This window comes from Nocardiopsis sp. TRM 82005, assembly GCF_056312425.1.
Genome location: NZ_JBWDTQ010000017.1, coordinates 114,877 through 170,561 on the forward strand (window position 1 = coordinate 114,877; position 55,685 = coordinate 170,561).

The 55,685-nt window shown below is 70.0% G+C and carries 50 protein-coding genes and 2 pseudogenes (2 of these 52 only partly in view); 21 read left to right on the top strand and 31 right to left on the bottom strand.

The window, feature by feature from the left end:
• The 6 genes from AC0T5L_RS14110 to AC0T5L_RS14135 all read left to right on the top strand — a co-directional run.
• Positions 1-74, top strand: partial view of a ring-cleaving dioxygenase gene (locus AC0T5L_RS14110; protein ID WP_476166016.1) — the 3' end only. It extends 877 nt beyond the left edge of the window; only the last 74 of its 951 coding nucleotides appear in the window; its start codon lies beyond the left edge, outside the window; its stop codon occupies positions 72-74.
• Positions 71-703 carry an alpha/beta hydrolase gene (locus AC0T5L_RS14115; protein ID WP_476165913.1) on the top strand — a complete coding sequence of 211 codons (633 nt, stop codon included), beginning with the start codon at positions 71-73 and terminating at the stop codon, positions 701-703. Before AC0T5L_RS14110 ends, AC0T5L_RS14115 begins: the two co-directional genes overlap by 4 nt.
• 227 nt (positions 704-930) lie before the next feature.
• Positions 931-1,698 (top strand): sulfite exporter TauE/SafE family protein, encoded by a 768-nt coding sequence (locus tag AC0T5L_RS14120; RefSeq protein ID WP_476165914.1) that lies wholly within the window; start codon positions 931-933, stop codon positions 1,696-1,698.
• Between the two features lie 307 nt (positions 1,699-2,005).
• On the top strand, positions 2,006-3,040 hold the full coding sequence (locus tag AC0T5L_RS14125) for a FecCD family ABC transporter permease (protein ID WP_476165915.1): 1,035 nt from the start codon (positions 2,006-2,008) through the stop codon (positions 3,038-3,040).
• Positions 3,037-4,131, top strand: a complete 1,095-nt coding sequence (locus AC0T5L_RS14130; protein WP_476165916.1) for a FecCD family ABC transporter permease — start codon at positions 3,037-3,039, stop codon at positions 4,129-4,131. The genes AC0T5L_RS14125 and AC0T5L_RS14130 overlap by 4 nt, the downstream gene beginning before the upstream one ends.
• 19 nt (positions 4,132-4,150) lie before the next feature.
• Positions 4,151-4,966, top strand: a complete 816-nt coding sequence (locus tag AC0T5L_RS14135) for an ABC transporter ATP-binding protein (protein WP_476165917.1) — start codon at positions 4,151-4,153, stop codon at positions 4,964-4,966.
• Positions 4,967-5,040: 74 nt separating this feature from the next.
• Here the strand turns inward: AC0T5L_RS14135 and AC0T5L_RS14140 are convergent, their stop codons facing one another.
• The 4 genes from AC0T5L_RS14140 to AC0T5L_RS14155 are packed head-to-tail and all read right to left on the bottom strand — an operon-like array spanning position 5,041 to position 8,857.
• Positions 5,041-5,616: a GTP-binding protein gene (locus AC0T5L_RS14140; protein WP_476166017.1), complete on the bottom strand. Its 576-nt coding sequence runs from the start codon at positions 5,614-5,616 to the stop codon at positions 5,041-5,043.
• Between the two features lie 43 nt (positions 5,617-5,659).
• Positions 5,660-6,031, bottom strand: a complete 372-nt coding sequence (locus tag AC0T5L_RS14145) for a DUF742 domain-containing protein (RefSeq protein ID WP_476166018.1) — start codon at positions 6,029-6,031, stop codon at positions 5,660-5,662.
• A gap of 13 nt (positions 6,032-6,044) precedes the next feature.
• The gene (locus AC0T5L_RS14150) at positions 6,045-6,515 is read right to left on the bottom strand and encodes a roadblock/LC7 domain-containing protein (protein ID WP_476165918.1); all 471 of its coding nucleotides are present in this window, start codon (positions 6,513-6,515) and stop codon (positions 6,045-6,047) included.
• Positions 6,515-8,857, bottom strand: coding sequence for a sensor histidine kinase (locus tag AC0T5L_RS14155; RefSeq protein WP_476165919.1), 2,343 nt, complete (start codon positions 8,855-8,857; stop codon positions 6,515-6,517). Before AC0T5L_RS14155 ends, AC0T5L_RS14150 begins: the two co-directional genes overlap by 1 nt.
• Positions 8,858-9,252: 395 nt before the next feature.
• On the opposite strand from AC0T5L_RS14155, the gene AC0T5L_RS14160 reads away from it, so the two are divergent.
• The gene (locus tag AC0T5L_RS14160) at positions 9,253-9,537 is read left to right on the top strand and encodes a 4a-hydroxytetrahydrobiopterin dehydratase (protein ID WP_476165920.1); all 285 of its coding nucleotides are present in this window, start codon (positions 9,253-9,255) and stop codon (positions 9,535-9,537) included.
• A gap of 60 nt (positions 9,538-9,597) precedes the next feature.
• Here AC0T5L_RS14160 and AC0T5L_RS14165 read toward each other — a convergent pair whose 3' ends face one another.
• Positions 9,598-11,229 carry an AMP-binding protein gene (locus AC0T5L_RS14165; protein WP_476165921.1) on the bottom strand — a complete coding sequence of 544 codons (1,632 nt, stop codon included), beginning with the start codon at positions 11,227-11,229 and terminating at the stop codon, positions 9,598-9,600.
• 119 nt (positions 11,230-11,348) lie between these two features.
• Here AC0T5L_RS14165 and AC0T5L_RS14170 point away from each other — a divergent pair, with 119 nt between their 5' ends.
• From AC0T5L_RS14170 to AC0T5L_RS14185, 4 genes are all read left to right on the top strand, one after another.
• Positions 11,349-12,365: an acyltransferase domain-containing protein gene (locus tag AC0T5L_RS14170; protein ID WP_476165922.1), complete on the top strand. Its 1,017-nt coding sequence runs from the start codon at positions 11,349-11,351 to the stop codon at positions 12,363-12,365.
• 954 nt (positions 12,366-13,319) lie between these two features.
• Positions 13,320-14,309 (top strand): tyrosine-type recombinase/integrase, encoded by a 990-nt coding sequence (locus AC0T5L_RS14175; protein ID WP_476165923.1) that lies wholly within the window; start codon positions 13,320-13,322, stop codon positions 14,307-14,309.
• 23 nt (positions 14,310-14,332) lie between these two features.
• Entirely contained in the window at positions 14,333-15,145 is an 813-nt protein-coding gene (locus AC0T5L_RS14180) for an exodeoxyribonuclease III (RefSeq protein WP_476165924.1), read from the top strand.
• Between the two features lie 12 nt (positions 15,146-15,157).
• A complete protein-coding gene (locus AC0T5L_RS14185; protein ID WP_476165925.1) occupies positions 15,158-15,925 on the top strand; it encodes an alpha/beta fold hydrolase in 768 nt (255 codons plus the stop codon).
• Between the two features lie 80 nt (positions 15,926-16,005).
• Here the strand turns inward: AC0T5L_RS14185 and AC0T5L_RS14190 are convergent, their stop codons facing one another.
• The gene (locus AC0T5L_RS14190) at positions 16,006-16,659 is read right to left on the bottom strand and encodes a response regulator (RefSeq protein WP_476165926.1); all 654 of its coding nucleotides are present in this window, start codon (positions 16,657-16,659) and stop codon (positions 16,006-16,008) included.
• Complete coding sequence (locus tag AC0T5L_RS14195; protein ID WP_476165927.1) at positions 16,656-17,930, bottom strand: sensor histidine kinase; 1,275 nt, start codon at positions 17,928-17,930, stop codon at positions 16,656-16,658. Before AC0T5L_RS14195 ends, AC0T5L_RS14190 begins: the two co-directional genes overlap by 4 nt.
• Before the next feature lie 293 nt (positions 17,931-18,223).
• Between AC0T5L_RS14195 and AC0T5L_RS14200 the strand changes: the two genes are divergently transcribed.
• Positions 18,224-19,609 (top strand): amino acid permease, encoded by a 1,386-nt coding sequence (locus tag AC0T5L_RS14200; RefSeq protein ID WP_476166019.1) that lies wholly within the window; start codon positions 18,224-18,226, stop codon positions 19,607-19,609.
• 66 nt (positions 19,610-19,675) lie between these two features.
• Here AC0T5L_RS14200 and AC0T5L_RS14205 read toward each other — a convergent pair whose 3' ends face one another.
• Positions 19,676-20,020, bottom strand: coding sequence for an ankyrin repeat domain-containing protein (locus tag AC0T5L_RS14205; protein WP_476166020.1), 345 nt, complete (start codon positions 20,018-20,020; stop codon positions 19,676-19,678).
• Positions 20,021-20,221: 201 nt separating this feature from the next.
• On the opposite strand from AC0T5L_RS14205, the gene AC0T5L_RS14210 reads away from it, so the two are divergent.
• The gene (locus AC0T5L_RS14210) at positions 20,222-20,752 is read left to right on the top strand and encodes a hypothetical protein (protein WP_476165928.1); all 531 of its coding nucleotides are present in this window, start codon (positions 20,222-20,224) and stop codon (positions 20,750-20,752) included.
• Positions 20,753-21,004: 252 nt separating this feature from the next.
• Here the strand turns inward: AC0T5L_RS14210 and AC0T5L_RS14215 are convergent, their stop codons facing one another.
• The 11 genes and pseudogenes from AC0T5L_RS14215 to nirB form a co-directional block, all read right to left on the bottom strand.
• Positions 21,005-22,324, bottom strand: coding sequence for a hypothetical protein (locus AC0T5L_RS14215; RefSeq protein ID WP_476165929.1), 1,320 nt, complete (start codon positions 22,322-22,324; stop codon positions 21,005-21,007).
• A 132-nt stretch (positions 22,325-22,456) separates the two neighbouring features.
• Positions 22,457-23,692 (bottom strand): site-specific integrase, encoded by a 1,236-nt coding sequence (locus AC0T5L_RS14220; protein WP_476165930.1) that lies wholly within the window; start codon positions 23,690-23,692, stop codon positions 22,457-22,459.
• 74 nt (positions 23,693-23,766) lie between these two features.
• Positions 23,767-24,282, bottom strand: a complete 516-nt coding sequence (locus tag AC0T5L_RS14225; protein ID WP_476165931.1) for a hypothetical protein — start codon at positions 24,280-24,282, stop codon at positions 23,767-23,769.
• A 72-nt stretch (positions 24,283-24,354) separates the two neighbouring features.
• Complete coding sequence (locus AC0T5L_RS14230) at positions 24,355-24,675, bottom strand: hypothetical protein (RefSeq protein ID WP_476165932.1); 321 nt, start codon at positions 24,673-24,675, stop codon at positions 24,355-24,357.
• A 192-nt stretch (positions 24,676-24,867) separates the two neighbouring features.
• Positions 24,868-28,455, bottom strand: coding sequence for a TM0106 family RecB-like putative nuclease (locus tag AC0T5L_RS14235; protein WP_476165933.1), 3,588 nt, complete (start codon positions 28,453-28,455; stop codon positions 24,868-24,870).
• Between the two features lie 140 nt (positions 28,456-28,595).
• A complete protein-coding gene (locus AC0T5L_RS14240) occupies positions 28,596-29,327 on the bottom strand; it encodes a septal ring lytic transglycosylase RlpA family protein (protein ID WP_476165934.1) in 732 nt (243 codons plus the stop codon).
• 194 nt (positions 29,328-29,521) lie between these two features.
• Positions 29,522-30,103 (bottom strand): annotated as a pseudogene (locus AC0T5L_RS14245) (dual specificity protein phosphatase family protein); the annotation flags it as partial.
• A 149-nt stretch (positions 30,104-30,252) separates the two neighbouring features.
• The gene (locus tag AC0T5L_RS14250) at positions 30,253-30,945 is read right to left on the bottom strand and encodes a sirohydrochlorin chelatase (protein WP_476165935.1); all 693 of its coding nucleotides are present in this window, start codon (positions 30,943-30,945) and stop codon (positions 30,253-30,255) included.
• Between the two features lie 87 nt (positions 30,946-31,032).
• Positions 31,033-32,193: a uroporphyrinogen-III synthase gene (locus AC0T5L_RS14255; RefSeq protein ID WP_476165936.1), complete on the bottom strand. Its 1,161-nt coding sequence runs from the start codon at positions 32,191-32,193 to the stop codon at positions 31,033-31,035.
• Positions 32,190-32,558 (bottom strand): nitrite reductase small subunit NirD, encoded by a 369-nt coding sequence (nirD, locus tag AC0T5L_RS14260; protein WP_476165937.1) that lies wholly within the window; start codon positions 32,556-32,558, stop codon positions 32,190-32,192. Before nirD ends, AC0T5L_RS14255 begins: the two co-directional genes overlap by 4 nt.
• Entirely contained in the window at positions 32,555-35,062 is a 2,508-nt protein-coding gene (gene nirB, locus AC0T5L_RS14265) for a nitrite reductase large subunit NirB (RefSeq protein ID WP_476165938.1), read from the bottom strand. The genes nirD and nirB overlap by 4 nt, the downstream gene beginning before the upstream one ends.
• Before the next feature lie 258 nt (positions 35,063-35,320).
• Here nirB and AC0T5L_RS14270 point away from each other — a divergent pair, with 258 nt between their 5' ends.
• From AC0T5L_RS14270 to AC0T5L_RS14290, 5 genes are all read left to right on the top strand, one after another.
• On the top strand, positions 35,321-36,229 hold the full coding sequence (locus AC0T5L_RS14270) for an ADP-ribosylglycohydrolase family protein (RefSeq protein WP_476165939.1): 909 nt from the start codon (positions 35,321-35,323) through the stop codon (positions 36,227-36,229).
• A gap of 19 nt (positions 36,230-36,248) precedes the next feature.
• Complete coding sequence (locus tag AC0T5L_RS14275) at positions 36,249-36,890, top strand: DsbA family oxidoreductase (RefSeq protein WP_476165940.1); 642 nt, start codon at positions 36,249-36,251, stop codon at positions 36,888-36,890.
• Between the two features lie 152 nt (positions 36,891-37,042).
• Positions 37,043-38,167, top strand: a complete 1,125-nt coding sequence (locus AC0T5L_RS14280) for a hypothetical protein (RefSeq protein WP_476165941.1) — start codon at positions 37,043-37,045, stop codon at positions 38,165-38,167.
• A 274-nt stretch (positions 38,168-38,441) separates the two neighbouring features.
• On the top strand, positions 38,442-39,611 hold the full coding sequence (locus AC0T5L_RS14285; protein WP_476165942.1) for a PP2C family protein-serine/threonine phosphatase: 1,170 nt from the start codon (positions 38,442-38,444) through the stop codon (positions 39,609-39,611).
• A 105-nt stretch (positions 39,612-39,716) separates the two neighbouring features.
• Positions 39,717-40,205 carry an anthrone oxygenase family protein gene (locus tag AC0T5L_RS14290; protein ID WP_476165943.1) on the top strand — a complete coding sequence of 163 codons (489 nt, stop codon included), beginning with the start codon at positions 39,717-39,719 and terminating at the stop codon, positions 40,203-40,205.
• A gap of 37 nt (positions 40,206-40,242) precedes the next feature.
• Here the strand turns inward: AC0T5L_RS14290 and AC0T5L_RS14295 are convergent, their stop codons facing one another.
• The 4 genes from AC0T5L_RS14295 to AC0T5L_RS14310 form a co-directional block, all read right to left on the bottom strand.
• Positions 40,243-41,700: an FAD-dependent oxidoreductase gene (locus AC0T5L_RS14295; RefSeq protein ID WP_476165944.1), complete on the bottom strand. Its 1,458-nt coding sequence runs from the start codon at positions 41,698-41,700 to the stop codon at positions 40,243-40,245.
• 77 nt (positions 41,701-41,777) lie between these two features.
• A complete protein-coding gene (locus AC0T5L_RS14300) occupies positions 41,778-43,865 on the bottom strand; it encodes a molybdopterin oxidoreductase family protein (RefSeq protein ID WP_476165945.1) in 2,088 nt (695 codons plus the stop codon).
• Positions 43,862-45,241 carry an MFS transporter gene (locus AC0T5L_RS14305; RefSeq protein WP_476165946.1) on the bottom strand — a complete coding sequence of 460 codons (1,380 nt, stop codon included), beginning with the start codon at positions 45,239-45,241 and terminating at the stop codon, positions 43,862-43,864. The genes AC0T5L_RS14300 and AC0T5L_RS14305 overlap by 4 nt, the downstream gene beginning before the upstream one ends.
• A 353-nt stretch (positions 45,242-45,594) precedes the next feature.
• Entirely contained in the window at positions 45,595-46,074 is a 480-nt protein-coding gene (locus AC0T5L_RS14310; protein ID WP_476165947.1) for an Lrp/AsnC family transcriptional regulator, read from the bottom strand.
• Positions 46,075-46,181: 107 nt separating this feature from the next.
• Between AC0T5L_RS14310 and AC0T5L_RS14315 the strand changes: the two genes are divergently transcribed.
• Positions 46,182-46,592 (top strand): DUF2000 domain-containing protein, encoded by a 411-nt coding sequence (locus AC0T5L_RS14315; RefSeq protein WP_476165948.1) that lies wholly within the window; start codon positions 46,182-46,184, stop codon positions 46,590-46,592.
• Between the two features lie 7 nt (positions 46,593-46,599).
• Here the strand turns inward: AC0T5L_RS14315 and AC0T5L_RS14320 are convergent, their stop codons facing one another.
• From AC0T5L_RS14320 to AC0T5L_RS14340, 5 genes and pseudogenes are all read right to left on the bottom strand, one after another.
• Positions 46,600-47,157 carry a hypothetical protein gene (locus tag AC0T5L_RS14320; RefSeq protein ID WP_476165949.1) on the bottom strand — a complete coding sequence of 186 codons (558 nt, stop codon included), beginning with the start codon at positions 47,155-47,157 and terminating at the stop codon, positions 46,600-46,602.
• A gap of 300 nt (positions 47,158-47,457) precedes the next feature.
• Complete coding sequence (locus tag AC0T5L_RS14325; RefSeq protein WP_476165950.1) at positions 47,458-48,969, bottom strand: hypothetical protein; 1,512 nt, start codon at positions 48,967-48,969, stop codon at positions 47,458-47,460.
• A gap of 518 nt (positions 48,970-49,487) precedes the next feature.
• A pseudogene (locus AC0T5L_RS14330) lies at positions 49,488-50,650 on the bottom strand (ATP-binding cassette domain-containing protein); the annotation flags it as partial.
• Positions 50,651-50,822: 172 nt separating this feature from the next.
• Complete coding sequence (locus AC0T5L_RS14335) at positions 50,823-51,353, bottom strand: NUDIX hydrolase (protein WP_476165951.1); 531 nt, start codon at positions 51,351-51,353, stop codon at positions 50,823-50,825.
• 92 nt (positions 51,354-51,445) lie between these two features.
• Positions 51,446-52,066 (bottom strand): CGNR zinc finger domain-containing protein, encoded by a 621-nt coding sequence (locus AC0T5L_RS14340; RefSeq protein WP_476165952.1) that lies wholly within the window; start codon positions 52,064-52,066, stop codon positions 51,446-51,448.
• Positions 52,067-52,262: 196 nt separating this feature from the next.
• On the opposite strand from AC0T5L_RS14340, the gene AC0T5L_RS14345 reads away from it, so the two are divergent.
• A complete protein-coding gene (locus AC0T5L_RS14345; protein WP_476165953.1) occupies positions 52,263-52,730 on the top strand; it encodes a nuclear transport factor 2 family protein in 468 nt (155 codons plus the stop codon).
• Positions 52,731-52,748: 18 nt separating this feature from the next.
• Here AC0T5L_RS14345 and AC0T5L_RS14350 read toward each other — a convergent pair whose 3' ends face one another.
• The gene (locus AC0T5L_RS14350; RefSeq protein WP_476165954.1) at positions 52,749-53,519 is read right to left on the bottom strand and encodes a MerR family transcriptional regulator; all 771 of its coding nucleotides are present in this window, start codon (positions 53,517-53,519) and stop codon (positions 52,749-52,751) included.
• 135 nt (positions 53,520-53,654) lie between these two features.
• Here AC0T5L_RS14350 and AC0T5L_RS14355 point away from each other — a divergent pair, with 135 nt between their 5' ends.
• Positions 53,655-54,467: a thioesterase family protein gene (locus AC0T5L_RS14355; protein ID WP_476165955.1), complete on the top strand. Its 813-nt coding sequence runs from the start codon at positions 53,655-53,657 to the stop codon at positions 54,465-54,467.
• A 69-nt stretch (positions 54,468-54,536) separates the two neighbouring features.
• Here the strand turns inward: AC0T5L_RS14355 and AC0T5L_RS14360 are convergent, their stop codons facing one another.
• Both AC0T5L_RS14360 and AC0T5L_RS14365 read right to left on the bottom strand, forming a co-directional pair.
• Positions 54,537-55,280, bottom strand: a complete 744-nt coding sequence (locus AC0T5L_RS14360) for a metallophosphoesterase (protein ID WP_476165956.1) — start codon at positions 55,278-55,280, stop codon at positions 54,537-54,539.
• A 277-nt stretch (positions 55,281-55,557) separates the two neighbouring features.
• Positions 55,558-55,685, bottom strand: partial view of a tyrosine-type recombinase/integrase gene (locus AC0T5L_RS14365; protein ID WP_476165957.1) — the end only. The gene runs 634 nt beyond the window's last position; the window shows 128 of its 762 coding nt (coding positions 635-762); its start codon lies off the right edge, out of view — the gene reads right to left on this strand; it ends in the stop codon at positions 55,558-55,560.

Sequence of the window (55,685 nt, forward strand, 5' to 3'; positions counted from 1 at the left end):
AGCTTCCGCCGTGGCTGGAGCCCGACCGCGAACAGATCGCCGCCCGCCTGCCCGCCGTGGAGATCGACCAGTGACCAACACCGACGACTTCGTCCACGTCTTCACCCCCGCCACCGTGCCGGACGCGCCCACCCTGCTGCTGCTCCACGGCACCGGCGCCGACGAGAAGGACCTGCTGCCCCTGGGCCGGGCGCTGTCACCCGGTGCGGCCCTGCTCTCGCCGCGCGGCAAGGTGGACGAGAACGGTATGAACCGCTGGTTCCGCCGTCTGCGCGAGGGTGTCTTCGACGTCGAGGACCTCATCAGCCGTACCGACGAACTCGCCGACTTCGTCACCGCTGCCATCGGAGCCTATGACCTGGATCCCGGGCGGATCGTGGTCAGCGGTTTCTCCAACGGCGCCAACACCGGCGCGGCCCTGCTGCTGCTTCACCCGCACCTGCTGCGCGGCGCGGCCCTGTTCGCGGCCGGAGCGCCGTTGCAAGGGCGTGAGCCCGACCCGGTGGACCTGTCCGGCGTCCGGGTGTTCCTGGGCTCGGGGATGGCCGATCCCATCACCACACTCGACCAGGCGCGCCTGCTGGCCTCCCAGCTGGAGGACAGGGGAGCGCGGGTGGAGGAACACGAGCATCCCGGGGGACACCAGCTGGTCCCTGAGGTGCTCGACGGGGCACGTGCCTGGTTCGAGCGCTCCCGGTTCTGACCGGGCCCACAGACAGCGGTGGCGTCCCCTGAACCGGGCGTCACCGCTCTCCTCTGCCACCACTGCGAATCTACAGCGTAAATGTGGCGCATTGTGTTTCAACCAATCCGGGGTCACCCGGGTTCAAACGACCAATCGAACGAAGGATAAGCTCTCCTCGTCAACATCCCCGTCCTCCGCCACGAAAAGAACCCATGACCACCCCTTCCCTCAGGCTCGTGCGGTAGATGGACCCCGAGATCCTCAGCGTGCTCCTGCTGGTCGGTGTCGCCGCGGGCTGGGTCGACGCCGTCGTCGGCGGCGGCGGACTCCTGCTGCTCCCCGCCCTGCTGGTCGCCGCGCCCACCACGCCCCTGGCCACCCTGCTGGGCACGAACAAACTCGGTGCCGTCTTCGGCACCACCTCCGCCGCCATCGCCTACGCCCGCAAGGTCAGGATCGACCGGCGCCTCGTCGTGTCCACCGCGGCCCTGGCCCTGCTGGGCTCGGGCCTGGGCGCCGCCATGGCCGCAGCGCTCACCGCCGACGTACTCAAACCCGTCATCATGGTCGTGCTGGCCGGGGTGGCCCTCATGGTCTACTTCCGCCCCGCCATGGGCGCCACGACCGATCCGCGTCTGCGCACCCGCAACCGTGTCCTGGCCGCCGTCGCCCTGGCCGGGCTCGGCGTGAGCTTCTACGACGGCCTCATCGGCCCCGGTACCGGCGTCTTCCTCATCATCGCCTTCACCGCGGTCATCGGCATGGACTTCGTCGCGGCCTCCGCCTCGGCCAAGATCGTCAACGTGTGCACCAACATCGGCGCACTGGTCGTCTTCGCCCTGGGCGGTCACATCGACTGGTTCCTGGGCCTGGGGCTGGCCATCTGCACCATCATCGGTGCCCAGATCGGCGCCCGCATGGCCCTGCGGCGTGGTTCGGGGTTCGTCCGCACCGTCCTGCTCGTGGTCGTCCTGGCCCTACTCCTCCGCATGGGCTGGGACATCCTCACCTGAGGCTCGGAAAAGGGCCGGGAGAACCATCTGCCCCCGCGCCGCGCGGGTCCGCTCATCCTCCTGTGCGGGGGACGGGGGAGGGATCGGCTACTCAGCCAGGCAGCGCGAGCGCTCCGGCCAGTACTGGTGTGACCAGAACATGCATGGAACGCGACAAAACAGGCATTACGGGCACCCTTCTGTGCGAACAAGGTATAGGCAAGGCTAACCTGTCCTAGTCGGCACGCGGTCTCCCGCCGGTGCCACCAGGGCTGCGCCCATCCGGACAGCCCCGCACACCGCCTACGCAACGACGAACGGGGAAGCCGTGGCCCTGCGCGCGCCCACTCTCCCGCGCCCCACACTCACCAGGCGCATCATCCGCCCCATCGGGCTGATCATCGCCCTGGGAACCCTCGCCGTCTGCGCCCTGCTCAGCGTCACCATCGGCACCAAACCCATCCCCGTCACCGACGTCTGGACCGCCCTGACCTCCTACGACGGCTCCTACGACCACGACGTCATCCGCAGCCTGCGCGTACCCCGCACCATCATCGGCGTCTTCGTCGGAGCGGCCCTGGCCCTGGCCGGAGCCCTCATGCAGGCCCTGACCCGCAACCCCCTGGCCGAACCCGGCATCCTCGGCGTCAACTCCGGCGCCGCCGCGGCCGTCGTCATCGCCGCCCTGGCCTTCGGCGCCACCGGGACCGCCTTCGTCTGGCCTGCCTTCGCCGGCGCCGCACTCGCAGCCATCGCCGTCTACACCCTGGGCTCACGCGGCCGCGCCAGCGCCACCCCCGTCCGCCTGGCCCTGGCCGGAACCGCCGTGGCCGTGGTCCTGCAAGGCTTGGTCCACGGTGTCTTCGTCCTCAACGACTTCGTCTTCGACCGCGTCCGCTTCTGGCAGGTCGGCTCCCTGACCGGCCGCGACCTCGACGTCTTCTGGCAGGTGGCCCCCTTCCTCATCGCGGGCGTCATCGTCACCCTGTGCCTGGGGCCCTCCCTCAACGCCGTCGCCCTGGGCGAGGACCTGGCCGCCACCCTGGGCGCCAACATCCCCCTCGTCCGCGCCGCCACCGCGGTGGGGGTCATCCTGCTGTGCGGCGCCGCCACCGCCGCCGCCGGACCCATCTGGTTCGTGGGCCTGATCGTCCCGCACGCCGCACGCCTGATCACCGGACCCGACCAGCGCTGGCTGCTGCCCTACGCCGCGGTCCTGGGCGCCATCCTGCTCACCGCCGCCGACACCCTCGGCCGCGTCGTCCTGCCCGACTCCGAACTGGAGGTCGGCATCATCACCGCCTTCGTCGGGGCTCCCCTGTTCATCGCCCTGGTCCGCGGTAGAAAGATGGCCCAGCTTTGAGTGACACCCTGGCTCCGCCGCGCCGCCCCGGGACCAAGAGCCGCACCACGCCCCGCGGCTCCTTCGCCCTACGCCTGTTCGACGAGCGCCTGTCCCTGCTCGTGCGCCCGCGCACCCTCCTGGTCGCTCTGGCCCTGACGGTCCTGAGCGCGCTGGTCCTGGCCGTGTCGGTCGCCGTCGGCGACTACGAGGTCCCCCTACGGGCGGTCCCCGGCGCCATCGTCGGCCACGGGGAGCGCCTCGACGTGTTCTTCGTCCAGGGCGTGCGCCTGCCCCGCGCCCTGACCGCCATCGGTGTCGGCGCCGCCCTGGGCATCGCCGGAGCCGTCTTCCAGAGCCTGTCGCGCAACGCCCTGGGCAGCCCCGACATCATCGGCTTCACCTCAGGGGCCGCCACCGGAGCCGTCACCACCATCCTGGTCTTTGGCGCCGGACGCCTGGCCGTCTCCCTGGGCGCCATCGCCGGAGGGCTGCTCACCGCCGCCGTCGTCTACCTGCTGGCCATGAAGAACGGCGTCCAGGGTTACCGCCTGATCCTGATCGGTATCGGCGTGGCCGCCATGCTCGGCTCGGCTCGCGACTACCTCATGACCCGAGCCGATCTCACCGACGCCCTGGGCGCCCAGATCTGGATGATCGGCAGCCTCAGCGGCCGCGGCTGGGGCGAGGTCGCCGCCGTGTGGGTCTGCCTGGCCCTGCTGGGCCCGGTCCTGCTCGCCCTGGGACAGCGGCTGCGCTTCATGGAACTGGGCGAGGACACCGCACGTGGCCTGGGCGTGCCCACCCAGGCCACCCAGCTCACCGCGCTGGCAGCGGCCAGCGCCCTGACCGGCGCCGCCATCGCCGTCGCGGGCCCCGTCGGCTTCGTCGCCCTGGCCGCACCCCAGCTGGCCCGGCGCCTGACACGCACCGGCGGCACCACCCTGGTCGGCTCCGCCCTGATGGGGGCGGCCCTGCTCGTGGTCGCCGACCTGGTCGCCCTGCGCGCCCTGGCCCCCGTCCAGCTGCCCGTCGGCGTGGTCACCGCCGTCATCGGCGGCAGCTACCTGATCTGGCTGCTGTACACCGAATGGCGCGGCGGACGTGCCTGAGCGAGACCGAGGAAGAACCATGACCACTCCAGCCGATGCCACCTCCCGCCTCCACGGCCAGGACCTCACCCTGGCCTACGACCAGCGCGTCATCTCCAAGGACCTGGCCGTCACGATCCCCGACAACTCCTTCACGGTGATCGTGGGCCCCAACGCCTGCGGCAAGTCCACCCTGCTGCGGGCCCTCTCACGCACCCTCAAACCCGCGCTGGGCCACGTGCACCTGGACGGCCAGGCCATCAACTCCTACCCCGCCAAGGAGGTCGCCCGCCGTCTGGGCCTGCTCCCGCAGTCCTCCATCGCCCCCGACGGCATCGGCGTGGCCGACCTGGTCGCCCGCGGCCGCTTCCCCCACCAGGGGTTCCTGCGCCAGTGGTCCAAACAGGACGAGGCCGTGGTCGCCGAGGCCATGGACGCCACCGGTGTCGCCGAGCTGGCCGACCGCTCGGTGGACGAGCTCTCCGGCGGCCAGCGCCAGCGCGTGTGGCTGGCCATGGTCCTGGCCCAGCAGACCCCCCTGCTGCTGTTGGACGAGCCCACCACCTACCTCGACATCGCCCACCAGATGGACATGCTCGACCTGTGCGCCGAGCTGCACGCCGAGCGCGGCTACACCCTGGTCGCCGTCCTGCACGACCTCAACCACGCCTGCCGTTACGCCAGCCACCTGATCGTGATGAAGGAGGGCGCCATCGTCGCCGAGGGAGACCCGGCCACCGTCGTTACCGCCGAACTGGTGGAGGAGGTCTTCGGCCTGCCCGTGCGCGTCATCGACGATCCCGAGACCCACACCCCGATGATCGTGCCCGTTGACCGCCGCGGTACAGCCCGCTGACCCTTCGGCGTGGTGAGGGCCCGGTGACCACCGGGCCCTCACCACGCCGCGCCGTCACGTCCCAGCACGCACCCTCAGGAGCCCGACAGCTCCAACCGCAGCACCAAAGACACCAGCTCCGCCAACACCTCCTTGACCGACTCCCGGTCGCGGGCGTCACACAACAGCAGCGGCACCTGCTCCTCCAGGTCCAGCGCCACCCGCACGTCGTCGGCCCGGTGCGTGCGCTGCCCGTCGAAGCAGTTCACCGCCACCACGAACGCCACCCCGCGCGACTCGAAGAAGTCGATCGCGTCGAAGGAGTCCGACAGGCGGCGCGTGTCGGCCAGTACCACCGCGCCCAACGCCCCCTCGGCCAGCTCCTCCCACATGAACGAGAACCGTCGCTGACCCGGCGTACCGAACAGGTACACCACCGTCGACCCGTCCAGCGTGATCCGGCCGAAGTCCAGCGCCACCGTCGTGGTGGCCTTGCCCTCCACACCGTCCAGATCGTCCACACCCACACTCTCGGAGGTCATCACCTCCTCGGTGTGCAGCGACTCCACCTCGCTCACCGCCGAGACCAGGGTGGTCTTACCCGCCCCGAAGCCTCCCGCGACCACGATCTTCAAGGTGTCGGGAACCGGTCCCGCGCCCTTGGCGCCCATCACGACCAACGCCCCATCCACTCCACGTCACACCACTTCCACCTCACAGCTGCCGGATACGTTCCAGCACCGAACGCAGCGTCCCGGCGTCCGGGCGCCGCCGCTCCCAGGTCGAGGTATGCACCATCACGTACCCCTGGTCCAACAGGTCGGCCAGCAGGACGCGCAGCACACCCAGGGGAAACCCCGAACGCGACGCCACCTCGGCCACCGACACCGGCCGTGCGCACAGCGACAGGATCAGTTCCATCTCCGGGTCCATTTGCTCCTGTGACACCTGCGGAACCGCCACCACCTGCGAAGTCATCGAAAAATCCGAACGGGATGGGCGTGTACGCCCACCCGTCAGCGAGTAGGGCCGGATCAGACTCGACTCGAACGACCACTCCTGTTCGGGGTCCTGTCCGCGCGGCACCGCCTCCACGGACTCACCCCCCTTCGCCCCTGCCACCGCGCCGGGGCAGCGCCGACAGGTGGGGCCCCACCTGTCGTACCAGGCGGTTCACCTCAAAGGCGGCCTGGCCCATGTCGCAGGTGGAGGCGGCGACCAGGGCCAGCGAGGCGCCCCGTCCGGCCGCCAGCACGAAGAAGAACACGTTGTCCATCTCCACCACCGTCTGACGCACCTGGGAGGCTCCCAGCTGCCCGCGTGCTCCCCGGGCCAGGCTGGCGAAGCCCGACGCGATCGCCGCCAGGCGTTCACCGCGCTCGTGGTCCAGGCCGGGCGAGGTCGATAGCAGCAGCCCGTCCGCCGAGAGCAGCAGCGCGTGCTGTGCCCCCGCCACCCGCTCCACCAGGTCGCCCAGCAGCCAGTCCAGCGTCGTGGCCGGGGACTGCCCCTCCACCGGACCAGCCTCGCCGGTGCGTCTTTGTGCCGTGGCGTCCGCCGTCATCGACATCACCCTTTCTCGCTCTCACCGGGGCGCGCGTCGCGCACGCCGTCCTCGTCCCAGTCCCTGGCCTCCGCGCGTGCGCGCAGTGTCCCGGACTGGAAAGCACTCATCATCGACTGGATCTCCGAAAGCGGCCGCTGCTCACCATCCGTCTCCCGTTCCGTGGGCCGGGCCGCCGGAGCAGGAGGGGCGGGGGCCGCGTTCCGGCGGCGGCGCCGGGGAAGACCCTTGTAGGTCTTCTGGGTGTCTTCCGACGGAGCCGGTACCGGTTCGGCGGCCGCAGGCGGTGCAAGTGCCGGGGGAGCGGGAGCGGCCGACGAGGAGGCCAGTACGGTCCCGGCCGCCTCCGGCTCTGTGGGGACGGTGGACACCTCGCCCGTTGACGGCGCTCCCGCGATGTCCAAACGCCGGTGCGGGCCCGTCACCTCCACGGCGCTCGTGCGTTCCGGCTTGGCGGCCAGCGCCTGCTTCGGCACGGCCACGACCGCGCAAGTGCCCCGGGAGGCCGAGGCCCGCAGAGTCACCTCGAACCCGTGCCGTGCCGCGATCGTGGCCACCACGAACAGCCCCAACTGGGAGTCCTCGCGTGTCCTGGCCAGGTCGAACCGCGGCGGATCGGCGAGCAGTACGTTCGCCGTGCTCATCTGGGCCGGGGTCATTCCCAACCCCTGGTCCTCCACCTCCAGTACGTAACCGCCCTCTTCGGCGGCCCGGGCCCGCACGGTCACCTCCGTGCCCGGAGGGGAGAACGACGTCGCGTTCTCCAGAAGCTCCGCCAGCAGCCGCACCGTGTCCGTGCCCGCCTCACCGCGCAGTGCCACCCGCGGTAGCGCCAGCATCCGCACCCGCGCGTAGTCCTCGATCTCGCTGGCCGCCGCGCGCACCGCCTCGTGCAGCCGTACCGGCCCCATGCCCCGCCGTACCGGGGTGTCCCCGCTCAGCAGCATCAGGTTCTCGGCGTTGCGCCGCATCTGGGTGCTGAAGTGATCGATGCGAAACAGCGCCTCCAGCACGTCGGGATCGGTCTCACCGCGTTCCAGGGTGTCCAGCAGCCCCAACTGCCGGTGCACCAGTGCCTGGGTGCGCCGTGCGATGTTGCGGAACATGTTGCGCACACCCGCGCGTACCTGGGCCTCCTCCACGGCGGCCGCCACCGCTGCGCGTTGGGCGTCGTTGAAGGCCTCGGCCACCTGCCCGATCTCGTCGCTGCGTTCCACGCGCAGCCGGGGTACCTCGGCGTCCACGTCCACGCTGCCGCCCGCACGCAACCGGGCGGTCACCTCGGGCAGGCGCACCCGTGCGTGTTCCAGGGTGGCCGTGCGCAGGTCCTGTAGCCGTCGTCCCAGCCGCTGTGTGCCGCCCACCGCCACCGCCGAGGAGACCAGTGCCGCCACCAGGGCGGGCACGCTCATGAGCAGGACGTTGTTGCGCAGCTCCGCGGACTGGGTGTGGCTGAAGGCGATGACGCGGTCGGTCTGGCCCTGCTCGACGCTGCTCATGCGCGCGTCCACGGCCTCGGCGGCACCCTGCCAGGCGGTGGCGTTGACCGGGACGGTGTTGGCGCCCCGGACGGGCATGGCGATGATGCTCTCCTGGAGCTGGTAGATGCGCTGTAGGGCGGAGTAGGACTCCAGCAGTACGTATTGCTCGCCGTCATCCTCGCTCAGTTCGGCGCCGACCCGGTCCCAGGTGTAGTGCTGGGCTCCGGCGGCCGCGGCGAACTGGGCGTGGGCCTGGGCGGGGAAGGTGTTGGTGGCCACCGCGTGGGCCAGGACGGTGTCCTGCTGGTTGAGGAGTTCGCGGGTGCGCATCAGCGAGGTCAGCGAGCGCAGGTGGGGAACCTGCTCGGGGTCGGCGCGCTCGACTTGGGCGTCCCACACGCGCAGGCCGCGCTCGATGGCCTCGGTGTAGACGGTGGCGTCGTCCAGGGCGAGCTCGGTGGGGGAGGTGACGTCCACATGGGCGCGGTGTGCGTCGAGCCGGTCGAGCGCCTCCTGGAAGACCAGGGCCTGTGCGGGCAGGTCGCCGCTGTCGAACTCGTGCAGACTCTGGTCGAGGGTTTCCCTGGCCGTGTCGGTCTGCTGGCGAGCGCGGTTCAGGAAGGTGGCGGAGCTCCTGGAACCGCGGGCGGAATCCATGGTGGCGCGTCGTTCACGTTGCAGGGCGCCGATGGTCTCGACGAGGGGAGTGCCGACCTGTTCTGTGAGGGCGGCGGTGGTGCGCAGTTCGCGGATGTCGCCGACCAGCAGGGCGGTGAAGGCGGCCCACAGGACGAGCAGTGCGGTGCTGGGGATGAGGACCAGCGTGATCATGCGTGCGCGAAGCGGTCGGCGCTTCTGGTGGGGCATGGGCTCGCTTCCGGGGGAGAGGCGGGCGTTGACCGGGGTGCGTCCGCCGGGCGGGGGAGTCCGGAGTTCCCCAGAGTGAACCGTTCCACGGGGGATTACGCAAGCCTTCGGGGTGTGCTCGGGGCGCGGTGAGCGTGATCTTCGCAGGTCCGAGGGATGGCCTCAGCTTGGTAACACGAACCTACTAAGAATCTACGACGTAAAGGTGGGCGTTCTTTTTATATAAAAAGAAAAACTACAAGGAGCGGCTACGCCGCACCGACCACCCAAGAAGCACTCCACACCTACAGAAACAAACGTGATCCAACACCGCACCAGGGGTAGGTAGCAACCTGGGAATCACTCACACGAACCGTCACAGCGGCCGCCAGCGGCCATGGGGGAGAGGAGCCATCATGAAGCTCACCGAGGACGAGATCCGCGACGGCCTGGCCCGGATCACCGATTGGGAACTGGACGCCGACACACCCGCCATCCGGCGCACCGTCCGTCTGCCCGACTTTCCCGCCGCCATCACCCTGGTCAACGAGATCGCCCAGGCCGCCGAGCAGGCCGACCACCACCCCGACATCGACATCAGGTACAACACCGTGCACCTGGCCCTGAGCACACACTCCGAGGGGGCCGTCACCGACAAGGACATGGCCCTGGCCGCACGCGTGGACGAACTCGTCCCATGACCCACACACCCGCCCGCGCACGCCCACAGCACCGCACGCGGCCGGGGGAGGGGCCCGCGCTCACCGCAGGCGGGCCCGCCGCATCTTGCCCGAGGCGGTCCTGGGCAGTTCGTCGACGAAGTCCACCACCCGTGGGGCCGCGTGCTCGGCGATCCGATCACGCACCCATTCCTTGAGCTCCTCGGCCAGCTCAGGATCGGCGTCCCGGCCCGGGGCCAGGACCACACGGGCACCGATGACCTGCCCGGCGAGCTCGTCAGGGATCGAGTAGACCCCGCACTCCTCCACCGCCGAATGGGTGTTGAGCACCGTCTCCACCTCGGTGGGACCGATCCGGTAGCCGTAGGTCAGGATCGCACCGTCGTCACGGGTGGAGAAGAAGATGGATCCCTCACGGTCACGAATCCCGGTGTCCCCGGTCAGGTAGTAGGCGTGGTCGGGGGTGAAACGCACCTGTGTGGCGCCCTCGTGGCCGACGTAGCCCTCGAACCAGGCCAGGGGGCTGTCCGCCAGGTCCACCGCGATACGCCCGTAGGTGCCCGGGGGAGCGGGGTCGTCGGAGATGGCCTCCAGGACCTCGACCTGCCAGCCGGGCAGTGCGGGGCCGATCGCTCCGGGCGGCGGGTCCGAGGCGTCCGAGTCGGTGTCGCCGTTGGGGATGCCCACGCACCAGCCCAGTTCGGTCTGTCCGTAGTGGTCGCGCACCGGTACGCCGAAGATGTCGGTGGCCCAGTCGATGACGTCGGGGGCCAGGGGTTCTCCGGCGCTGGCCAGGCGCTGGACCATCACCTCGGGTGGCAGCGTCTTGGTGGCGGCGCGCAGGGTGCGGTAGGTGGTGGGGTCGGTGGCCAGGTTGGTGACGCCGTAGATGCCCAGCACGTCGAGGGTGAGTTCGGGGTCGAAGAACCCGGCGCGCAGGGCGAGGGATCCGTGTCCGGCCAGCAGCGGTGAGATGAGGCCGTGGTAGAGGCCGTAGGCGGAGCCGGGGTCGGCGGTGTTCCAGTACACGTCGTCGTCCTGTACGCCCAGGCCGTAGTGGTGGTAGGCGTGCATGGCCGCCAGGGCGCGTACGGGTACGCGTACGCCGCGGGGCGGGCCGATGACGCTGGAGACGTAGACGATGGCGAGCAGTCCGCTGCCGCCGACGGCGGTGTCGGGGACGGGCGGGGCGGTGGCGCCGCGTTCGGTGAGGCTGGTCAGGGTGTGGTCGCCCTCGCGCAGGGGGTGGGTGCCGGTGGTGGCGATGTGCGGGGTGGGGGAGGGCGTGGTGTCTGGTTCGGGGTCGAGTTTGTTGCGGTACTCGGCTTCGCAGACGATCAGGCGGGCGTTGGAGTCGGTGAGGCGTTCGGTGATGGCGGAGGGGGCGAGGGAGGACAGGAGGGGGACCAGGACTGCTCCCAGCCTCCAGGTGGCCAGGGCGGTGACGGTGAGGTCTGTGCCCTTGGGGATGAGGGTGGCGACGCGGTCGCCGGTGGTGATGCCCAGGTCGGCGAGTCCGGCCGCGAGGGTGCGGGAGCGTTCGGTGAGTTGGTCGAAGGTGAGGGTGGTGGCGGCCAGGGTGGGGCCGATCTCGGTGGTGGCGGTGGTGTGGGGGTTGTGGCGGTCGCAGAGGAGGTGGGCCACCGATGTGGTGGGTGTGTCGTAGGTGGCGAGCCAGTCGCGGACGTGGTGCGCCGGGTCGGGCACGGGCATCGGTGGTGGTCCTCGTTTTCGGTTGGTGTGGTGGTGTCTGTGGGTTACGTCAAGACTATGCCCACCTGTGAGGCTGGCCTCACTCGCGCGTGGGGTGGAAGGTCGGTCATGATGTGGGGATGGATAGCGTCGCTGTGGTGGAACGGTTTGGTCTGGGCGCGGATGTGCGTGTGTGGTTGGAGGAGGCTGAGCGGCTGCCGGAGCCGGTGAGGGCTCTGGAGGTGCCGGTGGGGGATGAGGCCTCGCGGGTGTTGGATCTGTTTGCTTTGGACGCGGTGGACCGGGCCGAGGTGGAGGCGTTGTGGCCGGGTTCGGGGACGGCTGAGGGGGAGTGGCCGCCGGAGCTGTGGCACTTGGTGGGGTGCATGTACCGGCGTTTGTGTGCGGATGCGGATCTGCCGGTGGGTCGGTGGCGGGATTGGCCTCCGTTGGTGGATGCGGAGGATCCGCGGGTGCGGGTGGCGTCGTTGTGGGCGTTCGCGGCGCGGGTTCCGGAGCAGTTTCTGGCGCATGGGGCGTTGGGTGTTGATCGTTCGGTGACGGTGGCGACGCTGGCTGATGTGGGTGTGCAGGTGGCGCGGTCGCGTCGGATGTTTGGCCGGTTGAGTGTGGAGACGGCTGCGTGGGTGGCTGCGCAGTTCCGTGGGCGCTTGTACTGGGTGGGTGGTTTGCAGTTCGAGCCGGGTTTGCTGGTCGATCAGGGCGGTGTGGAGTGGTATCCGGGGGCGGGGGCCGCGGGGATGGGCTGGGGGGATCTGGCTCTGCGGTTGCACATTCCCACGGGTGGGTTGGATCCGGTGTCGGTGGATGGGGCGTTGGGCCGGGCGCGGGGGTTTGCCCGGGAGCATCTGGGTTTTGATCCGGTGGTGGCCACGTGTACGTCGTGGTTGTTGGATCCGCAGTGGGGTGAGGTGTTGGGGGAGGGGTCCAACATCGTGCGGTTCCAGCGTCGGTTCACGTTGGTGGGTGAGGGGCAGCCGGGGGAGGCGGATGTGTTCCGGTTCGTGTTCGGGATGCCGGTGGTGGATGTGGGTGCGGCGCCGCGGCGGACGCGGTTGGAGCGTGCGGTGGTGGAGCGGTTGGAGTCGGGTGGGTCGTGGCAGGTGCGTACGGGGTGGTTGCGGTTGCCGGAGTAGTTGTTGGTGGTTGGGGTTTTTGGAGGATTGTGAGGGTGTGGTGCTGGGGGCATCCGATACTTCTACTTGACATAATGTGCATTATCGGCGTTTGTGGTGGAGGTGGGGAAGGGGTTGTGCGGGGCCTGTGGCGGGCGGCCGGGTGTTTGGTGCTGCTGTGAGTCGGCTGGTGTGGCCGTGGATGTCTCCGGGCCTGTGGGGCCTGTGGCCCGTGGCTGGAGGGGTTGGATGCGTGCGCTCGCTTCGGCCCCGGCTGCTCGGTCTCGCTGTCTTCGTCCTGTGCCGTTGGGTGGCCGCTGGAAGGCGCGCGTCTTGGGTTGGTTTGGTGTCCTTCCTGTTCAGGGCCAGTGTGGCTGGTGGGTGGGTGTGCTCGGCTTGCCTTTGGGTCTGGGTGCGGCGGGGCTCCGCTGGGCGGTGCGGTGGGTGGGGTCCCGCTCGTGAGGGTCGCCTGCCGGCGGGGGTTCCCGTGCTCTGGATGGGATGGCGGGTGCCTCCATGTTTCATGCATAAACCGTGTTATGCATGAGTTTGTAGGTTTCTGTGTTCTTATGCGTGGTTTGTGGTACTCGGGTGGATGAGCGTCTTCGGCTTCGCACGCGCCCGCCTCCCCTGCTCCCCCGTGGCTCGTTCCGGCGCGCCGCCTTCGGCGGGGCTTTCCGGCGAGGCTCCGAGGGGGTTGCTCGCGTGCGGGAGTCCGGGTGGGAGCGCCCACTCCCCTGCCCCGGGCCGTGGTGCGCGGCCTGCCGTCGGGCTGAGTACCGCATGCATTGGTTCATGCACCCAGGGTTTCCGCTGTGGGGTGGGCTCTCCCCCGGCCTGTTGGCTCGCTCCCCTCCACACGGGGGCCGATTCCTCGTGCACGGCTCCCCCGTTCCTCCTCCTGTCCTCTCTGGCGGCTGCGGGGTTCGTGGCAGGGGTGGCGGGAGCTCCCGCGGGATCGGGGATGCTGTGGGTATGAGTGGTCAGACGGGGCCTGTGGTCGAGGCCGTTGAGCAGTATCTGGTGGCACGTCGGGCTGCCAAGCCCTCCCCTCACACGGTGGCTGCTTACCGGCGTGATCTGCATGCGGTGTTGCGGTGTGTGGCTCAGGTGGTGGGCGTGGAGGCCGACCAGGTGGTGTGGGCGGATTTGGGGGCGCCGGTGCTGCGGGCGGCGTTCGCTGAGTTCGCTGGGCAGCGGGCTGCCTCCAGTGTGTTGCGGGCGTGGTCGACGTGGAACGGGTTCTTTGCTTTCTGGGTGTCGGAGCAGGTGGTGGCTGGCAATCCGATGTCGGCGGTGCCGCGGCCTCGGGTGCGGTCCTCGGTTCCCAAGCCGTTGATGGGTGAGGACACTCCTGAGCGGTTGTTGGAGGCGTTGGCCGGGGGTGCGCGTAGGGCGCGTGATCCGTGGCCGGAGCGGGATCTGGTGGTTCTGGCCCTGGCGTTGTTGACGGGGATGCGGTCGGCGGAGATGCTCGCGCTACGGGTGGAGTCGGTGGGTGGGCGTGCGGGTGAGCGGCGTATCCGTGTGGTGGGCAAGGGCGGGGGTGAGCGGATCTTGCCCATCGAGGTGCCGCTGGAGGCTTTGCTGGAGGCCTATCTGGTGTCGCGGCGTGAGCGGTTCGGGACGGTGCGGGGGTCGGATCCGTTGTTGGTGGACCGCCGGGGGCAGGGGCTGCGGCGGGGTGGGCTGCAGTATCTGGTCAAGCAGTGTTACCGGCATGCGGGGGTGCACGACCGGGTGGCGCGGGGGACGTTGGTGCATGCGTTGCGGCATACGTTCGCGACGCGGTTGGCGGAGGACGGGGCCTCGGTCACCGAGATCATGCATTTGCTGGGGCACGCGTCGGTGGCTTCGTCGCAGGCCTATATCGAGGTGACGGCTCGGGCACAGCGGGAGGCGGCCTCGTCGAACCGGACCTATGGTGTGTTGCGGCGTTTGGCGGCTGAGGACGGGGGCGGGTGAGGTGTGGCTAGTCTTTGCTTGTGATGAGTTCTTTGGTGGTTTCGAGTGTCAACGTGAACGGTCTGCGGGCTGCGGCGAAGAAGGATCCGGGGTTCGTCGGGTGGTTGGCTTCGACCGAGGCTGATGTGGTGTGTTTGCAGGAGACGCGGGCTGAGGCTGAGCAGTTGCCTGCTGGGGTGATTGAGCCTGATGGGTGGCATGTGGTGTTGGTGCCGGCGTCGGCGCGGGGGCGTGCTGGGGTGGCGGTGTACTCGCGTGTTGAGCCCGATGGGGTGCGGGTGGGGTTTGGTGCTGCTGAGTTTGAGGATTCGGGCCGGTACGTGGAGGTGGATCTGGGCGGGGTGACGGTGGCGAGCCTGTATCTGCCCTCGGGTGAGGTGGGTACTGGTCGCCAGGAGGAGAAGGAGCGTTTCATGGAGGCGTTCCTGCCCTATCTGGTCAAGCGTCGCCGTGAGGTTCAGGAGCAGGGGCGTGAGCTGGTGGTGTGCGGGGATTGGAACATCGCTCATGCTGAGGTGGATTTGAAGAATTGGCGGGGCAATCGCAGGAGTGCGGGGTTCTTGCCTGAGGAGCGGGCGTGGCTGTCCCGGGTCTTTGGTGAGGCCGGGTATGTGGACGTGGTGCGGGCGTTGTATCCGGAGCAGGAGGGGCCTTATACGTGGTGGTCCTATCGGGGTCGGGCTTTTGACAATGACGCGGGGTGGCGGATTGATTTGCAGGTGGCCACGCCGGGGTTGGCGGCGCGTGCTGTGTCGGCGCGGGTGGAGCGTGCGGTCGAGCATGGGGGGCGTTGGTCTGATCATGCTCCGGTGACGGTGCGCTACGGGGCTCGGTAGGAGGAGATGTTCATGGGTGTGCCGGTTGTGTTGGTGCATGGGTTGCGGATGTCGAGGAGTATGTGGCGTCCGCAGGTGGAGTTGTTGGAGGCTCAGGGGCGCACGGTGGTGGCGCCTGATCTTCCCGGGCACGGGTCGCGGCGGGGTGAGGAGTTCTCGCTGGGTGGTGCGGTGGATGCGGTGTTGGGGGCGATTGATGGTGTGGGGGGTCGTGCCCTACTGGTGGGGTTGAGTATGGGCGGTTTTGTCTCGATTGCGGCGGCGGGGTCGGCTCCGGATCGGGTGGCGGGGTTGGTGGCGGCTGGTTGCACGGCCAAGCCCGCCCAGTTGTTGGCGCAGCTGTATCGGGTGCCGGCGGTGTTGATGGATCGGTTGCCGGACAAGGGTGCGGCGGTCAATGAGCGTTTTCACCGGTTGACGTTGCGTGATGGTGCGGCGGAAGCGGTGTTGGACGGTGGTTTGGCTGTGGAGGCGGCCACTGCGGTGATTGACGCGGTCTCGGAGATGGATGTGTTGGAGGCGTTGTCGGCGTATTCGGGGCCGGTGTGGTTGATCAACGGGGCGCGGGATCATTTTCGGATCCATGAGAAGCGGTTCTTTGACACGTGTGCGGATGGGCGGCTGGTGAATGTGCCGAGGGCGGGGCACATGGTGAACCTGGACCAGCCGGTGAATTTCTCGCGGATCGTGGCTGATGCGGCTGATGTGGTGTCTGTGCGTGAGCAGGCCCGGTTGCGGGAGTTGCGGGGGCCGTGTGCGGTGGAGGCCGAGGAGGGGTGAGGTTGGGGTGTTGGTGGGCCTGACCTTGTCGGGGCGGGGGTGCGGTGGCCTCCGCCCCCTTTTTTTTGTGTGTGGGGTGGTCAGCGGCCGGTGTTGGGGCGGATGAGGCCGGAGTCGTAGGCGGCGATGACGGCTTGGGTGCGGTCGCGGACGCCGAGTTTGGTCAGGATGTGGGAGACGTGGGTTTTGACGGTCTCCATTCCCAGGAACAGGTGGTGGGCGATCTCGGCGTTGGTGAGTCCTTGGGCCATGAGGGTCAGGGTTTGGGACTCGCGTTCGGTGAGGGTGTCCACGGCCTGGGCGGCGGGGGTGGGTGCGGTGGGTTGGGTGGCGGCCAGGTGGCGTAGCGCGGTGGGAAAGAGCAGGGTTTCGCCGCGGTGGGCGATGCGGATGGCGGCCAGGATGTCCTCGGGCGGGGTGCGTTTGAGGAGGAATCCGGTGGCGCCGGCGCGCAGGGAGCCCCAGACGTAGTCGTCGTTGTCGAAGGTGGTCAGGACGATGACGCGGGGCGGGCGGGGGTGGGTGCGCAGGGTGTGGGTGGCCTGGATGCCGTCCAGGTGGGGCATGCGTACGTCCATCAGGACCAGGTCGGGGCGGGTGCGGCGGGTCAGGTCGGGTACGTCGGCGCCGTCGGCTGCCTGGCCGGTGACTTCCATGTCGTCCTCGGCGTTGATCAGTGCGGCCAGTCCTGCGCGGATGAGGGCTTCGTCGTCGACCAGGTTGATGCGGATCACGGTTGTTCTTTCCAGGTCAGGTGCAGGGTGAGTTGCCAGGTGGTGTCGCGGGGTCCGGCGGTGAGGGTGCCGCCGAGCAGGTGGGCGCGCTCTTGCATGCCGGTGACGCCGTGCGCGCGGCGGGTGCGTTGGGACGGGCGGGTGCGGGTGGGTGTGGGGAGGGGGTTGGTGATGGTCAGGGTCAGGGTGGTGGGGGTGATGTCCAGTTGCAGGGTGGGGGGTTGGCCGGGGGCGTGGCGTAGGGCGTTGGTGAGGGCTTCTTGGCTGATGCGGTAGGTCTCGCGGGAGAGGAGGGCGGGTACGTGGGCGGGGTCGCCGTTGATGTGGCAGGTCAGGTTGGTGCCGGTGTGTTGGGTGGCTTGGGCCAGGTGGGGCAGGTGGGTCAGGTCGGGGGGTGTGGTGCGTGGGGTGTGGGTGTCCTCGCGCAGGATGCCCAGGGCGTGGTCGAGGTCGGCGGTGGCGGTGCGGGTCTGTTCGGCGATGTGGGTGAGGGCTTGGCGGGCGAAGTCGGGGTCGGTGTCGAGTAGGCGGGCGGCGGTGGCGGCTTGGAGGGTGACCACGGACAGGGCGTGGCCCAGGGAGTCGTGGAGTTCGCGGGCCAGGCGGTTGCGTTCGGCGAGGGTGTGGGCGTGGGTTTGGGCGGCGGCCAGGCGTTCGGTGGGTGAGGGGCCCAGCAGGTGGGGTGCGGCGTGGGCGAGTAGGTGGCCGGTCAGGGCGATGGTGTAGAGCAGGGCGGTGAGCAGGGCCAGGCCGGTGAGGGGGGCCAGGAGGCGTTGGGTGGGGGTGAGGGTGTGGGCGCCGACGAAGGTCAGGGGGCCTTGGGCGATGGTGTGGGGGTGGTCGGTCAGGGGTGCGATGGCCAGGAGGGCGGCTTCGGTGAGGGCGGTCATGGTGGCCAGGCACAGGGCCATGCCCGTGATCATGTGCAGGCACAGCCAGGCGCTGGTGCGGGCGCTGGTGCGCCAGGTGGTGGTGGGGCGGGGGGTGTGGGTCAGGGGGCCGCGTAGCAGGGTGTGGGCCAGGTGGAGTTGGGCGTTGCGGGTGCCGGGCAGGTAGGCGGTGGCTGCTACGGCGGCCAGGGCGGTGGCGGCGGCCAGGGCGTGGATGGGGAAGGTCAGGGTGGTGTTGGTGCGTTCGGCGATGAGGGTGGCCAGTACCAGGGCGGCCATGGCGTAGGGCGTCAGGAGTGCGCCGCCGATGACGAGGTAGGCCCAGCGGCGGTAGGTGTGGGTGCTGGTGAGTGGGCGCAGGAGCGGGGTGAGGTGGCGCACGTGGCTGATCGTGGCATAGGTGGGGGTGGGTGCGTTTCCCTCTGGGGTGTGAGGGCGGTGTGTTGGTGTCCTACTCCCCCGGTGGTGTGTGGGTGGGGTGTTGGTTGTCGTGTGGTGTTAGCTATTTCACATTGGTGGGGTCATGGGCTGTTTTGGTGGGGCGGCGAAAGTCCAAGGAGTGAGATGTGCCTAAGGTTGGCCGGATGAGAAGCAGTGTGACGCCGCCCTCGGGGGCGGCCAACGAAGCAGGTGCCAACGGCAGCGGGTTGGCTCATTCACTGCGGCGGCGCCACATGGCGCTGATCGCGATCGGTGGTTCGGTGGGGGCCGGGCTGTTCATCGGTTCTGGCTCGGTGATCCAGTTGGCGGGGCCGGCCGCGGTGCTGTCCTATGTGCTGGCTGGTGCGCTGGTGTTTTTCACCCTGCGTGCCTTGGGCGAGATGGTGGTGGCGGTTCCCGCGGGTGGTTCCTTCTCCGACTACGCCCGGTTGGCTTTTGGTCCCAGGGCCGGGTTCACCATTGGCTGGGTGTACTGGTGGATGTACGCGGTGCTGGTGGCCGCTGAGTCGGTGGCCGGTGCGGCGATTTTGGGCCAGTGGGTTCCGGGGGTTCCGGGGTGGGCGCTGGCGTTGTTGGTGTTGTTGTCGATGACGGCGGCCAACCTGGTCTCGGTGCGTGTCTTCGCTGAGACCGAGTCGTTCTTCTCCCTGGTCAAGGTGGCCACGATCGTGGCGTTCTTGTTGATCGGTGGTTTGTGGGCGCTGGGGTTGTGGAGTGGCTCGGATGGTTCTGGTGTGGCCAATCTGTGGCAGCACGGCGGGTTCGCGCCCAACGGTTGGGTTGCGGTGTTGGCGGCCACGGTGGTGGTGTTGTTCGCCTTTGGCGGGGTGGAGATCATCACGGTGGCTGCTGGTGAGAGCGCTGAGCCTGAGCGGGGTGTGGCTTCGGCGATCACCAACGTGCTCTGGCGTATCGGGTTGTTCTATGTGGCCTCGATCCTGGTGGTGGTGATGGTGCTGCCCTGGAGTGGTGTGGAGCCGGGGCGTAGCCCGTTCGTGGCGGTGATGGAGCATGTGGGTGTGCCCGGGGCTGCTTTGATCATGGAGATCGTGGTGTTCATCGCGGTGCTGAGTGTGCTCAACGCGGCGATGTACACCTCTTCGCGGATGTTGTTCACCTTGACGCGGCAGGGGGACGCGCCTCGTGCGCTGCGTGGGATCAGTCGGCGTGGTGTGCCGGTGCGGGCGATCCTGTTGGGCACTGTGGTGGGGTATGCGGCGGTGGTGGCTGACTACTTGTGGCCTGACCGGGTGTTTCCGTTCCTGGTGGCTTCCATCGGTGCGATTTTGCTGGTGTTGTTCTTGACCATTTGCGCTTCGCAGCTGGTGGTGGGTGCGCGGGTGCGCAAGCGTGAGCCTGAGCGGTTGACCTTGCGTATGTGGGCGTTTCCGTACCTGACGTGGGTGGTGTTGGGTGGTCTGGTGACGATTTTTGCGGCGATGGTCGTCCTGCCCGATCAGCGTCAGGCGCTGGTGGCGTCGGTGGGGTCGGTGCTGGTGGCGTTGGCGGCCTATGAGGTGCGTCGCCGTTGGGGTGCCAGTGTGCCCAGTGACCGGGTGTTGCAGGTGCCTGGTCGTGCGGATGCTGATGCGTTGCGCCGTGCCCCTGATGCGGTGTAGGTCTTGTTCGTTGGGCCCGGCTCCTGTTGTGGAGGCCGGGCCCTTTGGGTGTGGTGGTGGGTCGGTTCAGTTCTCGAACAGGGTTAGTAGGTCCTGTTTGTCGAACATCTGGGCGGTTTCGCGGGCGGTGGGTGTGCCTGTGTCGGGGTCGGCTCCGTGTTCGGTGAGCAGGTGGACCACGGAGTCTTCTCCCTTGAAGATGGCTCCGGCCAGGGGGGACTGTCCGCGGTCGTTGAGGCGGTTGGGGTCGGCTCCGTGTTCGATGAGGGTGGCGGCGGTGTCGGTGTGGCCGTGGTAGGCGGCCAGCATGAGCAGGGTGTCGCCTTTGTCGTTGGTGAGGTTGGCCGGTAGTCCGGCGTTCAGGTACTGGGCCAGGGTGGTGGTCTGTCCCGTGCGTGCGTGGTCGAACATGCGGGTGGCGAGTTCGATGACGTCGGGGTCGGGTTCGGGGTGTTGTTGGCTGTTCACGTTTGCCCAGCTTAGTGGGGGTGGGGGGCGCTGGCGGGGTGGTGTGTGGGGGTGAGGTGGCGCGGTGTCGGTCATGGTGGGATGTGGTGCTGAGGATCGCTTTTGCCGCTAGGGTGCTGCGCAACCCCTGAGAGGAGCACCCCCGTGCGACATTTCGTTGGTTTCCTGTCTGGTCTGATCGTGGGACCTGTGCTGGTTCTGGCCTCGGGGTGGGCGTTCGCCCACTTGCGTGGTTTGCACACCGCTGGTTTGGGCGTTTTGCAGGGTTCGGGGCCGTTGGCCGTGGCGGGGCTGGTGGGCGTGGGCCTGCTGGTGGCGTTGGCCGCGGTTCCCGCCCGGCTGACGCCGATGCTGCCCTTCGGTGCGGCGTTGACGGTGGGGGCGCTGAGCGCGGTGTCGCTGTTGCGGATGCACCTGTTGGAGCGGTTGCCGCAGGTGCCCGGGAGCGAGGGGGCGCTGGTGCTGTTGCCCTTGGGGGTGTTCGTTCCGTTTGTGGTGGTGCTGGTGGCTCCCCTGTTCGTGGGTGGGCGCTGGCGTGGGGCGCGCTCGGAGGAGGGGCTCGCTGAGGAGGAGTACTTCGAGGGCCTGTACGGCGATGATGATGAGGAGGGCTCTGGGCGGGGGCCGGTGGCCGCGGCCGCCGCGGGTGTCCACACGCCTCGTCACCGGGCCTGAGGGCGCTCCCGGGGCCGGTGGGCCCCGGGAGCGGTGGTTTTCGTGGGCCTGGTGGTGGCGCTGGTCCGCGCGGGTGGCGCGGGGTGGTGGAGTGCGCGGCTGGTCGCCGTGGCCGTTCCTGCCCTGGCGGGTGGCCGCACGCCAGGGTGCGACCGTGTCGTCGCTCTGGGTGATGTTCGTTGCGTGGGGGTGCGGGGTCGGGAGCGCCGTGACCGTGTGGTGGGGTCCGCTCCGGCGGCGCGGGGGTGGCGGTCAGCGCCAGGTGGGGCCCCAGTTGGCGCTCTTGGACACCCCCGGGGGCAGGGGTGGTAGGAACCCGTTGCCCGCCTGTGCGGGTGTGGGTGCGGGCTCGGGTGGTGGTGTCGGCACGGGTTCGGTGGCGGGGGCGCTCTCGGGTTGCGGGGCGGGTGCTTCCCCGGCCGGCGGGCCGTGTACCCGGTCGGGTTCGGGTGCGTCCTTGGCCTGGAGCACCACCGGTTCGGGCAGGGGCGGGTAGTCGTCCTCTTCGTCGGTGCTGGGGATGGCGGGTTCGGCCGGGGCGATGCGCTTCCACCACAGGGCTGTTTCCTCTGTGCCCAGTTCGGACTCCACCTCCAGCCAGCCGTGTACCTGGGGGTGGCGGCGCGCGGCGCTCCAGGAGCGGGGGTAGGGCTGTTCGTCCAGGACCACGACGTGTTCGCCGTCGACGGTGGGGATTTCAGCGGGGGCGCCCTCGTTCCACACCCAGGTGCCGTCGTGGGCGACCATGTTCCACCAGCCGCGGACGGTGTGGGCGGCGGGGTCGGGGGCGCCGTCGCGGAAGGCGGTGACCCAGCGCGGGTCGGGGGGTTCTCCGGGCAGGCCCTGGCGGTGGGGGCCGATGAGGGCGTCGGCGAGCAGGGTGTGGAGTTGGGAGTTGTCGCCGATGCCGTCGAAGAGGACGCGGAAGGCGCGTTTTGAGTGGCGGTCCATGACCAGGGCGCTGGTGGCTTCGGACATGCGTAGTAGGGCGCGGACCTCGTCGAACTCGGTGAGTAGGTCGCTGAGCTGGTTGGCGATGGCGACGAGTTCGGCGTGCAGGGAGGGGGTGCTGCGGATGTGGGCGCGCACGGTGGGTTCGCTGAGCATGGTTTTGGCGGCCAGGCCGTGGCGGCGGATGGTCCACCAGCACATGGTGGCGCTGGGGGCGTCGGGGCCCAGGTCGGCGGCGACGCGGGTTTCGGCGTCGGCGGTGACGGTGTCGGGGTCGGGCGGGGTGCCGCCGCCGGTGCGCTCCCAGGAGCGGGCGAAGACGATGGCGCCCTTGCCCATGGTGCGTAGGCGGTGGAGGACTTCTGGGCCGGTGGGGCCGGGGTCGGTGCCCATTTCGACCAGGGCTCCGGCGACCACGGACAGGTCGGCGATGATGCCGGGGGCGGCGTGGTCCGCTGAGAGCAGGGGTGCCAGGGCTTCCAGGGCGAGTTCGCGTTCGGAGGCGGGGATCTGGGAGGCCAGGAGGTAGACCTTGTGGACGGCTGGGGGGAAGTGTTGGGGGTCGGTGGCGACGGAGGCGTCGATCAGTTCTTGGAATGCTGCACGAAACTCGTCGACCATGGGACCGTCCCCTTTCTCACGCAACCAACCTAATGTCTCATCAGGGAAGGATCGCACTTTAACGGGTGATTTCGAGTACTGCTGGGGGTTCGTTGACAAGCTGAGACACCAGAGTTGCTGGTGTGGTCTGGGTTACAGGCCCAGACGGGTGACGGCGTTGTCCTCCAGCGGGTTGGCGGTGCGGATGTAGTCGTGCACCGTGCGCGGGTTGGTCCAGCGGCCCTGGCGCATGATCTCGCGGTCGCTGGCCCCGCTCAGCGCGGCCTGGGTGGCGAATCCGGATCTGAGGGAGTGTCCGCCGAAGTCGTCGGGGTTGAGTCCGGCTCGTCGGGCGTAGCGCTTGACGAGTTCGCCCACGGCCCGGCCCGACATCGACCGCTGCCCGATGTGGCCGTGTTGGTCCACTGTGGGAAGGAGCGGTCGCTGGGAGCCGTCGGACAGCTCGGTGCCGTGCCAGTCCTGGCACAGGTGTGCCGGCGGGGTGCCGGGGCCGGCCTGCGCCAGCAGCTCGCGCACCGCCTCGTCAGCGCCTTCGCGGTGGGCCGTGAGCAGCTGGGACCAGTCGGCGAAGGCGCACACCGGGCAGGTGTGGCGGTGCCGTCCCCGGGGCAGGGCCACCACCTGGCCGTAGCGGTCCTCCTGGTCGGTTTTGGTCTGTCCCAGGCGCACCACCAGTGCGGGGGCTGCGGTGGAGGCGTCGGTGCGCACCGTGACGTCGTCGAAGGTGAGTGAGGCCAGCTCGGTGCGGCGCAGGGCCCCGGCGAACCCGGTCAGGAGCAGGAGGGCGTCGCGCCGCCGGGTCACCCCCGCCGGGTGGTGGTGGCCCGGGCGTACCGACAGCAGGGTCTCCAGGGTGTTCAGTACCACCGGGTCCTTGCGGCGCGGGCGCACCTTGCGGGTGCGGCGGATACCGCGCAGGGTCATGCGCACCACTTCGGAGCGGGTGGGTGATTCCAGGCCGTGGGCGCCGTGGACGGCGGCGATGGCGGCGGAGCGCCGTTCGATGCTGGAGGGGGCCAGGGCCCAGGCCGTGTCGTCGGCGGTGCGTGTGTGGGCGCAGGCGGCCAGGTACACGGCCACGTCCACCGGGTCGGCGGGCAGGGACTGGCGGTGTTCGGCCAGGCACCAGGCGGTGAAGGAGGTCCAGTCGGTGCGGTAGGCGCGCAGTGTGTTGGGTGATTGGGCGTTGGCCAGGTACCGGCCCAGGGTGTGGGCCTGCTCGGTGTCGAAGCGCTCGCGCACCTGGGCCAGGGCGCGGGTGTCGACCAGGACGCTGTGGGTGGTGCGCTGTAGGCGGGCGCGTACGGGCTCGGGGAGGGCGGCCTCGTCGGTGGGCTGGGTGTGGTGGGTGGGTCGGGGTGTGTTCACGGTTATCCATGATGGCCCAAGAACGGGCGCGGGCACGGCAGGCGGCGCGGGGCCGGGTCGGATTTGTGTGGTTGTCAGGTGCCCAGGAGGTGGGTGTGCAGCGCGTCCCACAGTTCGGCGGGGGGCATGACCCACAGCAGTGGTACCGCCGAGAGGACCAGGGCGGCGGTGAAGCCGATCGCGGCGGTTTTGCGGCGCAGCACCAGTGCGGCCACGGCTGAGGCGGACGGGACCACCAGGGCCAGGACCAGTACCCAGATCAGGGCGTTGCCGACCGCGTCCACGTTTTCCTGCGGTAGCGGAGTGGCGGGGTCCTGCACGGACAGGGCGCTTTGCTGGAGGTCCATGACCACGAACAGCAGGTTGGCCAGTGCCAGTGGGGTGCCCAGCGCCCACAGCAGGGCCAGTACCACCCACAGTGCGGTGATCCTGCGGTCGGGCGGGTCGGCGATCACCACCGGGGTGCGGCTGATCCTGTCCCCCGTGGTGTGCTGCCTCGTGCCCGTGTGTTCCGTGCCCGCCCGGGTCTCCTGGGCGGGGGCGGTGTCGGGGCGCAGGTCCTTGCGGCGTTTGCGTTTCTTCGGTGACACGCCGGTAGCCTACCGCCGATGGTGCGGCGGTGTTCGGCCTGCGCAGGCGGGCGCGGGGGTCGGCCCTTGAGGTCAGGTGGCCTGGGTCAGGTGTAGGGCGGTGACGAAGACCACCGGCCACACCAGCAGGGCCAGTGACCACAGGGCCGCTTTGCGGTCTCCGGCGACGGTGGCCACGGCGGCTGCCAGGAAGGGGATGCCCACGGCGGCGCCGAAGGCCAGGGTGAACCATTCGGCCGCTGAGCCCGCGTGGGCGTGGGCGGTGATGCCTCGCAGGTAGCCCACTGGTCCCAGGACCAGGGCGAACAGGGCCATGAGGGCGAGGACGACGCGGATGCCGGTGGGGTGGCGGGTGTTGCGGCCGCCGCCGGGGGCGGAGGGTCGGTCAGACACGGGGGCCGTGGTGCCTTTCGGGAACAGGTGGCGGGCCAGGGCGGACGGGGCGCGCCCGTACCGAGGATGCGGGCGGTGGGGCCGTCGAACACGCATGGCGCCCGCCCGGGCGCGCGGGGGCGTTCGGGTCGGGTGTGGTGCTGTGTAAAACGTACTCCACCCAGGGGGTGTGTGGAACCGGTGGCGGATGTGTCAGGGGGTCCAGGGGCGGGCGTTGTCCAGGAGTGCGGTGAAGGAGGCGAGTAGGCGTAGTTCGTCGATGCTGCGTGGGGCGGTGGTGAGCAGGTCGGGTGAGAAGACCACCGTCGCCACCAGTTGGGCGCGGGAGAGGGCGACGTTGAGCCGGTTGCGGTCCAGGACGAAGGCGGTGCCGCGGCTGGTGTCGGCGGCGTTGGAGGTGGTCATGGAGCAGATGACGGCGGCGGCTTCTTGTCCTTGGAAGCGGTCGACGGTGCCCACGCGCACCCCTTCCAGGGCGGGCAGGTGGCGGGCGGCCGCTGCCAGGGCGCGGCGCAGGGCACGTACCTGCACGTTGTAGGGGGCCACTACCAGGATGTCGTGGCCGGTCAGGGGGCGCGGGCCCTGGTCCGGGCGGGTGGTGAGTTCTTCGTTCACCAGTCGGGTGGCTGTGTCCACCACTGCCTGGACTTCTTCGGGGCTGTGGGTGGTGCGTCCCTGGTGGGTGGTGGGGCGGATGTACACGCCTGGTTCCAGGGTGGTCAGGGTGCGGTGGGTGGTGGTGGGGTGGGCGTGTAGGCGGCCTTGGTAGGCCAGGGAGGAGACGGTGGAGCACACGGTGGGGTGCATGCGGCGTGTCTGGTCCAGGAAGTAGCCGCGTGTGGGGTCGATGATGTGGCGGTTGGCCATCAGGTGCTGTAGGGCGGAGGCGTCGGCGCCTTCGCCGTGGGTGCCTTGGACGACCTGGGGTAGCTGTTGGGGGTCTCCCAGCAGGACGAGGTTGTGGGTGGCCGCGGACACGGCCAGGGTGTCGGCCAGGGAGAACTGTCCGGCCTCGTCGATGATGAGTACGTCCAGGGGGTCGGCGATCATGGCGGCGTTGGACATGGCCCAGGCGGTGCCGCCGATCAGGACGGGTTCTGTTTGTGCGGTGCGTTTGTTGCGCCAGGTGGCCAGGGCCTGTGCGGTGGAGGGCTGTTCCCAGGGTGGTTCGGTTTCGGCGGAGTCCTTGCCGCGTGCTTTGGCGCGTTTGGCGGCGGCTATGCGGACTCCGGCGGTGTCGGCGGCGCTCAGGGCGGCGGACATGACGTTCTCCACGGCTTTGTGGCTGGTGGAGCACACGCCCACGTTCTTGCCCTGGCGGGCCAGGTGGGTGATGAGTTGGGCGGCCAGGTAGGTTTTTCCGGCGCCGGGTGGGCCCTGTACGGCCAGGTAGGAGTTGTGGAGGCGGTCCACGGCGGTGATGGTGGCGGCGATCAGGTCGCCCCCGTGTTCGGCCGGGTCGGGTAGTGGGCCTGGCGGGCTCAGGCGGGGCGGGATGCGGCGCAGTACGTCCAGGCCCGGGTGGTGGGGCCAGTCGGGCAGGTGGGGCAGTGCGGTGCGGGCCACCGATTCCAGGGCTCCGTCCTTGGGGGCGGGGTTGACCGGGGAGCCGGGCAGGACGGCGACGGGGGGCCGGGAGTAGGTGGCGTCGGGGTCGCAGGTTTCGGTGATGGTCAGGGTGTCGGCTTCGGTGTGTGTGGTCTTGGCCTGGGTGGTGGTGGCGGCCTGTCCGGGGGCGCCGGGGTAGAGCAGGTGGACGTCCTGGGCGGGGGTGAAGGGGTGGGGGTGGGCGGTGTCCAGGCGCATGGTGATTTCGCGGCGGGATTTGCGTTGGCGTCCGGTGGGGTGGACCCACTCCCCCGCGCGGACCTGGAAGGGGACGGCGCAGTCGGTGTCTGATTCCAGGTCGGTCAGGGGTGCGTTGGTGCGCCGGTAGTGCTCGCGCCAGGGGGGAAGGTTCTCGCGCTGGTAGTAGCCGACCAGGGCGGCCAGTTGGGCGCGGGTGTGGTGGTCGGTGTCGCGTTCTTGGGCTTTGGCGGGGACCTGTTCCAGCAGGGGTTGGGTCAGGGCGGTGTGGCGGGCGGCCTTCTCGGCGCGTTTGCGGGCGCGTTCGGTTTCGGTCTCGGTGAGTTCGAGCTGGACCAGGGGGCGGTCGGTGATGCCCTGGTGGGTGCGGTGGTCCTCCAGCCAGTCGCGTAGGCGTGCGGTGGAGTGGCAGTCGTCGCGGTTGTAGGCGGCGATGTCGGCCAGTACTTGTCGGGCCTGGTCGTGGTGGTCTGCCTCGGTGGCGCTCAGGTAGGCGGCGTAGGCGTCGATGCTGGAGGTGGCGGTGGTGACGCCTCCGGAGCGTGCGGTGCCCAGGTAGAGGGGTTCGAGGTACTTGATGGAGTAGGAGCGCTGGGACACGCGCAGGCTTTTGCGGACCACGGTGTACAGGTCGATCAGGCGGTTTTCGCGCAGGAGTTGGTTGACTTCCTCCTCGCGGGTGGCGAACTCCGAGCTGAGGTGTTTGAGGCGGTCCGCTTCGTAGGAGGCGTAGTGGTAGATGTGGGCGCCCTGGTCGGTGTCGATGCGGGCCAGGGCGAAGTCGACGAAGTCCTCCAGGGCTTTCTTTTCCTGGGTGCGGTCGTGGGCCCAGAAGGCGTGGAAGGTCTCGTTGCCGTTGGTGTCTTCGGTGGTGGCGCCGAAGAGGTATTCCAGGCCGCGTTCGCCTTCGCGGGAGTGGTAGGGGTAGCCCTCCATGTCGAAGAAGACGTCGCCGGGGCTGGGGGCGGGCAGGCTGGCCAGGCCGTCGGGGGCGAAGACTTCGGCGGTGACGGTGCCCTGGGGGTTGGCGGGGGTGCGGGTGGTGTCCTGGCGTACCTGGAGGGCGGCTTGGGCGCGTAGTTGGTCGAAGGAGCGGCGCGGCAGGGTGGGTGGGCGCTGTTCGTCGCGGGCGCCCGCCAGGGCGTCGATGGTGGTGAGTCCTGTGTCGGTGAGTTTGGTGGCCTGGTCGGTGCGTAGGCCGGCGACCAGGGACAGGTGTCGGGCGGCGGTGCGTCCTTGGGAGCACCAGGTGTTGTAGCCGCAGCTCTCGCAGGCGGGGCGGGGCTCTGCCCAGGTGGGGGTGGGCAGTGTGGGTTCGTGGGCCAGGCGGTCCAGGAGGCGGGTGGTGATGGTGGCCAGGATGGGGGTGAATTCGGCTGTTCGCAGGGTGTGGGTGTGGCCGTCGCCGGTGAGGAGGTGCATGTGGTGGGGGGTGTGGCCGGTGGTGTGGGCGATGGCGTGGGCGTAGGCGGCCAGTTGGACGACGGCGCTGGGTCCTGGGCGGCGGGTGAGTTTGGTGTCCCAGGGTTCGTAGGTCCAGGTGTGGGGGGTGGGGGTGCGTTGTTGGCCGGTGGTGGGGTCCAGGTCGGAGCGGATGAGGAAGTCGGCGCGGCCGTGGAAGGCCACGGGTTGTGCGGTGGTGGTCAGGGGGTGGTGGAAGCTGGCCTGGTAGATGACGGGGGTTCCGTGGGCCATGGCTTGGGCGGTGGCGGTCGCGGCGGCGGCCAGGGAGGTGTCGTCGGGTTGGGGTTCGGGGATGTGGGCGATGTCGTCGAACAGCTCGCTCAGGCGTTGGAGTTCGGCTTGTTCGTGGACGTGGCCGTGGTGGGCGATGAGGGGGTCGATTTTGTCCGGGGAGGGTGCGCCGGGTAGGCGGGCGGCCAGTGCGGCTTTCAGGGCGTTGCGGTGGTCGCATTCCAGGGTGTCGACGAGGTCGGTGGGTGAGATGACCCAGCCGGTGGTGGTGCGGAACACGCCCCTGCTCCCCTTGTGGTGTCGGTGGTGGGTGTTGGGGATTGTGTCATGTCGTGGTGGGGTGTGGGTGCTCACAGGCGTGTGTGCCCCGTACCGGTGGGTGGCGGTGTGGGGCACATGGTGGCTGGGGTGGGGGGTGTTTAGCCGATGACCTGCCATTGGACCTGGCCGACGCCGGCGCTGGTGCCGATGATCTCGTCGAAGGCGACGGTGGACAGGTCCAGGCAGCGGCCGTCGACGAAGGGTCCGCGGTCGTTGATGCGCACGGTCACGGACTTGCCGTTGTCGGGGTTGGTGACTTGGACCTGGGTGTCGAAGGGCAGGGTTTTGTGCGCGGCGGTCATGGCGTTGGGGTCGAAGGTCTCGCCGTTGGCGGTGGGGCTTCCGGCGAGGGCGGCGCCGTAGTAGGAGGCCTGGCAGGTGCCGCTTTGGCCGGTGGGTTCCTGGTCGCTGTCGTTTCCTCCTTCGTTGCCGTTGTCGTTGTCGTCGGGTTCGGGCTCTTGTGTTTCCTCGGGTTCTTCGAGGATGTCGGAGCCTTGGGTGCTGCTGTTCTGGGTGGCGGAGGCGATGGCTTCCTCGGCGCGTTGGCGCAGGTCCTGGTTGGGTTCGGCGGTGGTGTCGTCGGTGACCAGCGGGTCGGGGTCGGCGTTGGGGATGCCCGCTGTGCTGGTGGTGGTGTCGGGGTCGGCTCCGGTGGCGATGAGCGCGGCGGTGGCGGTTCCTGCTACCAGCAGTGTCAGTCCGGTGGCGGAGGCCAGGATCAGGGTGCGTTTGCGGCGGGAGCGTTTGGCTGCCACGCGGGGGCCGACGGAGGCGCTGGTGCGGGTGCTGCCTTGGTCGCCCGGAGGGGGCTGGGGTTGGTGTGTGCCCACGGCGGGAGTCCTTCGAACGGGAACAGGTCGTGGCGGGTCCGCTCCTGGGAGGTCGCGGGGTGTCATGCCCCGGGGCGCGGGAGGGCGTGGCACGGGTGGAGTCGGGGCCGCCGGGTGGTGCGCGGGGTCTGGACGCGGATCCTAGGGGTAACGCGAGGGTAACGGTACCGGAAATGGGTGTTTTGTGGAACTTGTCATCCGGTGATGTGGGGTTCGGGCAGTTCGGGGCGCCGGGGCGGGATGCCGTGGGGGAAGAGGGTGCTGGCGGGGTCGGGCAGGTCTATGCCGCTGAGCTGGGCGACGGCCGTGGACAGGCTGGGGTTGTCCAGGTGTCCTCCGACGGTGCGGATCATGGCGGCCAGGGTGGGAAGGCAGGGCGCGCCCAGGGCGGCCACGGCGTAGCGGGTGGCTACGGCCGGGGTGCGCGAGGCGCCGGCCCAGCAGTGCAGGAGCACGCGTTTGTCCTCGGCGCGCAGGGCGGCGACCGTGGCGGCGGCCTCCTCCAGGGTGAAGTGCATGTTGGTGTTGGCGCCCGCGCGATCGTGTAGCCACACCCGGATCCAGTCGGTGTCGGATAGGTGGGGTGCGTCGCTGGGGTGGGTGCGGCACAGGGAGACCACCGCGTCGACGGTGTCGGGGCGGGCGCGTAGGTGGTCGAGGTTGCCGAGGAGGAGGTGGGGGTCCAGGGGGTGGGGGACGGCGAAGGGCGGTAGGCGGCGGGGTTCGTTGGCCAGGACGGGGTGCTCGGGCCAGAGCCCGGGGTGGTGGCCGTGGGCGGGGTCGTGGGCGGGGGTGGGGGCATGGCCGTCCTCGTGGGCGTTGCGGGGTGGGGGTTCCCTCTGGTGGGGTTCCCGCGTGGTCGCCCTTCACCACCCTCGGCGCGGGCCTCGTCGTTTGCGCGCACCCCGGGTTCGCCGTGTGGGCTCTACACGGGCTGGGCGATGGCGGCCTGGTGGTAGCGGGCGGCCACGGCGTGGGCGATGGCCGCGTCCGGGCACAGCGGGCGCGGCACCACGTCGGCGCCCGCGCTCGCCAGGCGGTCGTGGAACAGGCCCGGGGCCAGGAGCCAGCTGGCCAGGGCCACCCGGCGGTGGCCCCGGGCGCGCAGGCGGCGTACCTGTTCGGTGACGGTGGGGCGGCCGGTGGCGATGAAGGCCGGGGCCACCGGGGTGCCCAGGCGCTGGGCCAGTCGGGTCCGGGCCTGGTCGAGTTCTGTGCCCGCTTGGGCGTTGGAGGTTCCCGCGCAGGCCAGTACGACCGCGTCGCCGGGCCGGTGGCCGGCTTGGGCCAGGCGGCGCGTGGCGGTGTCCAGTACGGCGGGGTGGTCGCCCAGTGCGGGGGTGATGACGGCGTCGGCGCGGCCTGCGAGGGCGAGTTGGCGGGGGATGTCGGTGCGCACGTGGTAGCCCGAGGCCAGGAAGGCGGGCACGACCACCAGGGGGCCTGGGGTGGTGGCGGCGATGTCGCCGACGGTGGGTGTGAGTACGTCGGCGAAGGCCAGTCGGGTGGGGCGGTGTGTCACCTCGGCCACGCGCAGGGCCAGGGAGTGGGCCACGGCGGTGCCGTGGGGGTCGCGGGTGCCGTGGACGGCCAGCAGCAGGGTGGGGTCGTGGTGCATGGTCTGGTGCGGGGCTCCCTGGCGGGGGCCGCTTCGTCCTTCCTCGCTCTGGTGTGCCGGTGCCCTGGGGGCCCTCCCCCGGTGTGGTCAGGGTTGGTGGGTGCAGTCGGTGGTCTCCAGGGCCAGTCGGTAGCCGCGTTTGACCACGGTCTGGACGATGGCGGGGGCGCCCAGGGCGGTGCGCAGTCTGGCCACGGCTGTTTCCACGGCGTGGGTGTCGGCGTCCTCGCCTAGGCAGGTGAGCAGGCGGGAGCGGTGCAGTACCTGTCCGGGGCGGCGTGCCAGTTCGCGCATCACACGCATCAGGGCGGGTGAGAGGGTGTGGACGGTGCCGTCGACCAGGACGGCGTGGCCGCGCAGGCGTAGGCGGTGTCCTGCCACGTTCAGGGTGGGAAAGCGTGCGGGCAGTTCCTCGGTGAGTTTGCGGACCTGGGCGCCGATGCGGGCGCGTTGGGGCCACACGGTGGGGATGTCGTGGGCCATGAGGGGGCGGGCGGTGACCGGTCCCACGCACATGGCCAGTACGTCGCCGCGTAGGGCCTGGATCAGTTGGTTCTGGTGTCCGGTGGTGTGGGCGCGGGCCAGTAGTCCGGCCGCGGCTGGGGCGCTGGTGAAGGTGACCGCGTCCACTCCCCCGGTGGTGAGGGCTTCGATGAGGCGGTCCAGGGGTGCGGTGTTCTCGGGCTGGGTCCATCTGTAGACGGGTACTTCGACTACTTCGGCTCCGGCCAGGCGTAGGGCGGCGGTGAAGTCGGGCAGGGGTTCGCCGTGTAGTTGGACGGCTATGCGCAGGCCTTCCACGCCTTGGTCCAGGAGGTAGTCCAGGACTTCGGCGGAGGACTCAGAGGGCGGGGACCATTCTTCGGTGAGTCCGGCGGCGCGGATGGCGCCTTTGGCTTTGGGGCCGCGGGCCAGCAGGCGTGAGGAGCGCATGCTGTTGAGGAGTTGTTCGACTGTTCCCCAGGTTTCGCAGGCCTCCACCCAGCTGCGGAAGCCGATGCCGGTGGTGGCCACGACGATGTCCGCGGGTTGGCGGGTGAGTTGGTCGGAGACTGAGACCAGGCGCTGGTCGTCGCTCAGGGGGACGATGCGCAGGGCGGGGGCGGCGATGACCTGGGCGCCCTTGCGTTCCAGTAGGGCGCTCAGTTCTTCGGCGCGGCGGGCGGCGGTGACGGCGACGGTGAATCCGGCCAGGGGCGCGGTGGTGGTGGGCGCGGGCGTGGGCGGTGCGTGGGGCAGGGTGTTCATGGGGTTGCCTCCTGGGCGCGGGTGGCGATTTGCACGGTGGTGCTGTTCTCGCGGACGGGCCAGGTGGCCAGGCGCACGTCGGTGTCGTCCAGGCTTTGGCCGGTGCGCAGGGAGAAGACGTTCTTGAGCATGGGTGAGGCGACGGTGGGCTCTCCCGCCCGGTCGCCGACGATACCTCGGGAGATGACGGCGGCTCCGGTGTAGGGGTCGATGTTGTCCACGGCGTACAGGTGTTGTTCGCGGGTGCGGAACAGGGCGATCTGGCCTCCGTCGGGAAGGAGGACGGCTACGCCGTCCTCGGGGCGTAGCTGCTCGGTGGGGCAGGCGTTGATCCAGGTGGTGGGTGGTGTCTGGGTGGTGGTCATCGGGTGGCCTCCTGGGGGCGGTGGGCGGGCATGCCCAAGCTCACGGGTGTTCCTGGTACGGGCTGGTCGCGGGTGGTGGTGAAGCTGATGGTGGGGTCGGGGGTGTGGGGGGCGTTGGTGAAGGAGACGAAGCGGGAGAGTTTTTCGGGGTCTTGCAGGACGGCGGCCCATTCGTCGGTGTAGGTGTCCACGTGCTCTTCCATGGCGGTTTCGAGTTCGGCGGCGATGCCCAGGCAGTCGTGGACGATGACGTCGCGCAGGTGGTCCAGTCCCCCGTCCAGGGACTCGATCCAGGGCGCGGTGCGCTGGAGGCGGTCGGCGGTGCGCACGTAGAACATCAGGAATCGGTCGATGTAGCGGATGAGGGTTTCCTCGTCCAGGTCTGAGGCCAGCAGTTCGGCGTGGCGGGGGGTGAAGCCGCCGTTGCCGCCCACGTACAGGTTCCAGCCCTGGTCGGTGGCGATGATGCCGAAGTCTTTGCTGCGGGCTTCGGCGCACTCGCGGGCGCAGCCGGAGACGGCGGACTTGAGTTTGTGGGGTGAGCGCAGGCCCCGGTAGCGCTCTTCCAGGCGGATGGCGAGGCTGACTGAGTCCTGGACTCCGTAGCGGCACCAGGTGGTGCCCACGCATGACTTGACGGTGCGTAGGGATTTGCCGTAGGCGTGCCCGGATTCGAATCCGGCTTGGACCAGGCGTTTCCAGATGTGGGGGAGTTGTTCCAGGCGGGCGCCGAGCAGGTCGATGCGTTGGGCGCCGGTGATTTTGGTGTAGAGGCCGAAGTCGTGTGCGACCTGGCCGATGACGATGAGTTTGTCGGGGGTGATCTCGCCGCCGGGGATGCGGGGCACGACTGAGTAGGTGCCGTTGCGTTGCATGTTGGCCAGGTAGCGGTCGTTGGTGTCTTGCAGGGTGGCCTGTTCGCCTTCCAGGATGTGTCCGTTGCCCAGGGAGGCCAGGATGGAGGCGATGGCGGGTTTGCAGATGTCGCAGCCGTGTCCGGTGCCGTGGCTTGCGATGAGGGCGGAGAAGGTGGTGGTGCCGGTGGCGCGGATGGTCTCGACCAGTTCGGCGCGTGATTGGGGGAAGTGCTCGCACAGGGCCTTGGACTGTTCGATGCCGGCCTGGGCGAGGATCTTTTTGAGCATGGGTACGCATGAGCCGCAGCTGGTGCCTGCCTTGGTGCAGGCCTTCAGGGCGGGCACGTCGTGGTTTCCGCAGCTGATGGCTTTGGTCAGTTCGCCTTTGGTGACGGCGTTGCACGAGCAGATCTGCGCGGAGTCGGGTAGGGCGTCGGCTCCCAGGCTGGCTCCGCCCTCGGGGGTGATCAGGGCCAGGGGGTCGCCGGGCAGGGGGGATCCGACCAGGGGGCGCAGGGTGGCGTAGGTCGTGGCGTCGCCGACCAGGACGCCGCCCAGCAGGGTGGTGGCGTCGTCGGAGAGTACGAGTTTGGCGTAGCGGCCGCTGGCGGCGTCGTTGACGACCACGTCCAGGGCGCCGGGGGTGCGGCCGTGGGCGTCGCCGAAGCTGGCTACGTCCACGCCCAGGAGTTTGAGTTTGGTGGAGGTGTCGGCGCCGGTGAAGGTGGCGGGGCCGCCCACGAGGTGGTCGGCGACGACTTCGGCCATGGCGTTGCCGGGGGCGATGAGGCCGTAGACGGTGCCGTGGTGGTTGGCGGCTTCGCCGATGGCGTGGATGTGGGCGTCGCTGGTGGTGCAGGTGTCGTCGATGGCGATGCCGCCGCGTTCGCCGATGGTGAGTCCGGCGTCGCGGGCCAGGTCGTCGCGGGGGCGGATGCCCACGGAGAACACGACCAGGTCGGTGTCCAGGTGGGTGCCGTCGTCCAGGCTCAGGTGGGCCGCGTGGCCGTTGTCCGCTGCTTGTACGGCGGTGGAGGCGGCTCCGGTGTGGACCTGTACGCCCAGGTCGGTGATCAGGGTGCGTAGTAGGGCGCCGGCGCCTTCGTCGATCTGGGCGGGCATCAGGTGGGGGGCGAGTTCGACCACGTGTGCTTGTAGGCCCAGTAGGCGTAGGGCGTTGGCGGCTTCCAGGCCCAGGAGGCCGCCGCCGATGACCACGCCGGTGCGGGCGCCTTGGGCGGAGGCGGTGATGGCGTCCAGGTCCTCGATGGTGCGGTAGACGTGGCAGCCGGGCAGGTCGTGGCCGGGGATGGGTGGCACGAAGGGGGTGGATCCGGTGGCCAGGACCAGGCGGTCGTAGGGCAGCAGGCGGCCGGAGTCGGTGGTCACGGTGCGGTTGGCGCGGTTGATGGCGGTGGCGCGTTCGTTGACGTGTACGTCTGTGTGGGGGCCGCTCGGTTGGCCCAGGGACAGGTCCTGGGCGGTGGCGCCGTCGAAGTAGGAGGACAGGGCCACGCGGTCGTAGGCGGTGCGGGGTTCTTCTCCTACGACGGTGATGTGCCAGTGGTGGGCGCTGTCGCGGTCGCGTAGTGCTTCGGTGAGTCGGTGGCCGACCATGCCGTTGCCGATGACGACGAGTTCTTCCATGGGGTGTGCGGCTCCTCCTGCTGCGGGGGCGGGCAGGTTTTCAGGCAACCTGGGGGGTGTTTCCCTGGGGTCAGCCGTGTGTGTCGTGGTTGTTTCGTTGTGTTCCCGTCGCAGGTGGGGGGCGTGTGATGGGGGTGAAGGCCCTGGGTGGGGTGGCCGTGTGGGGTGTTGGCGGGGGTGGTTGGGTGTTTGGTCACATGCTTGGGGGGTGGGGGGTGGCGTGGACAGTGGTGGTGGGGATTGGCCAGGATGGGGGTGATGCACATCATTGATGTTCCGCGCCCGGCACGCGCTTTGTCTGCTTTGTCTGCTCTGGCGGTGGGTGATGCCTTCGGTTCGCAGTTCTTCGTCCCTGACAACCGGTGTTTTCTGAGGGAGCGGGAGTTGCCGCCGGGGTTGTGGCAGTGGACCGATGACACTGAGATGGCCGCGTCGGTGTACGCCGAGGTGGTGCGTGGCGGCGGGGTGGACCCTGACCGCTTGGCGGCCTCCTTCGCCAGCCGCCACGACTTCGACCGCGGGTACGGTCCGGCCACGGGGCGGTTGCTGCGCCTGGTACGTGAGGGCGGGGACTGGCGCGCGCTGGCCGCTGGCCTGTTCGATGGGGCGGGGTCCTTCGGTAACGGTGCGGCGATGCGGGTGGCCCCTTTGGGGGCCTGGTACGCCGAGGACCTGGAGGAGGCCGCGGAGCATGCGGCGGTGAGCGCGCGCATCACCCACACCCACCCTGAGGCCGTGGAGGGCGCGGTGGCGGTGGCGGTGGCCGCGGCGCTGGTGGCGCGGCGCGAGCCGATGGGGCCGGGCCCGTTCCTGGACCGGGTGGTTCGGCACCTGCCCGGTGGGCGCGTGCGTGAGGCGGTGTGTGATGCCCGGGCGTTGTTGGTCACCTCCAACGCGGTGGGTGTGGCCGCGGAGTTGGGCAACGGGTCCGCCGTCAGCGCGTTGGACACGGTGCCGTTCGCGTTGTGGGCGGCGGCCCGCCACGGTGGGAGTTTCGCTTCGGCGATGTGGTCCACGGCCTCCGTGGGCGGTGACATGGACACCACCTGCGCGATCGTGGCCGGGATCTTGGGGGCGGGACTGCCGGGCGGGCGGGTGGTCGCTGAGTGGGCCGGGCGTGTTGAGGCGTTGCCCGCTTGGGCCGTGGGTGAGCGGAGCGGGTGTTGAAGAGCGGGGGGAATGGTCCGTGCAGGTCGAGGTGTGGTCCGACATCGTCTGTCCGTGGTGCTACATCGGTAAGCGCCGTTTGGAGAGGGCTCTGGAGCAGTTCGCCCACACCGACGAGGTGCGGGTGCTCTGGCGCAGCTTCCAGCTCGACCCCTCCTTCCCCCGGGGCCGGAGCCAACCGGTCTATGACGCCTTGGCGCAGAAGATGGGTGCCACTCATGAACAGGTGCGCTCGATGACCGAACAGGTCACCCGGGTCGCCGCCCAGGAGGAGCTGGACTATGACTTCGCGGGCGGGGTCATGGTCAACACCTTCGACCTGCACCGTCTTGTCCATCTGGCCGGCGAGTACGGTCTGGCCGGGCAGGCGCACGAGTGTTTCCTGCACGCCCAGCTGGTGGAGGGCCAGGACCTGAGCGAGGCCGGGACCCTGGTGCGTGTGTGCGCCGAGGTCGGGCTGGGGGCCCGGCAGGTCCGTCGTGTGCTGCGGGGACAGGACTACGCCCAGGATGTGGGCGAGGACATCGCCACCGCCCAGCGGCTGGGTGCGACCGGTGTGCCCTTCTTCGTTTTGGACCGTTCCTTGAGTGTCTCGGGCGCCCAGCCGGTGGAGGTGTTGGTGTCCGCCCTGGACCAGGCCCACCAGGCCGGGCGCGGCTGAGGGCGGGTGCCGCGGGTGGGGTGTGGCCGTTGCGGGACGCGGTCTGGCTCCCCCGCCCGGGGGATGCCGCTCCCGCCCGGTGGTGAGGTGTGGCGGGGCGGCGTTCGACAGGGTCGGGGGTGTTGCGTCCGCCCCGTTGGAGGAGTCAGGCCATGTCCCCCTCACCACCTGTCAGCGTGTTTGGAACCCGTCACGCACCCGACACGATCGTGCCCTGGACGGTTCTGGCCTGGTCGGCCGTGGCCTTGGGGTTGGGGTCGGGGTGGCTGAGCGGGGTGGTTCCCACGGGCGTGTCCGAGCAGACCGGGTTCGGTTCGCTCCTGGCCTCCCCCGACCCGGTGGCTTCGGCGGTGGTGACGCTGGTGATGGGGGCGGTGGGCGCGGTGTGCGCTGTGCTCATGCTGCGCCCGCACGGGGCCGGGGGTGTCCTGGCCGAGGCGGGCGCCTGGGCCCTGTCCGGTGCGGCACTGCTGGTCTTCGTCAACGGGCAGCTGCTGGCCTGGCTGGGTTATACCATGATCTTGCCGGTGGCGGCCTGGTTGGTGCCCGGCCTGGCCCGGGACTGGGTGGAGGCCACCTTCACCCCCGCCCATCTGAGTACTTTGTTCTTCACCCTGGGGGTGGTGGTGTGGGCGGTGGCGGCGCTCACCCACCGCCGTGCGGTGCGCTGCGCCTGTGGACGGTGCGGGCGCGGGCCGCGGTGGAGCCCCGGCGTTGAGCGCGCTGTTCGGGTGCGGATGCTGCGCCTGGGCCGGGCCGCGGTGGCCCTGGCCTGCGTGTTCGCCCTGCTCTACCCGGCGCTGCGCCTGCCGTGGGTCTTCGGTGTGCGGGTGGGGATCAGTGAGCAGCAGTTCGAGGCCATGGCCGCTACGGAGGGCACCGTCACGATCGGTGTCGGCCTGGGCGCGGCCGGTCTGGTCGGGGCGGTGCTGATGCTGGGGCTCCTCCAGCGCTGGGGTGTGCGCTTTCCGTGGTGGATGGCGGGCCTGAGGGGCCGCCGGGTTCCGGTGGGGTTGGCGGTGGTGCCCGCGATGCTGGTGGCGGTGGCGCTGGTCGCGATGGGGCGCAGCATCGTGGTCGAGCTGTTTCGGCAGGAGAGGCGCTCGCTGTTGACGGCGGAGCTGCTGCACACGGTGGTGTTCGCGTCCATGACGGTGTGGGGTGTGGCTCTGGGGGTGGCCACCGTCGCCTACGCGGTGCGCCGCCGGGCCGAGTGCTCGGTGTGCGGGCGCGGGCTGCCCGAGGCCGCTCCCGGTGACATCCGCACGGTGGTGTGAGCCCGTGGGTGCTTTCTGTGGTCTCTCCCCCCGTGTATCGGGGCCGTGTCCGGTGCCTTCTGTGAGGGCCCGGCGGGCGCCTCCTGTGGGGCCGGGGCCCGCCGGGGCGGACGTTTTTTCCGTGTGGAGTATGGAAAGACGGGTATCGGCTGGTCAGAGACGGGGCCGGGACTGTTTCGGTCCTTGTCCGACCGTGCGACGATGGGGCTTGTGGCCCAGAGGCGATGATGCGGCGGGTAGGAACACCTACCGTGCCAGAATCCGGGGTGCTGCCATGCCGGTGCAACACGCGTCCAACGAGTTGATGACCTCCCTGGTGCGGGCCGGGCACCTGGCCACCTTCGAGGAGCTGCCCTCGCTGATCGCCAAGAAGGCCGAGGGGGCCGGGCTCTCCCAGGCCCGCGCCTACCTGGCCGACCACCAGCAGCTGGTCCTGCGCGAGTTCACCGGTGGTGGGATCGACGCCCACCAGGGCGGTGAGGACCTGTATGTGGACAGCTCCCAGGCCGGACAGGCCTATGTGACGGGTGTGCCCGTGAGTGTGAAGGGTGAGCAGCGCTACTGGGTGCCCATCCTGGAGGGCGCCGAACGCCTGGGCGTGTTACACGTGAGCTATGCGGGCGACCCGGACCGTTCCTCGATGCGGGACCTGGCCTCGATGGTGGGTTTGCTGATCATCGCCAAGCGCGTCAACAGCGACGCCTACGCGCGGCTGGTACGGGTCAACCCCATGTCGGTCTCGGCGGAGATGCAGTGGACGCTCATGCCGCCGGGTACCTTCGCCGACTCGCGGGTGACGATCTCGGCCGCCACCGAACCGGCCTATGACAACGCCGGGGACGCCTTCGACTACGCCGTGTCCGGGGAGACCGCCCACCTGGCGATGTTCGACGCGATGGGGCACGACACCGCCGCAGGCCTGATCGCCAACCTGGCGGTGGGGGCCCTGCGTAACCAGCGCCGCAAAGGCACCGCGCTGGCCGACATGTGCCCGCAGGTGGAGAAGCTGCTGACCGAGGAGTTCGTGCGTACCCGTTTCGCCACCGCGGTCCTGGCCGAGTTGAACATGGAAACCGGTGAGCTGGACTGGGTCAACTGCGGCCACCTGCCGCCGGTCCTGATTCGGGGCGGCAAGGTCAGCAGCCTGGAGTGTGAGCCCTCCCACCCGCTGGGGATGGACCTGGGGCTGCCGGTGACGGTGTGCCATGAGCAGCTCGAGCCCGGCGACCGGTTGTTGTTGTACACCGACGGCATCATCGAGGCCCGCGATTCCCAGGGCCAGGAGTTCGGTGTGGACCGGTTCGTGGACTTCGTCATCCGGCACCAGGCCGCCAACATGCCGGTCCCCGAGACGCTGCGCCGCCTGGTCCAGGGGGTCTTGGAGTACCACCACGGCCAGTTCGGCGATGACGCCACCGTGCTCTTCTGTGAGTGGCACGGCTGAGTCCCGCTGGTAGCCGGGTGGGCGCCAAGGGCAGCGGCCCAGGGGCCGCCGTGCGGGCGTAGAATCCGGCCAGGCGCGCAGACAACAACAGAGTCGGGGTGCGGCGTGGCGGAGATGGTGCACGTGGTCGTTCCGGTGTTCGCCGTGGTGGTGACCGGGCTGTTCGCCGGGCTGTTCTTCGCGTTCTCCATATCGGTGATGCCCGGTCTGGGCAGGTCCGGGGACCGGGCGATGATCGAGGCGATGCAGGGCATCAACGTGGCCATCCTCAACCCGTACTTCGCCGTGGTCTTCATCGGCGCTCCAGCGGCGGTGCTGGCCTGCCTGGTGCTGTACGCCAGTGTCGGGGCCGCGGCCGCGGCGGGGTGGTCCGGTGCGGCGCTGGCCTGTCTGGCCGCGGCGCTGTTGATCACCTTCGCCGTCAACGTGCCGCGCAACAACGCCCTGGACCGGGCGGGTCCGGCCGAGCGGATCGCGGACCCGGCGAAGGTGCGCGGTGCCTTCGAGGGGGTGTGGGTGCGCTGGAACCATCTGCGCACACTGTTCTCCCTGGTCGCGCTGGCCTGCGCGGTGGTAGCCCTGACGGTGCGCTGAGCGGGGCACGCACCTTCCGCAGGCGTGCGCGCACGGCCTAGTTGACCGGGGAGCCGGTTTGGCCCTGCATACCCGACAGCAGCGCCTGGACGTCGCGTACGCATCCGCCGCAGCCGGTGGTGGCGCGTGTCTGTTCGGCGATGGCCTCGCGGGTGCGGGCCCCGTCCAGCCAGGCCTGTTCGATGTCGGTGCGGCTGACCGCGTTGCACCGGCACACCAGCGCCTGGGTCCCCTCCTGGGTCTGCTGGTCGGTGGTGGCGGTGGGCAGCCCCTGGAGTAGGGCGAGCCGGTCGGCGGGTGCGGGGGCTCCGGTCTCGTAGAGCTGGGACAGGGTGGCCGCGGCCTCGGGGAAGCCCAGCAGTACCGCGCCCACCACCTTCTCCTGGCGCACCGAGAGTTTGGCGTAGCGGCCGCCGTAGGGGTCGCTGATGGTCACCGTTTCCAGGCCCTCGGCGTCATCGTCTTCGTGGACCTGCCCGAACGCGGTCAGTTCGATGCCCTCGGCCTTGAGGCGGGTCAGGGGCCTGGCTCCGGTGTAGAGGGCGTTCGGTGCGGTTCCGGTCAGGCGCTTGGCCAGCGTCGTGGCCTGCTCCCAGCCGGGTTGGATGAGCCCGGCGCCGCCTCCGGGGTGCTGGGCGCAGTCGCCGATGGCGTGCACGCGCGCGTTGGAGGTGGCCAGGCGGTCGTCCACGACGACGCCGTGCTCGACCTCGATCCCGGCGTCCTTGGCCAGTTCGGTGTTGCCGCGCACCCCGGCGGTGACCACCAGGGCGTCGCCGGGCAGTACGCGGCCGTCGTCCAGTTCCAGGCCGGTGCCGGGGATCCAGCGGGAGGCCACCCGCCAGGAGTGCACGGTCACGCCCAGGGCGGCGTAGCGCTCGGCGAGGACGCGTGCGGCCGGCTGGTCGATCTGGCGGCGCATGATCCAGGGTGAGGATTCCACCACCGAGACCCGTATGCCTCGGCCCGCCAGGCCGCGTGCGGCTTCCAGGCCCAGGATGCCGCCGCCGAGTACGACCACGGGGGCGCCCGGGCGGGCCAGTGCGAGGAGGCGTTGGCAGTCGGCCAGGTCGCGTAGGGCGGTCACCCCCTCCCCCGGGGTGCCGTCCTGGTTGGCCACGCCGGTGATCGGGGGGAAGGAGGCGCGTGCGCCTGTGGCCATGACCAGTTCGTCGTAGGGCAGGTGGGTGCCGTCGTCGAGGGTGAGGGTGCGTTCCTCGGTGTTCAGGGCGGTGGCGGTGGTGCCGGTGCGCACGGTCACGCCCGGGGTGTGGGGGACGGGCAGGCGGATCTGGTCGGGGGTGTAGTCCCCGGCGACCACGCCTGAGAGCAGGACCCGGTTGTAGGCGGGGTGGTCTTCGGTGCCGACCACGGTGGTGTGGGTGCGCTCTCCGGCCGGGTCCAGGCGGGCGGCCTCCTCGGCGAAGCGTGCGCCGACCATCCCGTTGCCGACGACCACGATCTGACGCGGGGACGCGCCCTGCACGGTGCTCAACTGCTGCCTCCTGGTGTGGGTGTGTGCGTTCCCGGGCGGCGTCGGCCGGGGGGGTCGTGAAATCCGGTGTGGGCGGGTCAGGGGCGGGGTGTGGTGGGTTCACGTTCCAGGCGCACGGCGCTGACCTTGAACTCGGGCATGCGGCTGGTGGGGTCCAGGGCCGGGTGGGTGATGTTGTTGGCGGCTTGGGCCCCGGCGAAGTGGAAGGGCAGGAACACGGTGTCCAGGCGTGCGGTGGAGGTCAGGCGTACCCGGGCGCGGGTGTGGCCGCGCCGGGAGGTGAGGCGGGCCCAGTCCCCGGAGGCCAGTCCGGCGCGGGCGGCGGTGTCGGGGTGTACCTCCACGTAGGCCTCGGGTTCGGCCTGGTCCAGTTCGGTGACGCGGCGGGTCTGGGCGCCGGACTGGTAGTGGCCCATGGTGCGTCCGGTGGTCGCGATGAGGGGGTAGTCGGTGTCGGTGGTCTCGGCCGGGGGCTGGTGGATGACCGGTATGAAGCGGGCGCGGCCGTCGGTGTGGGCGAAGGAGTCCAGGAACAGGCGGGGTGTGGACTCTCCTTGTGCGCGCACGGGCCAGTGCAGGGCTTCGCCGCTCTCCAGGCGTTCGGGGGTGATGCCGGAGTAGTCCGAGGCTCCTCCGGCTGAGGCGCGGCCCAGTTCTTGCAGGACGGTGTCGGGGTCGGTGGGGAACCGGTCGGCGGGCTGTCCGAGCCGGGTGGCCAGGCCGGAGAGGACCTCCAGGTCGGTGCGTACGCCCTGGGGCGGGGCGGTGGCCTGGGTGCGGCGCAGGACGCGTCCTTCCAGGTTGGTCATGGTGCCTGATTCCTCGGCCCACTGGGCCACGGGCAGGACCACGTCGGCCATGGCGGCGGTCTCGGAGAGTACGAAGTCGGCGGCCACCAGCAGGTCCAGGGAGGCCAGGCGCTCGCGGACGCGTCCGGTCTGGGGTGCGGAGACCACCGGGTTGGAGCCGAACAGCAGGAGGGCGCGCGGGCCCTGGTCGGTGCCCAGGGCGTCGATGAGTTCGGAGGCTGAGCGGCCCGGGCCGGGCAGGATGTGGGGGTTCACGCCCCAGATCCCGGCCACGTGGGTGCGGGCGGCGGGGTCGGTGATCTTGCGGTATCCGGGTAGCTGGTCGGCTTTTTGGCCGTGTTCGCGTCCGCCTTGGCCGTTGCCCTGGCCGGTGATGCACCCGTAGCCCGAGCCTTGGCGGCCGGGTAGTCCCAGGGCCAGGGCCAGGTTGATCCACGCGGAGACGGTGTCGGTGCCCTTGGTGTGCTGTTCGGTGCCGCGGCCGGTCAGGATGTAGGCCGAGCGGTTGTGGGCGGCCTGTCCCAGCAGGTCGGCGGCGGCGCGGATGTGGGCGGCGGGAACGCCGGTGACCTGTTCGGTGCGTTCGGGCCACCAGGCGGCGGCGTGTTCCCAGGTGGTTGCGAAGCCGTTGGTGCGGTCGTGGATGAAGTCCTGGTCGCACCAGCCCTGGACGCATGCGGCGTGTAGCAGGCCCAGGGCCAGGGCCAGGTCGGTGCCGGGGCGGGGCGCGAGGTGGATGCCGCCGTCTGCCAGGGCGGTTTGGGCGGTGGCGGAGCGGCGTGGGTCGATGACGATCAGGGTGGGCGCGGACAGGTGGCCCATCATCGGTGGCATGGTTTCGGCCGGGTTGGCTCCGGCCAGCAGGACGGCCTCGGCGGAGCCGACGTCGGTGAGCGGGAAGGGCATGCCCCGGTCCAGGCCGAAGGCGCGCATGCCCCCGGCCGCCGCTGAGGACATGCAGAAGCGGCCGTTGTAGTCGATCTGGGAGGTGGCCAGGGCCAGGCGGGCGAACTTGCCCAGGGTGTAGGACTTCTCGTTGGTCAGGCTGCCGCTGCCGAAGACCGAGACGGTGTCGGGGCCGGATTCGGCGCGCAGGGCGAGCAGGCGTTCGGCGATGTGGTCCAGGGCGGTGTCCCAGTCGGTCTCCACCAGTTCCGAGGCGCGGTCCTTGCGTATCAGGGGGCGGGTGAGGCGGTCTGGGACGGTCAGGAGTTCGGCGGAGGTCCATCCCTTGCGGCACAGTCCACCGCGGTTGGTGGGGAAGTCGGCGGGGCGGGCGGCCAGGCGTCCGTCGGGGCCGGGTTCCAGGTGCATGGCGCATTGCAGGGCGCAGTAGGGGCAGTGGGTGGCGGTCATCGTGTGGTGGTCTCCACGCGGTCGGTGGCGGGTGCGGCGGGGCGGCGCAGGTAGATGGTCCAGGTGAGTGCTGCGCAGACCAGGTAGAAGGTGCCGAAGGCGATGAAGCCGGGGGCCGCGGACTCGGTGAGGCGGAAGGACTCGCGAAAGACCAGGTTGATGCCGACGCCGCCCAGGGCTCCCATGGCGCCGATCAGTCCGAGCATGGAGCTGGCGATGCGCTTGTTGTAGGAGTGGGCCTGCTGGGGCGGGGTGCCTTGGGAGATGGCGTTTTGGGCCTTGGCGGCGTAGATGGAGGGGATCATCTTGTAGGTGGAGCCGTTGCCGATGCCGGTGAGGACGAACACGATGCCGAACGCGGTGACGAACAGGGGGAGGGCGTCCAGGTTGATGGCCGCCACGACCACGCCTGTTCCGGCGACCATGGCCAGGAAGTTCCACAGGGTGACCCGGGCGCCGCCGATACGGTCGGCGAGTTTGCCGCCGAGGGGGCGGATGAGGGAGCCGATGGCCGGGCCGAGGAAGGTGAGGGAGGCTGCTTGGAGGGGGTCCAGGCCGAACTGGTTCTGTAGCAGCAGCCCGAAGGCGAATCCGAAGCCGATGAAGGATCCGAACGTGCCGACGTAGAGGCAGGACATGATCCAGAAGTGGCGGTCCTTGGTCGCGGCGAGCTGGGCGGATACGTCGGTGCGGGCGCTGGAGAGGTTGTTCATGTGCCGTACCGCCACCCAGATGGCCAGGAGCAGGAAGGGCACGTAGACCAGTGGTACGAGGTATCCGGCCTGGACGGTGAACAGGGCGATGATGCCAAGGCCCACCAGCTGGACGGTGGCCACGCCGATGTTGCCGCCGCCGGCGTTCATGCCCAGGGCCCATCCCTTCTCCTTCTCGGGGAAGTAGAAGTTGATGTTGGCCATGGAGGAGGAGAAGTTGCCGCCGCCGAATCCGGCGGTGGCGCCCAGGAGCACGAACAGCCAGTAGGGCGTGTCGGGGTTTTGGATGAGGTGGACGGCCAGGACCGTGGGCAGGAGCAGCAGGGTGGCGGAGATGATCGTCCAGTTGCGGCCGCCGAAGATCGGTACGGCCAGGGTGTAGGGGACCCGTAGGACCGCGCCGACCAGGGAGACGACGGAGACCAGGAGGAACTTCTGCTCCGCGGACCAGTCGAAGCCGGTGGCCGGGGTCATGAACAGCACCAGGACCGACCACAGGCTCCATACCGAGAAGCCGATGTGCTCGGAGAGGATCGAGGACCACAGGTTGCGGTGGGCGACGGTGCGTCCTCCGTTGTTCCAGAACTCCTCGTCCTCGGGGTGCCAACGGGAGATCCAGCTTTTACCGGTGCGCGGTGCGCGTTGGCCAGTCTCGGGGGTCACGGCCGTGCCTTCCTGATCGACGGCTGCTGATGAAACCGAAGGTAGGAAGGCCGCGTTGCCTGGAGGTGTCCGGTCGTAACGCATGGGAAACAGTCGGCTCACCCGGGGCGGGTGGTCTCGGTGAGAAGCTCCGTCGTGCCTGGTGGGAGGGGGGCAGGCGCGAGAGGGTGTGGTGAGTACCACCCGGGCGGCTACTCCCCCTTCTTGTTGGTGCTTCTGTCCGCGGTCGGGTCGGGTGCGTGGTTGGGGCCGCCCCCCGTGGACAGGTCGCCCGTCGGGGTGCTAGAGGCGGTGCTCAGGCAGGTTCCCGGTGCCGGGACCGGTATGAGGTTATTGCCCTTCTCGTGCATGTGTCATCTTCGCTGGGTGCCAGCGGCTTGCTCCAGGGGTGGGGCCGTGTTCTTGCGTGCGCTGTCGTAGATGATCTGGCTGCGGAAGCCGGCGACTTCACGGCGCTGGGTGAGCCGGTCGATGAGGAAGCTGTGCGGCGCGTCCAGGGAGGGCACGGATACGTGTACCAGGAAGTCCTGCTCCCCCGCCACGACGTAGACCGCCATCACCTGGGGCAGGGCGAACATCGCGGCTTTGAAGCCCTCGACGGCCTGGCGGCTGGGTGGGCGCAGCTGCACCGAGACGAACGCCTCCACCCGTCGGTTGAGCGCGGCCGGGTCGATGTCGGCGTGGTATCCGCGGATGACTCCGCGCTGGTGCAGCAGGCGCACGCGCTCCAGGCAGGTGGAGGGTGCCACGCCGAGTTTGCGGGCCAGGGCGCGGTTGGTCTGGCGGGCGTCCTGTTGGAGTTCGCGCACGATCACCGAATCAAGTTCGTCCATGGCTTCAACATTAGAGCTCCTGGCGAATAGTGTTCGGCTCTATCGCCGGAGCAGTGTTCCCCTGCCTAGGTTCTGAACCGTTCACACGCCATATGAACGGGGAAGTCATGGGAATGTCCACCAAGCTTGTCGTCGTCCTGCGTCAGGGCCTGGAGCCCGCGCTCGCCGCCAACGCCGGGGCGGTGCTCGGGCTGGCGTTGGGAGGGCGGTTGGAGAACTCGCTGGCCGCCGACGGCAAGGACGCGGGCGGCGGGGTGCACGCCGGGATCAACCCGCACCCGGTGCCCACCCTGGTGGCCTCCGGAGAGCAGCTGCGCCGGGTCAAGGCCGAAGCTCAGGAGCGGGGGCTGACGGTGGTGGGCTTCACCGAGGCGGCCCGCCGCTCACGCGACTACGTGCAGTACCTGGACGTGCTCGCGGCCACCGAACCGCGGGACGTGGAGTATGTGGGGGTGGCCGTGTTCGGGGTGCGCAACGCCGTCAACAGGATCACCGGGAGGATGGAGCTGATGCGCTGAGAGGTGCTCAGGCGCCCCCGGTCAGGGCCTGTACCTCCTGGTAGGAGGCGACGGTGCGCAGCTGTGGGGCGGTGAGGCGGTTGAGGCGGGCCTTGAGGGCCCGTGCCCGTGTCCCCGTGGGCAGCCAGCCCTGGTGGATGTGGGGCAGTGCCAGTTCCCAGCCGCACACCGCCGTGGCCGGGTACCGGTACCACTGGCGTACCACCACCGTGCCCACGCGTAGTGCGTGCTCGTTGCCCGGGGGCAGACCCGCCCGGTCGGGTTCGCGGGCCAGGTACCGGTGCCCGTCGGCCAGGTCGCAAGGGGCGCAGCCGCGCTCTCCTGAGCCCAGCGCCCGTTCGCACCCGGGGCACACCAGCAGGCCCATGGCCGCCTCCACCGCCCGCCAGGGGAACTGTCCGGGGTCGGACACGACCAGTTCGGCCAGGTCGTGTTCCTGGGAGTCGGCCGGCTCGGTGTCCCACCGCGTGCACGTGTGGACCCAGGCGTGTGCGGTCTCGGCGGCGATGGCGGCCATGGTCTGGGTCAGTTCCTGGCTGCGCCAGTGCCTGCGGGCGGGTGCCATAACCCAGCACGGTAATCCGGCGCTCCCGGGCCGCGCGAGGGGTTTTCCGGTCGCGCGGCCCCGGAGCGGGGCGCCGGTGTGGCGGACGCGGCGTCAGGGAGTCCCATGAAGCCGCGCTCGTGCAGCGTGGCAGGCCCAGGTGCGGGCGGGGCCGCCGAATTCGACGCCCACCTCCCACACTGGTTCGGCAACGCCGGCTTCCAGCCCGTCGAGTTCCTGAGGATCCTCGGCCCCAGGGTGAAAGACTCCACACCAGGTCCCGTTACCACGCCCCTGGCCTTCGATCATGACGAGAAAGCCTCAGTCCATGAGGCGGTCGAAAATCGATCGGACATCCGCGTCCGAATAGTCGGAGTCGTATTCGTCTGGCACGACATCGAAGGAGGAGTAGGAGCTGTATTCGAGTACCTCGGGACACGGGTCGCCGATCTCCTCGCTGTAGTCCTCCACCAGCTCGCCGGTACTCAGCTCGTACGCCTTGACGGTGAACTCGGTGGAGTAGAAGTCGACCTTCGCGAACGCCCCGTGCAGCGGCACCAGTTGGCCCGCACCCGGATCGTAGTAACAGGTCTGCTGGTGACTGCCTCGTTCGGGGCCTTCGACGCAGACCACCAGGACCGTTTGGTCGGCGGTCTCGGCCCGCCAGGAGTCCGGGAAGCCGTACTCGTCGGGGTCCATCCCGACCATCCGCATCGCGTGCGGACCCCCGCCCTCGTAAGCCGGTGCGCCAGGATAGGCAGCCGGATACTGGCAGTATCCTCCGTCGGAGAGCAGGCCCTCGGCGGCTTCTGCCGCCAGTGCGTGTTCGGGATAAGCCGCCAGGAACTCCTGGTAGGCCGCGTTCCCCGCGTCGACGCTGGTCGTACTGAGGTCATCCGCGCAGCCGAATATCCGTACCGGTACCTGATCGGCCTCCGGTGCTATCGGTTCGGTCAGCTCCGGCGCCTCCCAGGTCTGCGCGAACAGCCAGGCGTCGATCTCCTTGGCGTTGCAGGGTGGAGCTTCGGCCAGATCGGCGAGGAACGACTCCACGGTCGTTCTCACACGCTCGCTCTGGCCAGGCGTGCTCTGGAGCGTCACGGACAGCTGCGCGAAGGCGTCCTCCAGCGGGGCCAGGTCCAGCTCGTCGCCTTCCAGAACCTCATCGCCGCTCTCCACGACACCTTCGAGCAGAAACTCGGCGCGCTCTGGACCGGCGCCGTCCCAGAGGGCACCGGGGTGGTCCAGGTACGCTCCGAGCCTCTCGGCCGTCAGGGACGGGCTCAGTGTGTCGAGGGCGGTGAGCAGCAGCTCGCAGGCCTCGCGCTCCTCTTCGCCTCGCGAGGTCACCGAGCCGTAGACGACGCCGTGGGCCGCGCCGAGCCACCGCGACGAGGCCACCGCGCGATCGCAGTCACCGTCGGCGTGCGCGGCCTCGGCGTCGCGCACGATCGTCCAGGCGTCGAAGCGGACCCAGGCGAGCAGGACGGATATCAGGCAGGCGGCGATGAGCGCGCGCTTGCGCCACACCGGCTTCCCCGCACCGCGGAGGACGGGGTGCTTCTGGGGCGCCAACCGCCAGGTATGGAGGACCAGGGCCGTCCACCAGACCGGAAGCAGCAACCTCCACACCAGAACGTAGGGGTAGACGGCGATGAGCGACAGCAGGCTGACTGATCCGATCAGCGACGCGATCGCCAGGCCCGGCCGGCGCATCAGCACGTAGCCGATGCCGAGCAGGGTGGCGTTGCCGATTACCACGCAGATCCGGTCGGGCGCGTGCTCCGTCGAAGGTTTGGCCTGTGGCGTGGGCGGGGGGTCTTTGGGTGCCAACGTGAGCTCCGCTCGTGTTGAGGGGGTGACCGTCGAGATGACCGTGCCAGCGGGGCTTGGGGGTGGTGATCCGGGTCTGTCCGTGCGACTCGGTCAGGTCGTCTCGGCTCAGGACCGGGTCGAGTGCCACGACGACGTCCTTGATGAGCCCGTCGATTCTTGCTGGCGGTGGTTTTTCACGGGTACGGTACTCGCTCAGTCAGCCAAGGGAGAGATCGACCTGTTCGGGGCTGGTCCTGGCGCATGAGGGCGGGCTCCCCGACCGTGGCGGTCGGGGTCGGGCAGCGCACGTGATCGCGGACAGGAGTCGTGTTGCTGACAGGTTCGCCTGGTCTGTGCCCTCTTTGCGGCCCGCCGTGGTTTCGGGAGTACGGGGCCGTCACGGATGCCGCATCCGCGACCCTGGTCGCGATCTCGTCCGCCAGCGCCCGGCGGCGACGGCCACGCCGGGCGCCGTGCCGTGCGGCGCGGAGGGCCCGGCGGAACCTCGCCAGGCCCTTGCGCCACGTCAACGTGCCTCATGCCCGGGGCCCTTGCGAAGCCGACTGGCTGGCCGGCCAGGACGCGGGTGCCGCGGGGCCCAGTGTGAGCCGGTCCCAGGAACCGACGTCGCGTTGGAGCTGCCGGTCGTGGGTGGCGAGCACCACCGCCGCCTCGGTGGCGTCGAGCCCCTCGGTGAGCTCGTCGACGAGGGCGATCGAGAGGTGGTTCGTCGGCTCGTCGAGCAACGGCACGTGTGGGCGGGACGCCAGTGCCAGGGCGAGGTCGAGCCTGCGCTGTTGTCCCATGGACAGCTCACGCAACGGCTTGTCGGCGTCCGCGGACGAGAGCAGCCCCAGGGAGCTCAGGGAGACCGCTTGGTCCTTCCTGAGAACGCCCTTGCTGACGAGTCTGCCCAGGTGGGCGGCGAACACGTCGCGAGCGCGTCGCGCACCCGCCTGCGGTGACTCCTGCGTCAGCAACCGCACCCGGGCGGCGCCCACGGCGCGCACGCTGCCGCTGGTTGGTTCGATCCGTCCTATGAGTACCGACAGGAGTGTCGACTTACCCGCCCCGTTGCCCCCGGTGACCACCAGCCGTGAACCGGATTCGAGGGCGACCGTGACCGATTGGTCCAAACGTCCCGTGTGGCTTCGTCGGCCCTGAGCAGGGTTACTTTGGGCCTCGCCGACAGATCGGGCATCCGGAACCGCAGCGGGGGCGGTGGCATGGTGACCGCGTGTGCCTCCAGGTCATCGCGCCGACGGTGGACGGAACGGACGAGCCCGGGTGCGCGGGTCGCCCGCTGGTGTTTGCCGGTGCCCTTGTCCGGGCGCCAGCCGCTGACGAGTCGGTTCTGCGCCTCGGAGAGATCCTGGGTGAGGCGGGTGTGCTCGGCCTGCTGCTGCTCGTACTCGGCCGCCCAGCGTTCGCGCTCGGCACGCCGCCCCTCCTGGTAACCGGTGAATCCCCCACCGTGGACCCGGGGCCTGCCGTCACGGCTCGGGGCGAGGTCGAGCATCGTCGTGGCCACGTCCGAGAGCAGGGCTCGGTCGTGGCTGACGAGCACCACGCCGTTCCCGTGGCCCCGCAGCCGGTCGGTCAGGAGGTCGAGCCCGGCGGCGTCGAGGTGGTTCGTGGGCTCGTCCAGGAGGAGGGACTCGTGTGAGGCGCCCAGCAGGCAGGCCAGGCGGACGCGGTAGCAGACCGATCAGCGAAACGGACATGAAGTCAGATTTCGGCTGAGGTTGGAGGGAGTTCCCGCCGGACCCGAGGTCCTGGGCCGAGCGTTCCGGTCGAAGCCGTCGGGTCGCGGAAGGCGCGGCGCCGGGAACCTCGTCGTGGATCCGGGCCTCGCGGGGTAGGAGGCGCTCTCAGCTCCGGTCGGTGGCGTACAGGTACAGCAGCGCGTTCATCGAGGTGCCGCTCACCAGTGTGCGCGCTCGCACCAGTTCGGGGACCCGCTCCAGTGCCACCCACTCCACGCGTTCGGACTCCCAGGTGTCCTCTGGTTCGCCGATGCGCTCGGCCCGGTCGGCGAGGAACACGTGGTGTTCGCTGTCCATCAGCCCGCTGGAGGGCTGGGTGTACAGCAGCGGGCGCAGCGCTCCCGTGCGCCATCCGGTCTCCTCCCGCACCTCGCGTGCGGCCGCGTCCTGGGGGCTTTCCTGCGGGTGCACGCCGCCCATGGGGATTTCGTATCCCCAGGTGTCGGTGATGAACCGGTGGCGCCACAGCAGCAGCACGCGTCCCCGGCCGTCGCGCACCACGGCTCCGGCGCCGGGTGGGCGGCGGATGAGGCGGTGGTCGAACCGGTCTCCGTCGGGGAGTTCGACGTCGGCGGTCCGCACGTCGACCCACGGGTCGGCGTAGAGGGTCTTCTCGGAGTGCACGGTCCAGCGCACGGGCGGCTCCCGGGGTGGAAGGGGTCGGGGTCACAAGGTTGGCATGGCCTCGGCCTCTGGTGTGCCCGTTGCCGGGGCCGTGCGCCGGTGGCTCAGCCCCTGGACCCGCGGTGCCGTTGGTAATGGCGTGCGGCGCGGGCCCGGTTGCCGCAGTTCGTCGAGCACCACTCGCGCCGGGGGTGGTTCTTCGTGAAGTACAGGACGCATCCGGGGGCCAGGCAGGCGCGCAGGCGCAGCCGGTCGGGGTGCGCGAACAGGTCGACCGCCTCCTCGGCGAGGGCCGAGACCGTGGCTGCCGTGGCCTGCCCGTCGGTGCGGGTGCGGTGGGAGGGTGGTTCGCCGCTCCTCCAGGCCAGTGCCGACCACCGTGGTACGGCGGCGGCGATCCTGTTGACCTCGGTGACGGCGGTGGCCAGCTCGTGTACGGGGGAGGCCGCGGCCGTCCTGGGGTCGCCGGTGGCTTCGGCCGCGAGCCGTCGCAGGGCGTCGCGGAGTCTGGACAGGCGCTGTGCCAGGTGGCCGGTGTCCGCGGCGGTCAGGGTGTACGGGTCCTCCTCGGTCAGCAGGTCGGTACGCGGGGCGATGGCACACAGCCAGGCCTGGGTGGTGGTTGTCGCGCTGAGCGCGTCGTGGAGGCCGTCCCGGTCGGCCCAGATGGTGTTCATCAGTTCCACGGGCAGCGGTTCGTTCAGCAGGGGCGCGCGTGTCCGCATACCTCGGCACACCTCGTTTCTCACGCTTGCAACCTACTCCATCCGTTGACAGGGGGTGGCGGGCATGCAAGAGTTCTAATGCTTGTAATGGATTTCAAGCGTTATAAGGAGTGTGGGGGCGTTCATGAGGACCTCGCCCCGTTGCCTTCGTCGCCGTGAAGTGGACCGAGAACGCCACCCGAAAGGCCCGACCGTCATGTCCCAGACCCGCCCGCCGCTGCCGCCCTTCACCCTCGACACCGCCATCGCCAAGGTCCAGGCGGCCGAGGACGCCTGGAACACCCGCGACCCGCACCGTGTCAGCCTCGCCTATTCCGAGGACTCGGTGTGGCGCAACCGCGACGTGTTCCTCACCGGCCGTGCTCGGATCGTGGAGTTCCTGACCGCGAAGTGGCGGCGCGAACTCGACTACGTGCTGCGTAAGAGCCTGTGGAGCTTCCACGACAACCGCATCGCGGTCCGGTTCCAGTACGAATGGCACGACGCCGGCGGCCAGTGGTACCGCAGCTACGGCAACGAGCTGTGGGAGTTCGACGAAAACGGTCTGATGTGCCGCCGCGAGGCCAGCATCAACGACGTCACCATCGCCGAGGCCGAGCGCCGCTACTTCGGCCCCCGCCCGGACGGCGAACGCGTGCGGGGGCACGACATCGCGCTCCGGTGACCGCCACCGCGCCGTGCGTCAGTCCTGGCGTGCCTGTCGGCGTGCGGCGTTGGCGGCGAAGGCCTCGCGCAGGTAGGGGCTCAGCCCCTCGGCGTGGGTGTCGATGGTGGCGGTGAAGCGCTCGTCGTCCACGTACATCCGCCCCAGGCCCTGGTGGATCTGGGGAGTGCAGACGTAGAACCAGCGGCTGATGTGGGCGCGGTGCCGCTCGGCCAGGTCCATGGCCCTGGTGCCGTCGGCTGCGGCCCCCTCGGCCATGGCCCGGGCCAGGTCCTGGTAGATCTCCTCGCTCTCGGCGTTGACGCGCTCCCAGTCGTCCTTGGTGTAGGAGCTCACCCTGCGCTGGGACTGGGCGTAGGCCTCGGTGTGGCCCCAGCGCTGGCGGGCCTCCTCGCTGTGGGCGTCCACGTCGAAGTCGCCGAAGAGTTCGAGGCGTTCGGCGTGGCTCAGGTTCAGGTTCATGGACTCGGCCTCCATCACTCGTTCGAGTGCCTGTGCCATCCGGCGCAGGCGTTCGATGCGTTCGGTCACCAGTCGGTGCTGGCGGGCCCGGTGGGTGCGGGTGTGGGCGGTGGGGTCGTCAAGTAGCGCGGCGATCTGGTCCAGTCCGAAGCCCAGTTCGCGGTAGGTCAGGATCTGGCGGAGCCGTTCCAGGTCGTGGTCGCTGTAGCTGCGGTAGCCCGCCGGGGTACGCTCGGCCGGGACGAGCAGTCCGATCTGGTCGTAGTGGTGCAGGGTCCGCACGGTCTGTCCGCTCATCCGGGCGACCTCGCCGACGGTGTGTCCCATCTGTTCGGTGCTTCCTCACTGGTGGTGACGTGCGCGCGAAGTTAGGGCCTGACGTCGCGTCAGGGTCAATGTGCTTTTCCCGGCGGGGCGGCCCCGGGGCGACCACCCTTTTCTACTCGCCGGTAACATTGGGGTATGAGCCTTGACCACACCCTTGAGGGCTTCCAGTTCGACCGGGACACCCGTGTCGAGAAGCGGGCCGACGGCGAGTTCGCAGCCACCCTCACCAACGCCTGGACCACCTTCACCTCCCACCCCAACGGCGGATACGTCCTGGGCGCCGCCCTCAACGCGCTGCGTCAGGGCCTGAGCCAGCCCGACCCCCTGGCCGTCTCTGTGTTCTTCCTGCGCCCCGCCGCCCCGGGCGAGGCCACCGCGCGCACCGAGGTGGTACGTGAGGGGCGCCGCACCGCCACCGGGCAGGTCGTCCTGGAACAGGGCGGCAAGGAGATCGTGCGCGCCACCGCCACCTACGGCGACCTGACACCCGATCCCGCGGCGCGCGTGCTGACCCTGGACGAGCCCCCGAACCTGCCCTCCCCCGAGGACTGCTTCATCCCGCCCGAGTTCGATCGCCCCGAGGGCCTGGGCATCGCCCACAGCGTGGAGTACCGCTACCCCCAGCGCCCGGGCTGGCTGGAGGGCAGGAAGGACGGTCGCCCGCACACCGAGTTCTGGATGCGCTTCGCCGACGGCCGCGAGCCCGACACGCACTCCCTGGCCTCGATGGTGGACTTCGCTCCCCCGGCGGTGCTGGAGATCGGCGAGTTCGCCACCATCACCGTCGAGCTGAGCGTGCACGTGCGCGCCCGTCCCGCCCCCGGGTGGCTGGCCTGCCGGGTGTTCACCAAGCACGTGTCGGGCGGCCTGCACGAGGAGGACATGGAGATCTGGGACGGCACGGGCACCCTGGTGGCCCAGTGCCGCCAGCTGGCCATGCTGCTCTGAGCACTCCGCGCGCTCTGGGCGGGGCCGCCGTCCGCTCCGACGGTGGCCCCGCCCCGCGTGCGGTGCTGGTCAGACCACCGCGCGAAAGTGCGTGGTCAGGCGGTGGTCCTCGCCCAGGACGTGGAAGGCCACCCCCGGGGGCTGGTCGCGGTTGGCGGTCCACTCGCCCTCCCAGGGCATGCGCAGCGTCCAAGTCACCCCGGGCGCCAGCAGCAGCGGCCGTCCGGCGAAGGTGGTCGCCCCGCCGGTGTGGGCGTGCCCGACCAGGATCCCCGCCACCTTGGGGTGGGCCTGGAGCAGCCCGGCCAGATCGTCGGCGTTGTCCAGGCGCATGGAGTCGGGCAGCGGGTGGTGCACCCGCACGGGCGGGTGGTGCAGGGCCAGCAGTGCGGGGCGCTCGTCGGGCAGGGAGCCCAGGGTCTCGTTGATCCACATCAGGGTGGCCGCCTCCAGGTGGCCGCCGTCCTGGCCGGGGATCGTGGAGTCGCAGGCCAGCACGGTCGCGCCGGCCACCTCGTGTACCCGGTTGAACGGTTTCCCGGAGGGCTCCTCCCCCAGCATCGCCTCCCGCATCGCCTCGCGGTCGTCGTGGTTGCCGGGGCAGACCAGTACCGGGAAGGGCAGGTCCAGCAGTTGGGCGGCTTCCTGGTACTCCTTCTGGGCGGCGTGGTCGGCGATGTCGCCGGTGACCAGCAGCGCGTCCGGTGCCTGGGCGAGTCCGCGCAGGTAGTCCACGGTCCGTGTGGCGCGCTCGGTGGTGTGCGCGGTTCCGTCCAGGTGCAGGTCGCTGACATGGGCGAGCAGAAGCGTCATGGTCGTCCTCGTGGTCGGGTGGGTTCGGGACCTCGAAGGGGTACGGGTCAGCGCGGATCCGCCGTTCCCGTCGAGGTACGTCGAAGGCTAATCCGCGCACACGGCGTGCGACAGGCGTGTGCGCGGTCGTCCCCACGGGGAGCTGGACGGCCGTCGGCGGTCCTCAGCCGATACGCGTCATAGTGGAGTCGTAGCCGCCTCCGCCCGGGTAGGTCCACGGGGCCGTTAACGCACGTGTCACTGGCCGCAAACGAGGAACATCACCGTGGCCGCTCCCTCACCGGTCGATGGTGAGCGCGTCCAGGGCGGCGGCCTTGTCAGCTTCAGTGGGCAGGGCGTATCGGCGGGTGGTGTTGATGTCGGCGTGCCCCATCAGCTCGGCGACGGTCACCAGGTCCACCGGCT

What these genes read in the sequence shown, in the direction of transcription:
- AC0T5L_RS14155 (WP_476165919.1), bottom strand. Translation starts at nt 8,857, where the DNA reads ATGCCCCACCAGAAGCGCCGACCGCTTCGCGCACGCATGATCACGCTG.
- AC0T5L_RS14150 (WP_476165918.1), bottom strand. Translation starts at nt 6,515, where the DNA reads ATGTCGATGACGGCGGACGCCACGGCACAAAGACGCACCGGCGAGGCT.
- AC0T5L_RS14285 (WP_476165942.1), top strand. Translation starts at nt 38,442, where the DNA reads ATGCCGGTGCAACACGCGTCCAACGAGTTGATGACCTCCCTGGTGCGG.
- AC0T5L_RS14120 (WP_476165914.1), top strand. Translation starts at nt 931, where the DNA reads ATGGACCCCGAGATCCTCAGCGTGCTCCTGCTGGTCGGTGTCGCCGCG.
- AC0T5L_RS14135 (WP_476165917.1), top strand. Translation starts at nt 4,151, where the DNA reads ATGACCACTCCAGCCGATGCCACCTCCCGCCTCCACGGCCAGGACCTC.
- AC0T5L_RS14300 (WP_476165945.1), bottom strand. Translation starts at nt 43,865, where the DNA reads ATGACCGCCACCCACTGCCCCTACTGCGCCCTGCAATGCGCCATGCAC.
- AC0T5L_RS14165 (WP_476165921.1), bottom strand. Translation starts at nt 11,229, where the DNA reads ATGCCCGTGCCCGACCCGGCGCACCACGTCCGCGACTGGCTCGCCACC.
- AC0T5L_RS14175 (WP_476165923.1), top strand. Translation starts at nt 13,320, where the DNA reads ATGAGTGGTCAGACGGGGCCTGTGGTCGAGGCCGTTGAGCAGTATCTG.
- AC0T5L_RS14315 (WP_476165948.1), top strand. Translation starts at nt 46,182, where the DNA reads ATGGGAATGTCCACCAAGCTTGTCGTCGTCCTGCGTCAGGGCCTGGAG.
- AC0T5L_RS14255 (WP_476165936.1), bottom strand. Translation starts at nt 32,193, where the DNA reads ATGAACACCCTGCCCCACGCACCGCCCACGCCCGCGCCCACCACCACC.
- AC0T5L_RS14140 (WP_476166017.1), bottom strand. Translation starts at nt 5,616, where the DNA reads ATGGGCGCCAAGGGCGCGGGACCGGTTCCCGACACCTTGAAGATCGTG.
- AC0T5L_RS14340 (WP_476165952.1), bottom strand. Translation starts at nt 52,066, where the DNA reads ATGCGGACACGCGCGCCCCTGCTGAACGAACCGCTGCCCGTGGAACTG.
- AC0T5L_RS14270 (WP_476165939.1), top strand. Translation starts at nt 35,321, where the DNA reads ATGCACATCATTGATGTTCCGCGCCCGGCACGCGCTTTGTCTGCTTTG.
- AC0T5L_RS14160 (WP_476165920.1), top strand. Translation starts at nt 9,253, where the DNA reads ATGAAGCTCACCGAGGACGAGATCCGCGACGGCCTGGCCCGGATCACC.
- AC0T5L_RS14345 (WP_476165953.1), top strand. Translation starts at nt 52,263, where the DNA reads ATGTCCCAGACCCGCCCGCCGCTGCCGCCCTTCACCCTCGACACCGCC.
- AC0T5L_RS14170 (WP_476165922.1), top strand. Translation starts at nt 11,349, where the DNA reads ATGGATAGCGTCGCTGTGGTGGAACGGTTTGGTCTGGGCGCGGATGTG.
- AC0T5L_RS14215 (WP_476165929.1), bottom strand. Translation starts at nt 22,324, where the DNA reads ATGGTCGACGAGTTTCGTGCAGCATTCCAAGAACTGATCGACGCCTCC.
- AC0T5L_RS14350 (WP_476165954.1), bottom strand. Translation starts at nt 53,519, where the DNA reads ATGGGACACACCGTCGGCGAGGTCGCCCGGATGAGCGGACAGACCGTG.
- AC0T5L_RS14185 (WP_476165925.1), top strand. Translation starts at nt 15,158, where the DNA reads ATGGGTGTGCCGGTTGTGTTGGTGCATGGGTTGCGGATGTCGAGGAGT.
- AC0T5L_RS14205 (WP_476166020.1), bottom strand. Translation starts at nt 20,020, where the DNA reads ATGTTCGACCACGCACGCACGGGACAGACCACCACCCTGGCCCAGTAC.
- AC0T5L_RS14250 (WP_476165935.1), bottom strand. Translation starts at nt 30,945, where the DNA reads ATGCACCACGACCCCACCCTGCTGCTGGCCGTCCACGGCACCCGCGAC.
- AC0T5L_RS14355 (WP_476165955.1), top strand. Translation starts at nt 53,655, where the DNA reads ATGAGCCTTGACCACACCCTTGAGGGCTTCCAGTTCGACCGGGACACC.
- nirD (WP_476165937.1), bottom strand. Translation starts at nt 32,558, where the DNA reads ATGACCACCACCCAGACACCACCCACCACCTGGATCAACGCCTGCCCC.
- AC0T5L_RS14320 (WP_476165949.1), bottom strand. Translation starts at nt 47,157, where the DNA reads ATGGCACCCGCCCGCAGGCACTGGCGCAGCCAGGAACTGACCCAGACC.
- AC0T5L_RS14360 (WP_476165956.1), bottom strand. Translation starts at nt 55,280, where the DNA reads ATGACGCTTCTGCTCGCCCATGTCAGCGACCTGCACCTGGACGGAACC.
- AC0T5L_RS14180 (WP_476165924.1), top strand. Translation starts at nt 14,333, where the DNA reads ATGAGTTCTTTGGTGGTTTCGAGTGTCAACGTGAACGGTCTGCGGGCT.
- AC0T5L_RS14200 (WP_476166019.1), top strand. Translation starts at nt 18,224, where the DNA reads ATGGCGCTGATCGCGATCGGTGGTTCGGTGGGGGCCGGGCTGTTCATC.
- AC0T5L_RS14310 (WP_476165947.1), bottom strand. Translation starts at nt 46,074, where the DNA reads ATGGACGAACTTGATTCGGTGATCGTGCGCGAACTCCAACAGGACGCC.
- AC0T5L_RS14280 (WP_476165941.1), top strand. Translation starts at nt 37,043, where the DNA reads ATGTCCCCCTCACCACCTGTCAGCGTGTTTGGAACCCGTCACGCACCC.
- nirB (WP_476165938.1), bottom strand. Translation starts at nt 35,062, where the DNA reads ATGGAAGAACTCGTCGTCATCGGCAACGGCATGGTCGGCCACCGACTC.